Origin of the sequence: Burkholderia sp. Ac-20353, assembly GCF_017104785.1 — a bacterium.
Lineage (GTDB): Bacteria > Pseudomonadota > Gammaproteobacteria > Burkholderiales > Burkholderiaceae > Burkholderia.
The window spans coordinates 1-48,433 of sequence record NZ_JAAGPL010000055.1; the positions used below are offsets into that span (position 1 = coordinate 1).

At 65.0% G+C, this 48,433-nt stretch carries 53 protein-coding genes, 1 tRNA gene and 3 pseudogenes; 36 read left to right on the forward strand and 21 right to left on the reverse strand.

Annotation, left to right across the window (positions count from 1 at the left end; all coding sequences use genetic code 11):
• Positions 1-99: 99 nt before the first annotated feature.
• Positions 100-1,020 carry a dihydrodipicolinate synthase family protein gene (locus G3N94_RS17695; RefSeq protein ID WP_124598498.1) on the reverse strand — a complete coding sequence of 307 codons (921 nt, stop codon included), beginning with the start codon at positions 1,018-1,020 and terminating at the stop codon, positions 100-102.
• Positions 1,021-1,270: 250 nt separating this feature from the next.
• On the opposite strand from G3N94_RS17695, the gene G3N94_RS17700 reads away from it, so the two are divergent.
• The 6 genes and pseudogenes from G3N94_RS17700 to G3N94_RS17715 all read left to right on the forward strand — a co-directional run bounded on the left by G3N94_RS17700 (position 1,271) and on the right by G3N94_RS17715 (position 5,210).
• A complete protein-coding gene (locus tag G3N94_RS17700; RefSeq protein WP_205793913.1) occupies positions 1,271-2,203 on the forward strand; it encodes a 4-hydroxyproline epimerase in 933 nt (310 codons plus the stop codon).
• On the forward strand, positions 2,200-3,327 hold the full coding sequence (locus G3N94_RS17705; RefSeq protein ID WP_205793914.1) for an FAD-binding oxidoreductase: 1,128 nt from the start codon (positions 2,200-2,202) through the stop codon (positions 3,325-3,327). Before G3N94_RS17700 ends, G3N94_RS17705 begins: the two co-directional genes overlap by 4 nt.
• 111 nt (positions 3,328-3,438) lie before the next feature.
• Complete coding sequence (locus G3N94_RS17710) at positions 3,439-3,672, forward strand: 2Fe-2S iron-sulfur cluster-binding protein (protein WP_205793915.1); 234 nt, start codon at positions 3,439-3,441, stop codon at positions 3,670-3,672.
• A pseudogene (locus G3N94_RS42410) lies at positions 3,669-3,797 on the forward strand (FAD/NAD(P)-binding oxidoreductase); the annotation flags it as partial. The gene G3N94_RS17710 and the pseudogene G3N94_RS42410, both read left to right, overlap by 4 nt.
• Positions 3,787-3,906: pseudogene (locus tag G3N94_RS42415) on the forward strand ((2Fe-2S)-binding protein); the annotation flags it as partial. The pseudogenes G3N94_RS42410 and G3N94_RS42415, both read left to right, overlap by 11 nt.
• Positions 3,903-5,210 (forward strand): FAD/NAD(P)-binding oxidoreductase, encoded by a 1,308-nt coding sequence (locus tag G3N94_RS17715; protein ID WP_205793960.1) that lies wholly within the window; start codon positions 3,903-3,905, stop codon positions 5,208-5,210. The pseudogene G3N94_RS42415 and the gene G3N94_RS17715, both read left to right, overlap by 4 nt.
• Positions 5,211-5,260: 50 nt before the next feature.
• Here G3N94_RS17715 and G3N94_RS17720 read toward each other — a convergent pair whose 3' ends face one another.
• Positions 5,261-6,205, reverse strand: a complete 945-nt coding sequence (locus tag G3N94_RS17720) for a LysR substrate-binding domain-containing protein (RefSeq protein WP_205793916.1) — start codon at positions 6,203-6,205, stop codon at positions 5,261-5,263.
• Between the two features lie 172 nt (positions 6,206-6,377).
• Here G3N94_RS17720 and gtdA point away from each other — a divergent pair, with 172 nt between their 5' ends.
• The 8 genes from gtdA to G3N94_RS17760 all read left to right on the forward strand — a co-directional run bounded on the left by gtdA (position 6,378) and on the right by G3N94_RS17760 (position 12,922).
• The gene (gene gtdA / locus G3N94_RS17725; protein ID WP_205793917.1) at positions 6,378-7,436 is read left to right on the forward strand and encodes a gentisate 1,2-dioxygenase; all 1,059 of its coding nucleotides are present in this window, start codon (positions 6,378-6,380) and stop codon (positions 7,434-7,436) included.
• Positions 7,437-7,520: 84 nt separating this feature from the next.
• On the forward strand, positions 7,521-8,219 hold the full coding sequence (locus G3N94_RS17730; RefSeq protein WP_205793918.1) for a fumarylacetoacetate hydrolase family protein: 699 nt from the start codon (positions 7,521-7,523) through the stop codon (positions 8,217-8,219).
• Between the two features lie 15 nt (positions 8,220-8,234).
• Positions 8,235-8,876, forward strand: coding sequence for a maleylacetoacetate isomerase (gene maiA / locus G3N94_RS17735; protein ID WP_205793919.1), 642 nt, complete (start codon positions 8,235-8,237; stop codon positions 8,874-8,876).
• Between the two features lie 32 nt (positions 8,877-8,908).
• Positions 8,909-10,132 carry a 3-hydroxybenzoate 6-monooxygenase gene (locus G3N94_RS17740; protein ID WP_205793920.1) on the forward strand — a complete coding sequence of 408 codons (1,224 nt, stop codon included), beginning with the start codon at positions 8,909-8,911 and terminating at the stop codon, positions 10,130-10,132.
• A gap of 67 nt (positions 10,133-10,199) precedes the next feature.
• Entirely contained in the window at positions 10,200-11,570 is a 1,371-nt protein-coding gene (locus tag G3N94_RS17745) for an aromatic acid/H+ symport family MFS transporter (RefSeq protein ID WP_205793921.1), read from the forward strand.
• A 123-nt stretch (positions 11,571-11,693) separates the two neighbouring features.
• A complete protein-coding gene (locus tag G3N94_RS17750) occupies positions 11,694-12,044 on the forward strand; it encodes a metalloregulator ArsR/SmtB family transcription factor (protein ID WP_205793922.1) in 351 nt (116 codons plus the stop codon).
• Entirely contained in the window at positions 12,034-12,468 is a 435-nt protein-coding gene (locus tag G3N94_RS17755; RefSeq protein ID WP_205793923.1) for a YeeE/YedE family protein, read from the forward strand. Before G3N94_RS17750 ends, G3N94_RS17755 begins: the two co-directional genes overlap by 11 nt.
• A 1-nt stretch (position 12,469) precedes the next feature.
• A complete protein-coding gene (locus G3N94_RS17760; protein WP_205793924.1) occupies positions 12,470-12,922 on the forward strand; it encodes a DUF6691 family protein in 453 nt (150 codons plus the stop codon).
• Positions 12,923-13,092: 170 nt separating this feature from the next.
• Here G3N94_RS17760 and G3N94_RS17765 read toward each other — a convergent pair whose 3' ends face one another.
• The gene (locus G3N94_RS17765; RefSeq protein WP_205793925.1) at positions 13,093-13,425 is read right to left on the reverse strand and encodes a hypothetical protein; all 333 of its coding nucleotides are present in this window, start codon (positions 13,423-13,425) and stop codon (positions 13,093-13,095) included.
• Positions 13,426-13,627: 202 nt separating this feature from the next.
• On the opposite strand from G3N94_RS17765, the gene G3N94_RS17770 reads away from it, so the two are divergent.
• On the forward strand, positions 13,628-15,112 hold the full coding sequence (locus G3N94_RS17770) for a PLP-dependent aminotransferase family protein (RefSeq protein ID WP_205793926.1): 1,485 nt from the start codon (positions 13,628-13,630) through the stop codon (positions 15,110-15,112).
• A 62-nt stretch (positions 15,113-15,174) separates the two neighbouring features.
• Here G3N94_RS17770 and G3N94_RS17775 read toward each other — a convergent pair whose 3' ends face one another.
• The 7 genes from G3N94_RS17775 to G3N94_RS17805 form a co-directional block, all read right to left on the reverse strand.
• Positions 15,175-15,450, reverse strand: coding sequence for a hypothetical protein (locus G3N94_RS17775; protein WP_205793961.1), 276 nt, complete (start codon positions 15,448-15,450; stop codon positions 15,175-15,177).
• A 299-nt stretch (positions 15,451-15,749) separates the two neighbouring features.
• Positions 15,750-15,914, reverse strand: coding sequence for a helix-turn-helix domain-containing protein (locus G3N94_RS17780; RefSeq protein ID WP_277398553.1), 165 nt, complete (start codon positions 15,912-15,914; stop codon positions 15,750-15,752).
• A gap of 123 nt (positions 15,915-16,037) precedes the next feature.
• Positions 16,038-16,214, reverse strand: a complete 177-nt coding sequence (locus G3N94_RS43220) for a hypothetical protein (protein ID WP_346778707.1) — start codon at positions 16,212-16,214, stop codon at positions 16,038-16,040.
• 155 nt (positions 16,215-16,369) lie between these two features.
• Entirely contained in the window at positions 16,370-17,002 is a 633-nt protein-coding gene (locus G3N94_RS17790) for a type VI secretion system amidase effector protein Tae4 (RefSeq protein ID WP_205793929.1), read from the reverse strand.
• A 2-nt stretch (positions 17,003-17,004) separates the two neighbouring features.
• Positions 17,005-17,577, reverse strand: coding sequence for a PAAR domain-containing protein (locus G3N94_RS17795; protein ID WP_205793930.1), 573 nt, complete (start codon positions 17,575-17,577; stop codon positions 17,005-17,007).
• 314 nt (positions 17,578-17,891) lie between these two features.
• Positions 17,892-19,202 carry a cytochrome c peroxidase gene (locus G3N94_RS17800; RefSeq protein WP_241021916.1) on the reverse strand — a complete coding sequence of 437 codons (1,311 nt, stop codon included), beginning with the start codon at positions 19,200-19,202 and terminating at the stop codon, positions 17,892-17,894.
• An 86-nt stretch (positions 19,203-19,288) separates the two neighbouring features.
• Positions 19,289-20,761, reverse strand: coding sequence for a metallophosphoesterase (locus tag G3N94_RS17805; RefSeq protein ID WP_205793932.1), 1,473 nt, complete (start codon positions 20,759-20,761; stop codon positions 19,289-19,291).
• Positions 20,762-21,025: 264 nt separating this feature from the next.
• Here G3N94_RS17805 and G3N94_RS17810 point away from each other — a divergent pair, with 264 nt between their 5' ends.
• Positions 21,026-21,868 carry a class I SAM-dependent methyltransferase gene (locus tag G3N94_RS17810; RefSeq protein WP_205793933.1) on the forward strand — a complete coding sequence of 281 codons (843 nt, stop codon included), beginning with the start codon at positions 21,026-21,028 and terminating at the stop codon, positions 21,866-21,868.
• A 16-nt stretch (positions 21,869-21,884) separates the two neighbouring features.
• Here the strand turns inward: G3N94_RS17810 and G3N94_RS17815 are convergent, their stop codons facing one another.
• Positions 21,885-22,199 (reverse strand): hypothetical protein, encoded by a 315-nt coding sequence (locus G3N94_RS17815; RefSeq protein ID WP_205793934.1) that lies wholly within the window; start codon positions 22,197-22,199, stop codon positions 21,885-21,887.
• A 470-nt stretch (positions 22,200-22,669) separates the two neighbouring features.
• On the opposite strand from G3N94_RS17815, the gene G3N94_RS17820 reads away from it, so the two are divergent.
• The 8 genes from G3N94_RS17820 (at position 22,670) to G3N94_RS17855 (ending at position 29,986) form a co-directional block, all read left to right on the forward strand.
• Positions 22,670-22,885 carry a hypothetical protein gene (locus G3N94_RS17820; RefSeq protein ID WP_205793935.1) on the forward strand — a complete coding sequence of 72 codons (216 nt, stop codon included), beginning with the start codon at positions 22,670-22,672 and terminating at the stop codon, positions 22,883-22,885.
• Positions 22,886-22,961: 76 nt separating this feature from the next.
• Positions 22,962-24,302: an AMP-binding protein gene (locus tag G3N94_RS17825; protein WP_205793936.1), complete on the forward strand. Its 1,341-nt coding sequence runs from the start codon at positions 22,962-22,964 to the stop codon at positions 24,300-24,302.
• On the forward strand, positions 24,302-25,060 hold the full coding sequence (locus G3N94_RS17830; protein ID WP_205793937.1) for an enoyl-CoA hydratase/isomerase family protein: 759 nt from the start codon (positions 24,302-24,304) through the stop codon (positions 25,058-25,060). Before G3N94_RS17825 ends, G3N94_RS17830 begins: the two co-directional genes overlap by 1 nt.
• A gap of 2 nt (positions 25,061-25,062) precedes the next feature.
• The gene (locus G3N94_RS17835) at positions 25,063-25,749 is read left to right on the forward strand and encodes an HAD family hydrolase (RefSeq protein WP_205793938.1); all 687 of its coding nucleotides are present in this window, start codon (positions 25,063-25,065) and stop codon (positions 25,747-25,749) included.
• A 47-nt stretch (positions 25,750-25,796) separates the two neighbouring features.
• A complete protein-coding gene (locus G3N94_RS17840; protein WP_346778708.1) occupies positions 25,797-26,918 on the forward strand; it encodes a branched-chain amino acid ABC transporter substrate-binding protein in 1,122 nt (373 codons plus the stop codon).
• Between the two features lie 209 nt (positions 26,919-27,127).
• Positions 27,128-27,427 carry a hotdog domain-containing protein gene (locus tag G3N94_RS17845; RefSeq protein WP_241021913.1) on the forward strand — a complete coding sequence of 100 codons (300 nt, stop codon included), beginning with the start codon at positions 27,128-27,130 and terminating at the stop codon, positions 27,425-27,427.
• 52 nt (positions 27,428-27,479) lie between these two features.
• Positions 27,480-29,318: a sigma 54-interacting transcriptional regulator gene (locus G3N94_RS17850; protein WP_205793941.1), complete on the forward strand. Its 1,839-nt coding sequence runs from the start codon at positions 27,480-27,482 to the stop codon at positions 29,316-29,318.
• 185 nt (positions 29,319-29,503) lie between these two features.
• Positions 29,504-29,986, forward strand: coding sequence for a DUF4440 domain-containing protein (locus G3N94_RS17855; RefSeq protein ID WP_205793942.1), 483 nt, complete (start codon positions 29,504-29,506; stop codon positions 29,984-29,986).
• 28 nt (positions 29,987-30,014) lie between these two features.
• On the opposite strand, the pseudogene G3N94_RS17860 reads toward G3N94_RS17855, so the two are convergent.
• Positions 30,015-30,332, reverse strand: a pseudogene (locus tag G3N94_RS17860) (type VI immunity family protein); the annotation flags it as partial.
• 133 nt (positions 30,333-30,465) lie between these two features.
• On the opposite strand from G3N94_RS17860, the gene G3N94_RS17865 reads away from it, so the two are divergent.
• Positions 30,466-31,410 carry a MurR/RpiR family transcriptional regulator gene (locus G3N94_RS17865; protein WP_205793943.1) on the forward strand — a complete coding sequence of 315 codons (945 nt, stop codon included), beginning with the start codon at positions 30,466-30,468 and terminating at the stop codon, positions 31,408-31,410.
• Positions 31,411-31,577: 167 nt separating this feature from the next.
• On the opposite strand, the gene G3N94_RS42420 is transcribed toward G3N94_RS17865, so the two are convergent.
• Together G3N94_RS42420 and G3N94_RS17875 are read right to left on the reverse strand one after the other, a co-directional pair.
• Positions 31,578-32,207 (reverse strand): hypothetical protein, encoded by a 630-nt coding sequence (locus tag G3N94_RS42420; protein ID WP_241021914.1) that lies wholly within the window; start codon positions 32,205-32,207, stop codon positions 31,578-31,580.
• 2 nt (positions 32,208-32,209) lie between these two features.
• The gene (locus G3N94_RS17875) at positions 32,210-32,488 is read right to left on the reverse strand and encodes a hypothetical protein (RefSeq protein WP_205793944.1); all 279 of its coding nucleotides are present in this window, start codon (positions 32,486-32,488) and stop codon (positions 32,210-32,212) included.
• Positions 32,489-32,515: 27 nt separating this feature from the next.
• Between G3N94_RS17875 and G3N94_RS17880 the strand changes: the two genes are divergently transcribed.
• The 7 genes from G3N94_RS17880 (at position 32,516) to G3N94_RS17910 (ending at position 38,915) form a co-directional block, all read left to right on the forward strand.
• Positions 32,516-32,614, forward strand: a tRNA-Arg gene (locus G3N94_RS17880).
• Positions 32,565-33,389, forward strand: coding sequence for an ATP-binding cassette domain-containing protein (locus tag G3N94_RS17885; RefSeq protein ID WP_241021917.1), 825 nt, complete (start codon positions 32,565-32,567; stop codon positions 33,387-33,389). The genes G3N94_RS17880 and G3N94_RS17885 overlap by 50 nt, the downstream gene beginning before the upstream one ends.
• Before the next feature lie 128 nt (positions 33,390-33,517).
• Positions 33,518-35,080, forward strand: coding sequence for a glutathione ABC transporter substrate-binding protein GsiB (gsiB, locus tag G3N94_RS17890; RefSeq protein WP_205793945.1), 1,563 nt, complete (start codon positions 33,518-33,520; stop codon positions 35,078-35,080).
• A gap of 76 nt (positions 35,081-35,156) precedes the next feature.
• Positions 35,157-36,077 carry a glutathione ABC transporter permease GsiC gene (gene gsiC / locus G3N94_RS17895; protein WP_205793946.1) on the forward strand — a complete coding sequence of 307 codons (921 nt, stop codon included), beginning with the start codon at positions 35,157-35,159 and terminating at the stop codon, positions 36,075-36,077.
• 17 nt (positions 36,078-36,094) lie between these two features.
• On the forward strand, positions 36,095-36,988 hold the full coding sequence (gene gsiD, locus G3N94_RS17900) for a glutathione ABC transporter permease GsiD (RefSeq protein WP_205793947.1): 894 nt from the start codon (positions 36,095-36,097) through the stop codon (positions 36,986-36,988).
• On the forward strand, positions 36,988-38,091 hold the full coding sequence (locus G3N94_RS17905) for a P1 family peptidase (protein ID WP_205793948.1): 1,104 nt from the start codon (positions 36,988-36,990) through the stop codon (positions 38,089-38,091). Before gsiD ends, G3N94_RS17905 begins: the two co-directional genes overlap by 1 nt.
• Positions 38,088-38,915: a M55 family metallopeptidase gene (locus G3N94_RS17910; RefSeq protein ID WP_205793949.1), complete on the forward strand. Its 828-nt coding sequence runs from the start codon at positions 38,088-38,090 to the stop codon at positions 38,913-38,915. The genes G3N94_RS17905 and G3N94_RS17910 overlap by 4 nt, the downstream gene beginning before the upstream one ends.
• Positions 38,916-39,828: 913 nt before the next feature.
• Here the strand turns inward: G3N94_RS17910 and G3N94_RS17915 are convergent.
• The 6 genes from G3N94_RS17915 to G3N94_RS17940 form a co-directional block, all read right to left on the reverse strand.
• On the reverse strand, positions 39,829-40,590 hold the full coding sequence (locus tag G3N94_RS17915; RefSeq protein WP_205793950.1) for a hypothetical protein: 762 nt from the start codon (positions 40,588-40,590) through the stop codon (positions 39,829-39,831).
• Between the two features lie 3 nt (positions 40,591-40,593).
• Positions 40,594-41,115 carry a PAAR domain-containing protein gene (locus G3N94_RS17920; protein ID WP_205793951.1) on the reverse strand — a complete coding sequence of 174 codons (522 nt, stop codon included), beginning with the start codon at positions 41,113-41,115 and terminating at the stop codon, positions 40,594-40,596.
• Positions 41,116-41,180: 65 nt separating this feature from the next.
• Entirely contained in the window at positions 41,181-41,900 is a 720-nt protein-coding gene (locus tag G3N94_RS17925; protein ID WP_205793952.1) for a hypothetical protein, read from the reverse strand.
• 708 nt (positions 41,901-42,608) lie between these two features.
• Positions 42,609-43,202: a protocatechuate 3,4-dioxygenase subunit alpha gene (pcaG, locus tag G3N94_RS17930; RefSeq protein WP_205793953.1), complete on the reverse strand. Its 594-nt coding sequence runs from the start codon at positions 43,200-43,202 to the stop codon at positions 42,609-42,611.
• 3 nt (positions 43,203-43,205) lie between these two features.
• Positions 43,206-43,913: a protocatechuate 3,4-dioxygenase subunit beta gene (gene pcaH / locus G3N94_RS17935; protein WP_205793954.1), complete on the reverse strand. Its 708-nt coding sequence runs from the start codon at positions 43,911-43,913 to the stop codon at positions 43,206-43,208.
• A gap of 279 nt (positions 43,914-44,192) precedes the next feature.
• Positions 44,193-44,870 (reverse strand): YebB family permuted papain-like enzyme, encoded by a 678-nt coding sequence (locus G3N94_RS17940; protein WP_205793955.1) that lies wholly within the window; start codon positions 44,868-44,870, stop codon positions 44,193-44,195.
• Positions 44,871-44,991: 121 nt separating this feature from the next.
• Between G3N94_RS17940 and G3N94_RS17945 the strand changes: the two genes are divergently transcribed.
• The 4 genes from G3N94_RS17945 (at position 44,992) to G3N94_RS17960 (ending at position 47,690) form a co-directional block, all read left to right on the forward strand.
• Positions 44,992-45,729 carry a helix-turn-helix transcriptional regulator gene (locus G3N94_RS17945; protein WP_205793956.1) on the forward strand — a complete coding sequence of 246 codons (738 nt, stop codon included), beginning with the start codon at positions 44,992-44,994 and terminating at the stop codon, positions 45,727-45,729.
• Between the two features lie 123 nt (positions 45,730-45,852).
• Positions 45,853-46,854 carry a pca operon transcription factor PcaQ gene (pcaQ, locus tag G3N94_RS17950; protein ID WP_205793957.1) on the forward strand — a complete coding sequence of 334 codons (1,002 nt, stop codon included), beginning with the start codon at positions 45,853-45,855 and terminating at the stop codon, positions 46,852-46,854.
• A 105-nt stretch (positions 46,855-46,959) separates the two neighbouring features.
• Positions 46,960-47,319 carry a type II toxin-antitoxin system RelE/ParE family toxin gene (locus G3N94_RS17955; protein WP_205793963.1) on the forward strand — a complete coding sequence of 120 codons (360 nt, stop codon included), beginning with the start codon at positions 46,960-46,962 and terminating at the stop codon, positions 47,317-47,319.
• Positions 47,320-47,393: 74 nt separating this feature from the next.
• The gene (locus G3N94_RS17960; protein WP_205793958.1) at positions 47,394-47,690 is read left to right on the forward strand and encodes an XRE family transcriptional regulator; all 297 of its coding nucleotides are present in this window, start codon (positions 47,394-47,396) and stop codon (positions 47,688-47,690) included.
• Position 47,691: 1 nt separating this feature from the next.
• Here G3N94_RS17960 and G3N94_RS17965 read toward each other — a convergent pair.
• The coding region (locus G3N94_RS17965) for an amino acid permease (RefSeq protein WP_205793959.1) at positions 47,692-48,433 on the reverse strand (742 nt) is incomplete at its 5' end.

Consider the following 48,433-nt stretch of genomic DNA (forward strand, 5'->3'; position numbering starts at 1 on the left):
CTGGCGTCGGCGTGAGCGGGCCCGCGCGGGCCATGCCGGACCGGAAGCGGCAGCGGGGTGCGGGCCAGGGCCCGCGCGCCACCGCTGCGGGGAGGTCGATCAGAGACCGACGTCCGGCAGCGTCGGGCGCGTCTCGAGCGCCTTCGCGACGATCGCCTTCACTTCCGCGAGCGTGTCGCCCTGCAGTGCGAGGCGCGGCGGGCGCGTGACCGCGCTGCCGCGGCCGACCAGCTCTTCGCACAGCTTGATGCACTGCACGAGGTCCGGGCGCGCGTCGAGGTGCAGCAGCGGCATGAACCAGCGGTACAGCGCGAGCGCTTCGTCGAAGCGCTTCTGCTTCGCGAGGCGGAACAGCGTCTCGCCTTCCTTCGGGAACGCGTTCGACATGCCCGACACCCAGCCTTCGGCGCCGACGGCGATGCTCTCGACCACGACGTCGTCGAGGCCCGCGAACAGCACGAAGCGATCGCCGACCGCGTTGCGCAGGTCGATGAAGCGGCGCGTATCGCCCGACGAATCCTTGAAGCAGACGATGTTCTCGCAATCCTGCAGCGCGATCAGCACGTCGGGCGTCACGTCGTTCTTGTAGATCGGCGGGTTGTTGTAGACCATCACCGGCAGGTCGGTGCTCGTCGCGACTGCGCGGAAGTGCGCGGCGGTTTCGTGCGACTTCGCCGAGTAGACGAGCGCGGGCATCACCATCACGCCGTCGACGCCGACGCGCTGCGCTTCGCGCACGGTGTTGCGCGCGAACTCGGTCGTGAATTCGGCGATGCCGGCGATCACCGGGATCTTGCCGCCGGCTGCGTCACGCGCGGCTTCGATCACCTGGAGCTTTTCCGACGTGGACAGCGACGTGTTCTCGCCGACCGTGCCGCAGACCACGAGGCCCGACACGCCGTCGTTCACCAGGTTCTTCACCACGCGGTGCGTGGCGTCGATGTCGAGGGAAAAGTCCGGCTTGAACTGGGTGCTGACGGCCGGGAAAACCCCGGTCCACTTGATGGCGTTTCGGCTCACTGAAATCTCCTACGTTTGTATCGGTCGGCCGACGGGTGTCGGTGTGGTGACCAGTATCGCCGCGCAAACGCCCATCACGCTTGAGTCGTTTCCCGGAGCAAAATGACGAAATCGGCACAGTCGTCGAATGGTCCGCGGAAGGTGCCGCGCACTATGCCGATTTCGTCGTCGTCCTTATCGAAAACCCACAAGCGGGCGGACGCGCGACGGAGGAAGCTGTGCTCCTTTCCCCACTTTCGGACGACACAAGATGAAGCGCATCCAGATCATCGATACGCACACGGGCGGCGAACCCACGCGGCTCGTCGTGTCCGGTTTTCCTGCGCTCGGCAGCGGCTCGATGGCCGAGCGGCGCGACGTGCTCGCGCGCGAGCACGACCGCTATCGCACGGCCTGCATCCTCGAGCCGCGCGGCAGCGACGTGCTGGTCGGCGCGCTGTTGTGCGAGCCGGTTTCGCCCGACGCGGCCGCCGGCGTGATCTTCTTCAATAATTCCGGTTATCTCGGCATGTGCGGGCACGGCACGATCGGCGTCGTGCGCACGCTGCATCACATGGGACGCATCAACCCGGGCGTGCATCGGATCGAGACGCCGGTCGGCACCGTCGAGGCGACGCTGCACGACGACCTGTCGGTCAGCGTGCGCAACGTGCCGGCGTATCGTCATGCGAAGGATGTTGTCGTCGACGTGCCGGGCTACAGCCCCGTGAAGGGCGACATCGCGTGGGGCGGCAACTGGTTCTTCCTGATCAGCGACCACGGGCAGCGCGTCGCCGGCGACAACGTCACGGCGCTCACGGCCTATGCGTCCGCGGTGCGCGAGGGGATCGAGCGCGCGGGCATCACCGGCGCGAACGGCGGCGAGATCGACCACATCGAACTGTTCGCCGACGATCCCGAGCACGACAGCCGCAGCTTCGTGCTGTGTCCGGGCCTCGCGTACGACCGCTCGCCGTGCGGCACCGGCACGAGCGCGAAGCTCGCGTGCATCGCGGCGGACGGCAAGCTCGCGCCGGGCGTCGTGTGGCGCCAGGCGAGCGTGATCGGCAGCGTGTTCCACGCGAGCTACGCCGACAGCGACGGCGGCATCGTGCCGACGATCCGCGGCAGCGCGCACCTGAGCGCGGAAGCGACGCTGCTGATCGAGGATGACGATCCGTTCGGCTGGGGCATCGTGTCGTGAGCGGCGTGCAGACCGACGTCATCGTGATCGGCGCCGGCATCGTCGGCGCGGCATGCGCGCACGAGCTTGCGCAGCGCGGGCTGCGCGTGCTCGTGTTCGACGATGCGAGCGGCGGCGCGACTGGCGCGGGAATGGGGCACCTCGTCGCGATGGACGACAACGCCGCCGAGCTCGCGCTGAGCCATTACTCGATCGAGTTGTGGCGGGGGCTGAGCGCGCAGATGCCCGACGGTTGCGCGTATCGCAACTGCGGGACGCTGTGGCTCGCGGCCGATGCGAACGAAATGGACCTCGCGCGCGCGAAGCAGGCGACGCTGGCCGCGCATGGCGTGGCGGGCGAGCTGGTCGACGGCGCGGCGCTCGCCGCGCTCGAACCGATGCTGCGGCCCGGGCTCGGCGGCGCGCTGAAGATTCCCGGCGACGGGATTCTGTACGCGCCCGTGACCGCGAACTGGCTGCTGCAGCGCGTGCCGGGCATCGCGTTGCGCCGCGATAAGGTCGTCGCGGTCGACGGGCCGAGCGTGACGCTCGCGAACGGTGACGTGCTGCGTGCGGAACGCGTGGTCGTCGCGAATGGCGTCGCCGCGCGCACGCTGCTGCCCGAGCTGCCGCTGCGGCCGAAGAAGGGCCACCTGCTGATCACCGACCGCTATCCGGGGTGCGTGTCGCACCAGCTCGTCGAACTCGGCTATGCGGCGAGCGCGCACGCGAGCGACGGCACGTCGGTCGCGTTCAACGTGCAGCCGCGCCCCACCGGCCAGTTGCTGATCGGCTCGTCGCGCCAGTTCGACACCGAGGATCCGTGCGTCGAGCCGCCCGTGCTTGCGCGCATGCTGCGTCGCGCGGTCGGTTACTTGCCGGCGCTTGCCGACCTGAACGGCATTCGCTCATGGACGGGTTTCCGCTCGGCGAGCCCGGACGGCCTGCCGCTGCTCGGCGAGCATCCGTCGCGGCCGGGCGTGTGGCTGGCGGTCGGACACGAAGGGCTCGGCGTGACGACCGCGCCGGGCAGCGCGCGGCTAGTCGCCGCGCTGATGGCCGGCGAACGGCCGGCCATCGACATCGAACCCTATTTGCCGGGACGTTTCCTGACGACGTCTCCCGTAGCCGGAGCGCTGAAATGAAACGACCCCCACGCTCACTTCGTTCGCTGCCCCCCGCGGGGGCGGTCAGCCCCCTTGGGGCGGCCCCGCGGGGGCGGTCAGCCCCCTTGGGGCGGCCCGGCGGAGGCTGACATGATCATTCATCTGGACGGCCGCGCGCTGACGGTGGCCGACGGCGTGACCGTCGCGGCCGCCGTCGCGGCGAGCGGCGACGACACGACGCGCACGTCGTGCACGGGCGCGCCGCGCGCGCCGTTTTGCGGGATGGGCATCTGCCAGGAGTGCAGGATGACGATCGACGGCCGGCGCCGGCTCGCATGCCAGACGCGGTGCCGCGACGGGATGCAGGTGGAGCGCACGCGATGAAACACGAGATTCTGAGCGTCGACGTCGCGATCGTCGGCGCCGGCCCGATCGGGCTGGCAGCCGGGCAGGCGGCCGTGCAGGGCGGCGCGCCGCGCGGGATCGCAGACGACAACGCGCGCGCCGGTTTGGGGGATGGGCATCGGCCAGGGGTGCAGCATGGACGTCGACGGCCGGCGCCGACGCGACTCGCCGAAGCTGTGCCGCGACCGGATGCAGGTGGAGCGCACGCGATGAAACACGAGATTCTGAGCGTCGACGTCGCAAGCGTCGGCGCGGGCCCGGCCGGGTTGTCTGCCGCGCAGGCGGCCGTGCAGGGCGGCGCGTCGGTCGCGATCGTCGACGACAACCCGCGTGCCGGCGGGCAGATCTGGCGGCAGGGGCCGGGTGTCGCGTCGGATGGCACCCGGGCGGGCGGTGCAGCGCCTGCTCGGCTCGTCACGCCGCCGCCGGCCGCGGCCGAGCGTTTCAAGGTGCTGCACCACCCGAATGTGCGGCATCTCGCGGCGACGCGTATCGTCGCCGAATCGAGCCCCGGCACGCTGCTGCTGGAAGACGACGAGCGGGCACTGTTGCTCGAATACCGGACGATGATCCTGTGCTGCGGCGCGCGCGAACTGCTGCTGCCGTTTCCCGGCTGGACGCTGCCGGGCGTCACGGGCGCGGGCGGGCTGCAGGCGCTGATCAAGCACGGCCTGGACGTGCGCGGACAGCGGACGGTGATCGCCGGCAGCGGGCCGCTGCTGCTCGCGAGCGCGGCGACTGCGCGTGAGCGGGGCGCGCGGGTGCTGCATGTGCTCGAACAGGCGGCGTGGGCGGACGTGCTCGGCTTCGGCATCGGGCTGCCGCGCTGGCCGTCGAAGCTCATGCAGGCGGCGAAGCTGATGACGCCGGTCTATCGCGCGGATGCGCACGTCGTCGAGGCATTCGGCGACAAGCGGCTCGAAGGCGTGCGGATCCGGCAGGGCGGCCGCGACGTCGATGTCGAATGTGACCGGCTTGCGTGCGGCTTCGGGCTCGTGCCGAACACCGCGCTGCCGAGCCATCTCGGCTGCCGGATCGAGAATGGCGCGGTGGCCGTCGACGCGCACCAGCGCACGAGCCGCGCCGGGCATTTCGCGGCAGGCGAATGCACAGGCGTCGGCGGCAGCGAACTCGCGATGGTCGAAGGCGAGATCGCCGGCTGCGCGGCGACGGGGCAAACCGCGCGGCTCGCCGGGCTGGCCGAGCGACGCGCACGCTGGCAGGCGTTCGCGGATGCGGTGCGCGAGCGCTTTGCGATCCGCGAGGCGGTCCGCAAGCTCGCGCGGCCCGATACGCTCGTCTGCCGCTGCGAGGACGTGCGCTACGACGCGCTCGCGAACGAAGCCGGCTGGACCGCCGCGAAGCTGCAGTCGCGCTGCGGGATGGGCGCGTGCCAGGGCCGCGTGTGTGGCGCGGCAACGCAGGCGCTGTTCGGCTGGACGCCGCCCGCGCCGCGACCGCCGCTCGTGCCGGCGCGGGTGGGGACGCTGATGCTGGACGGGGGCGACGACGCGTAATGGCGACGCGTAATGCCGACGCGGCCCGGCGACGCCGGGCCGCATCTGCGTTACGTCTCCTTCATCTTTTCCCACCCGCCGACCTGCGGCGCCGCACATTCCCGCAAGCACGCGATCGCCGTCGCCACGGCCGCGCGATTCACGTTGTCGGGATGCCAGTACATCGACACCGAGCCGTAACCTTCGAGCTGCATCGGCAGGATACGGATCGCATTGAGTTGCGCGAAGCGCCGCGCGGCGCGGTGCGACGCGACCCCGAGCAAGTCGGTGTTGTTCAGCAGCGTGAGATTGAGAATCGATGAATTCGATTCGACGCAATGCGCCGGCGGCGTCCGCCCGGCTGCCGACAGCGCGGCCTCGATCGCATTGCGTACCGGTGTCCCCGGTGGCCACATGATCCACGAGTACGCGAGCACGTCGTCCCAGTCGAGCGCCGCTTTCCCGGCGAGCGGGTGATCGGGGCGCGCGACGAAGTCAATCGGCTCGACGTACAGCCGCTCGATCTGCAGCTGCGGGTCGTCATGCTCGGGGCTCGAACGGCCGACGACGATGTCCAGCTCGCCGCGCGCGAGCTGCGGCATCAACTGGATCATCGTGCTTTCGGTCAGCCGCACCTCCGCGCGCGGCATCTGCTTAAGCAACTGCGATACGGCGAGCGGCACGGTATCCGCCGCAGCGACGCCTGACGTGCCGATCGTCACAAGGCCGCTGCCGCCTTCGCGCAACGCCTCCATATCGTCGCGGGCGACGTCGAGATGCGCTTCGATCCGCCGCGCATGCTCGATCAGCGCGAGGCCGTACGCGGTTGGCCGCAGCCCGCGCGCGTGACGCTCGAACAGCGGCAGGCCGACATCTTCCTCCAGCTCCTTCAGCCACTTCGACAGCGCCGGCTGCGTCGTCGCGAGCGCCGCGGCCGACTGGCTCAGGTTGCCGGTGCTCGCCAGGCTCAGCAGCACCTGCAGGTGCCGCAGCCGCAGGCGGTGGGTCCAGTCCATCGTGCGCTCCTCGAGATGCTGAAGGTATATCCATAAATATATGGATTAGATGATTTCACCATTTTACCGGGTATGGCTCGGTCGAATATAAATCATGCAACGGATCGATAGATGCGATCCGGCAAACGACTGAAGCGCGCCGATTCCCCGTCGGCCGAACCAAGGAGACAGCATGTCCAGCCAACACCCGGACGCCTCGCGGGCAGCCTCGAGGTCAGCCTATTACGCGCGGATCGCGCAACAGCGGCTGACGCCGTTGTGGGAATCGCTGCACAACCTCGTGCCGAAAGAACCGCAGCCGAAGGCGCTGCCGGCCATCTGGAAATACGCGCAGATCCGCGATCTCGTGATGCAGGCGGGCAGCGTCATCAGCGCCGAGGAGGCGGTGCGCCGCGTGCTGGTGCTCGAGAATCCCGGCCTGCCGGGCAAGTCGAGCATGACGCCGAGCCTGTACGCGGGGCTGCAGCTGATCCTGCCAGGCGAGATCGCGCCGAGCCATCGGCATACGCAGTCGGCGCTGCGCTTCATCGTCGAAGGCAAGGGTGCGTGGACCGCGGTGAACGGCGAACGCACGACGATGCATCCGGGCGACTTCATCATCACGCCGTCGTGGACCTGGCACGACCACGGCAACCCGTCCGTCGCCGACGGCGGCGAGCCGGTCGTGTGGCTCGACGGCCTCGACATTCCGCTGATCGCGAACCTCGATGCGGGCTTTGCGGAGAACTATCCGGAAGCGACGCAGCCGATCAGCCGCCCTGAAGGGGACAGCTTCGCGCGTTTCGGGCACAACATGCTGCCCGTGCGGCATCGCGTGACCGATCCGACCTCGCCGGTGTTCAGCTATCCGTACGAACGCAGCCGCGAAGCGCTCGGTGCGCTGTATCGCAACGGCGAGCTGGACGCCTGCGACGGCGTGAAGCTGCGTTACGTCAATCCGGCCACCGGCGGCTGGCCGATGCCGACCATCGCGACCTTCATGCAGTACCTGCCGGCCGGTTTCCGCGGGCGCACGTATCGCAGCACCGACGCGACCGTCTACTGCGTCGTCGAAGGCCGCGGCACCGTGCACATCGGCGACGACGCGTTCGCGTTCGAGCCGCACGACATCTTCGTCGCGCCGTCGTGGGCGCCGGTGCGGCTGACAGCTGAATCGGAGAGCGTGCTGTTCAGCTACTCCGACCGGCCCGTGCTGTCCGCGCTGAACCTGCTGCGCGAGGTGCGCGACTGACGCGACCGCGTTCCGCATCGATTCGTTTGGCGCGCCGTCCCGGCGGCGCGCGGTCCTTCTTTTTACGCTGGAGCCTTGCCGATCATGACTTTCATTTTCCCGCCCGAAGCGCCGATCGCGCTTTCCGTCGCCGGCGGCGACGCGCAATTCGCGGTGCGCCGCGTCTACTGCGTCGGCCGCAACTATGCCGCCCATGCGCGCGAAATGGGCTTCGATCCCGATCGTGAACCGCCGTTCTTCTTCTGCAAGCCGGCCGATTCGGTGGTGCCGGTCGCCTATGGCGAAACACTCGATCTTGCGTATCCGTCGCAGACGCAGAACTACCATTACGAGGCCGAACTCGTTGCGGTGATCGGCAAAGGCGGTGCGGATATCCCGCTCGAGCGGGCGCTCGACCACGTGTGGGGCTACGCGGTCGGCCTCGACATGACGCGCCGCGACCTGCAGATGAAGATGCGCGAGATGGGGCGCCCGTGGGAAATCGGCAAGGCGTTCGACCGTTCCGCGCCGATCGGGCCCGTGCATCCGGCGAGCGAAGCCGGCCACTTCGAGCAGGGTGGCCTGTGGCTGACCGTGAATGGCGACACGAAGCAGAAGAGCGACGTGTCGCACCTGATCTGGTCGGTCGCGGAAACGGTCGCCGACCTGTCGAAATTCTTTCGGCTCGAGCCGGGCGACGTGATCTTCACCGGCACGCCGGAAGGTGTCGGCGCGGTGCGGCCGGGCGACGTGATGAAAGTCGGCGTCGAGCGTCTCGGCGAACTGACGGTACGCGTGGTCTGACCGGGGGAACGCATCATGCAGCTGCACGGTTTCTTCAACAGCTCGACGTCGTATCGCGTGCGCATCGCGCTTGCGCTGAAGGGCCTCGCGTATGACACGCTGCCCGTCAACATCCGCGTCGGCGAACATCGCGCGGCGGACTACGTCGCGAAAGTGAATGCGTCGGCGTCGGTGCCGGCGCTCGTCGACGGCGAATTCCGCGTCGGCCAGTCGCTCGCGATCATCGATTACCTCGACCAGCTCCACCCGGAGCCGCGCCTGGTCCCGCTCGAGCCGCAGCGGCGCGCGCGCGTGCTGGAACTCGCGATGCTGGTCGCATGCGACATCCACCCGGTCAACAACCTGCGCGTGCTGCGCTATCTGGACAGCGATCTGAAGGTCACGCCGCAGCAGAAGGCCGCGTGGTATCGGCACTGGATCGCCGACGGGATGGCGGGTGTCGAGCGCTTGCTCGAACGCGCGGACGCCGGCCCGTGGTGCTTCGGCGACGCGCCGACGCTTGCCGACGTGTGCGTCGTGCCGCAGGTCGCGAATGCGCTACGGATGGACTGCGACCTCGGCGCGTATCCGCGCAGCCTCGCGGTGTATGAGTACGCGCTGCGGCATCCCGCATTCGACGCGGCACAACCGCAGAGGCAACCCGACTACGTCGCTTGACGTAGCCGCTGAGCATGGGACTGGAGACACACATGAACAGGACAACGACAAACGGAACAACGGCAACGGGCAAGCACGTGCTCGTGATCGGCGGCGGCATCGGCGGACTCGCGGCGGCGCTCGCGCTCGCGCGCCAGGGCATCCGCGTGACGCTGCTCGAACAGGCCGCACAGATCGGGGAGATCGGCGCGGGCATCCAGCTCGCCGCGAACGCGTTCAACGCGCTCGATGCATTGGGGGTCGGCGAGACGGCGCGCAGCCGCGCGGTGTTCACCGACCGTCTGCAGCTGATGGATGCGCTCGACGCGAAAGAGATCGTCTGCATCGATACTGGCGCCGCGTATCGCGTGCGCTTCGGCAATCCGTACGCGGTGATCCACCGTGCGGACATTCATCTGTCGATCTACGAGGCGGTCAAGGATCATCCGCTGATCCGGTTCCGCACCAATACGCACGTCTGCGCGTTCGAACAGGACGCGAACGGCGTGACCGTCACCGACCAGCTCGGCGAGTGCTATCGCGCGCAAGCCGTGATCGGCTGCGACGGCGTGAAGTCGGTGATCAGGCAGGCGCTGATCGGCGATGCGCATCGCGTGACGGGGCACGTCGTCTATCGCGCGGTGGTCGACGTCGAGAACATGCCGGCGGATCTGCAGATCAATGCGCCGGTGGTCTGGGCGGGGCCGCATTGCCATCTCGTCCACTATCCGCTGCGCGGCGGGCGGCAGTACAACCTCGTCGTCACGTTCCACAGCCGCGAGCAGGAAGCGTGGGGCGTGCGCGATGGCAGCAAGGCGGAAGTGCTGTCGTATTTCGAGGGCATTCATCCGTTGCCGCGCCAGATGCTCGACCGGCCGACATCGTGGAAACGCTGGGCGACGGCCGACCGCGAGCCGGTCGAACGGTGGAGCGTCGGCCGTGCAACGGTGCTCGGCGACGCCGCGCATCCGATGACGCAGTACCTCGCGCAGGGCGCGTGCCAGGCGCTCGAGGATGCGGTCACGCTCGGCGCGGCGGTGCAGGAAACCGACGGCGATTTCGCGGCGGCGTTCGCGCTGTACGAACGCGTGCGGATTCCGCGCACCGCGCGCGTGCTGTACTCGGCGCGCGAGATGGGCCGGATCTATCACGCGAAAGGCGTCGAGCGGCAGGTGCGCAACGCGTTGTGGGTCGGGCGCACGCAGGACCGGTTTTACGACGCGCTCGACTGGCTGCACGGCTGGCGCGCGGAGGATTGCCTGAAGGTTGCCGCGTGACGTGACGCGAATCATGGCGGCGCGCGGACCTACGACACGCGCCCGCCTTCATGGAGGAGACACCATCATGGCCATGACGCCATCCATCGACGTGACCGAGTGGATCGACCGGCAGCGCGTTTCGCCGTTTCAGGCCGCGATCGTCGTGCTGTGCTTTCTGATCGTCGCGATCGACGGCTTCGACACCGCATCGATCGGTTTCATCGCGCCTGTCATTCGCGCGGAATGGAGCCTGTCGCCCGCGCAACTGGCGCCGGTGTTCGGCGCGGGGCTGGCCGGCCTGATGGCCGGCGCGCTCGTGTTCGGGCCGTTCGGCGACCGGTTCGGACGCAAGCGGCTGCTGCTCGCGTGCGTCGCGTGCTTCGGCGTTGCGAGCGCCGCGTCGGCGGGCGCGGGCAGCGTGCACGCGCTGATCGCGTGGCGTTTCCTGACGGGCCTCGGGCTCGGCGGCGCGATGCCGAACGCGATCACGCTGACGTCAGAATACTGTCCGGCGCGCCGCCGCTCGCTGCTCGTGACGACGATGTTCTGCGGCTTCACGATCGGCTCGGCGTTGGGCGGGCTCGCGGTCGCATCGCTGATCGAGCATGCCGGCTGGCGCACGGTGCTCGTCGTCGGTGGCGCCGCGCCGCTGCTGCTCGTGCCGGTGCTCGCGTGGCGGCTGCCGGAATCGGTGCGTTACCTGGTCGATGCCGGGAACTCGCCGGCGCGCGTGGCTGCGCTGCTGGCGAGGATCGCGCCGGACGACGGCCTGGCGACGGCATCGTTCGTCGCGCCGCGCGGCGGGCCGGCCGCATCGCCTTTCGGCCGCCTGTTCGGCGCGGACCTGCTGCGCGGCACGCTGCTGCTGTGGCTGACGTTCTTCATGAGCCTGCTCGTGATCTATCTGCTGTCGAGCTGGCTGCCGACACTGCTGCGCACGACCGGCGCGACGCTACAGACGGCGGCGCGCGTGACGGCGATGTTCCAGGTCGGCGGCACGCTCGGCGCGATCGTGCTCGGCTGGCTGATGGACCGCTTCGATCCGCATCGCGTGCTCGCGTGCAGTTATGTGGCGGCCGGCATGTTCGTCGCTGCGATCGGCGTACTCGCGGCAACGCCGTGGGGCGCCGCGCTCGCGGTGTTCGCGGCGGGATTCTGCGTGTCGGGTTCGCAGGTCGGCGCGAATGCGCTGTCCGCGACGTTCTATCCGACCGAATGCCGGACCACGGGTGTCAGCTGGGCGAACGGGATCGGACGCAGCGGCTCGGTTGTCGGCTCGATGGCGGGCGGGGCGATGCTGTCGATGGGGCTGTCGCTGCCGGCTGCATTTGCGATGGTCGCGGCACCGTGCGTGGTGGCCGCGCTCGCGGTGTCGGTGCTCGGCTCGGTGCGGGCAGCCGCTCGACTCGCCGGTCGTGCCGCGGCCGTGGGCGGAATGGCGGGCGAAGAAGCCTGAGCGGGAAGGGGAATGCGTTTGCCATGACACGGGGAGGCCGGGATGCGCATCAGGAGCAGGGCTCGATGACTAACAATATACAATTATATATAATGTCTGGAGGTAAATTGTCTTGCGTCCTCGATGAAACCCGATTCCACCTCTGCATCTCCGGACCCCGAGCAGATGCGCGCCGCGGCCGAATCGGCCTGCGCGCTGCTGAAGGTCCTGTCGAATCCCGACCGCTTGCTGCTGCTGTGCGAGCTGTCGCAACACGAATGCAGTGTCAGCGAACTCGAGGCGCGGCTCGACATCCGCCAGCCGACGCTGTCGCAGCAGCTCGGCGTGCTGCGGGACAACGCGCTGGTCCGCACGCGCCGCGAAGGCAAGAACATCCATTACTCGCTCGACAGTCCGGCCGCGATCGCGGTGATGGCCGTGCTGTACGAGCAATTCTGCGGCCCGGCTGCGAAGGGGAAGCGCGATGCAGCTTGATGTGTCTCATTTCACGCCGTGGCTGTCGCTCGCGGGCGGCGTGCTGATCGGGCTCGCGGCCGCCGCGTTCGTCGCGTTCAACGGCCGCGTCGCCGGAATCAGCGGCATCGTCGGTGGTTTGCTCGCGCGCCGTGCGGACGGGCGCGACTGGCGGTGGGCGTTCGTCGCGGGGCTGATCGTCGCGCCGCTCGGGTTGCGCGCGGCCGGAATCGGCGTGATGCCGCAGGTCGACGCGAGCTGGCCCGTCGTCATCTCGGCCGGCCTGCTGGTTGGAATCGGCACGCGTTACGCGGGCGGATGCACGAGCGGCCATGGCGTGTGCGGGTTGTCGCGCGGGTCGCTGCGTTCGCTGGTCGCGACGGCGACGTTCATGGCCGTCGGGTTTCTGACTGTGTTCGCGCGGCGGCACCTGCTGGGAGGCTGACATGGCTGCATGGTTCGCATTCGTTGCGGGGCTAGTGTTCGGCGGCGGGCTCGTCGTGTCAGGCATGGCCAATCCGCAGAAAGTCCTCGGTTTTCTCGATCTCGCCGGAAGCTGGGATCCGTCGCTTGCCTTCGTGATGGCCGGCGCGACGGGCGTCGGCGTGCTCGCATTCGCATGGGCGAAGCGCCGCACGCGGTCGTGGCTCGGCCTGCCGATGCAGTTGCCGACGGCGCGGGCGATTACCGTGCGCCTCGTGGCCGGCAGCGCCGCGTTCGGCGTCGGGTGGGGGCTGGCCGGGTTCTGTCCGGGGCCGGCGATCGTGTCGATCGGCTTCGGCTCGCTGAAGGGGATCGGGTTCGTCGTCGCGATGCTGGCGGGGATGGCTGCGTTCGAGTGGATCGAGCGGCGCCGAGCAGTGCCGAGCAGTACGATGACGGGCGAGCCGCGAGGCTGACGCGCGATCGTACGGCGTAGCGCGCGCCTGCGGGCCGGCTCTCATCGACGCTTCGGCGCGTCCGGGCTTCGGTCATGTCGAAGTGTCGGACGCGCACAAGCGTCAGGCATCGCACCACCGCGACATCCTGGCAGCAACCCGTCACGGGATCGGCACCGAACCCCGACGCATCAGGACGCCACCGTTCGTCGCTTCGGCAAGCATGCACGCAAAGCGCCGATCACCCCGCGCCATCCGGCGTGCGGCTCCGGCTCGACCACCGCCGTGCTCGCGGCCCCCGCACCGGTGGCCGCGAGCGACGCATGGCCGGCCGTTTCGATCGTCAGGCAATCACCGGCGTCGAGCACCCGGCGCATGTAGTGCGGTGCGTCCGGCAGCCAGTCGAGGCCACCGTGCCGGAGCGTGACGGCCAGCGCGCCGTCCAGCACGACGACCTGAGTGCCCTTGTCGAACCAGGCGAGGTGGCTTTGGCCGGCGTCCAGCCGGTAGTGTCGAGTCCGCATGGCGATTCCTTTTCCGGTTGCGCGCCTTCGCGTCCTGCGAGGCGATCGTATGTCGACAGGTTAGGGACGCCCGCCGATGCGCGACAGATTCAGGGGACGGGAATCTGTTGCGATGCAGGCATCAATTCACGCGGCTGTATCGGTCGGTTTTTCCGGAATCTGTATCTGGCATCCAGACAGCCGCGCGGGCACGATGGCCCGCATGAATCCTTCCCGCGACGCCTCCCGCCTGCATTTGCCGATTGCTGGCGAGCCGCTGTACGAACGGCTCGCCGAGCATTACCGACGCGTGATCGCCGCCGGTACGCTGGCGCCCGGCGACCGCATGCCGTCGGTGCGCGCGGTGATGGAGCAGCACGGCGTGAGCCTGTCGACGGCGATCCAGACGTTCCGACGGCTCGAGGACACCGGCTGGTGCCACGCGAAGCCGCGGTCCGGCTACTTCGTCCGACATCGCGCGGCCGCCGCGATTGAGACGCTGCGCGACAGCGACGCGCCGCCACTGATGTCGGTCGAGCCGCCGTTCGCGGGGCTGCACGAGCGCGTGTCGCGCGTGATCGATCTCGGCAACGCCGCGCCCGACGCGCTGAACCTCGGCGGCGCGTCGGCGTCGGCGGCGCTGTATCCGACGGCGCGCCTGCAGGCGCTCGCGATCCGGCAACTGCGGCACAAGCCGACGCTGCTGACCGATGCCGGGCCCGTTGGCGGCTCACCCGAGTTCCGGCAGGCGATGGCGAAGCGCGCGCTGTCGTTCGGGGTGACGGTGTCGCCGGACGACGTGATGTCGACGAGCGGCGGCGTCGACGCGGTGAACCTCGCGTTGCGTGCGGTCGCGCGCCCCGGCGACACGATTGCGATCGAATCTCCAGCGTTCTTCGGGCTGATCCAGTTGCTGGAGAGCCTCGGCCTGCGCGCGCTCGAAATCCCGGCCAGCCCGACGACCGGGCTGTCGATCGAGGCGCTCGAAGTGGCGCTGTCCGCGTATCCGGACATCAAGGCTGTCGTCGTCGTGCCGAACCTGCAGAACCCGCTCGGCAGCGTGATGCCCGACGACCGCAAGGCCGTGCTCGTCGCGCTGTGTGCGCGTCACGGCGTGGCCGTGATCGAGGACGAACCGTATCGCGAGCTCGTCGAAGCGCCGCAAGTCGTGAAGCCCGTGAAGGCCTGGGACCGCGACGGCACCGTGATCTACTGCCCGTCGTTCAACAAGGTGCTTGCACCCGGGATGCGGCTCGGCTGGATGAGCGCGGGGCGCTGGCATGCGCGCGTGAAGATGCTCAAGTTCGCGCAGAGCCGGCACAACGCCGCGCTGCTGCAGGCGGTGGCGGCCGAATTCGTCGGTTCGGGTGCGTTCGACCGCCATCTGCACCGGTTCCGCGAGCAGTTGCGCGTGCAGCGCGACGCGACGATCGACGCGATCGCGCGCCACTTTCCGGCCGGCACGCGGCTGAACCAGCCGCCGGGCGGCCTGATGCTGTGGGTCGCGCTGCCGGACGGCGTGCACTCGGAAGCGCTGTTCAATGCGGCGCTCGAGCAAGGGGTGCGCATCGCACCCGGCGCGATCTTTTCCAACACCGACCGCTTCGAAGCGTTCATCCGCGTCGGCTGCACGCGACCGTTCGACGCGCAGCTGGAAGCGGCATACGAGACGCTTGGCCGCCTCGTGCGCGCCGCGGTGGCTGTATAAACAGCCGCGCAGCGCGCCGTCGCGCAGCTGTGCCGTCGCACCGGCTCGGTCGGCAGGCAGGCTCAGCGGCTGGCGGTGTGGCCAGCGAGGTGCTGGCGGATCAGGGACAGATAGCGATCGCCAACCGAGAAATCGCGCACCGGCCGCGGCTGCGCCGTATGACGCAGCGTGGCCGGCGCACTGACGCCCAGGTACCGGCACAGGGCCGACGGATAGGGCTTGCGGGTGTGCCCGAGCTGTCGCGCCGCGCGCTCCACGCGCGTATCGCCGACTTGCGTACGGAGCCAGGCCAGCACTTGGCGATCGGTGTCGTTGACGATCCGGACCAGATGTTCCACTTTAAACAGGGACCCTTGTTGCATAAGGCTCTCCGGGATGCTCTCGTCGATAAATCGGGTCTGGCATCCACTCTAGCTACCATGAAAGGCCGCGCTGGAACTGGAGCCACCAACCAGTGCTGTCGACGGTAGCGCCCAGCTTTCGCCGCTACCGGAACTACTGGTTATTTATACAACTGGATATCCGTACAGTATTTTGAGCGGAGCGGGTTGTCAAGCGCAATGTCGGGCGTTGAAGGGGCTTAGGAGGGGGATGAGGCGGAAGGGGCGGCGCTCGGGCTCGAGCGCCGGGGAGAGGGTTAGGCTGCGTCTGTGCCGGCCATGATCGCTTCGACGCTTTCGGCGGTGATACCGCTGGAGCGCTCCCTGATCTTGACCCGTTTCAGCTTGCCCTTGTCGACGAGGCGGTAGACGGTGGTTCGAGAGATGCTGGTCATATCCATGACCGCGTTGATGCGATACAGCTTCTTAGGAGTGTGGTGGTTTCCCTGTTTCGACCTAGCGTGGTGGTCGCCAGAGTGCGTACGTTATGAAGCACTCTGGCACGTCGCAACACGATCTAGCGGACTATCGTATAGTCCTTGCCGTCAGCCTACGAGGCCCGAAGCTGGCACGGCATAGCTGGCGAGGTAGAACAACACGACGATCAACGTGCCAACGGCGAACACGATTCCCCATTTGCGATTCGACCACCGTTTGTAGGCGACCGCATTCAACACGCAGAACGCGAGGGCGGGCCAGAGCAGAAGTCCCAGCGTCGTCATCACAAAGACTGCATGAGGGCTGCAATGCTCCATGTCGTTGCAGCCCGTGGAATGTGAGGGAGGCGTTGGCCAGTGCATGTGGCTGAACGTGTAGACCGCTGCCCATGTGACCAGCAAACCCCACACGAAACCCAACGTCGCAAGCCCTATACGCTTCATTTCACTTCCCAAAAAAGGATTTCTTTCGAGTTGCCCAGGTCTGAGAATGCGTTGTCTCTTCGACCGCGAAACCATGACAGTGGGTTTTCCATCGACGTCATGCCAACACGGAAACGCAAAAACGACGCCCAAGAGGGCGTCAACGTGTCTTTGTTCCACAAATCGATGTGACCGCCGCTAAGGTTATCGGATGAATCGCCTTCTTGCCGCCAATAACCGAAAAAGTAGATGATCCCTGTTCGGCTTTTCACCTTGCTCTGCCAATCTGCACCGGTAATGTTCTCCGGTTTGCCCAGACCTAAGAAGGGTTGCAGCTTCAACCACTCGGCTAGTTCATAGGCACGAGTTGCCGTAGCCCTTCCGTCAAGTATGAGACGACCTAAGTCTTTCTTTCCGGGCATGGGCTTCACGACCTTCTGCGAAAACGACTTCATGTCGCTTCCAACGCTGTGAAAGGTGACACTCATGCGGATGGCGCACTGGTTCTCGTATTGACCGGTCGGATCGTCGTAGGGGTCTTTCTTGGGGTAGGCGTTCCAAAGCTCTTGAAAAGACAGAGCCTTCAGTTGAGCCGGCTTGACCGATTCACGAGTGTTGTTCGAGCGTACCTTCAAAGGTTTGTTCGGCATGGTCAAGCCTCATTTTGCTTAGCGATTGCGTCGTCACCCAAGTAGACCGTGTAGTCGTCAGGGCGGTGGCCGGTATGGACGCGCGGAAGCATGCCGCTCGCATCGAGGCGTCCTTGGAACACTCGACCATCCGCTGTTTCGATGTAGTAGGGGTAACCTTCCGGACCATCGAAGGTCACCTTTACTTGCTCGTCATATAACTCGACCAAGGTGGACGCAACGGCCCCCGCGGCGGCAATACCGGCAGCAGCGAAACCAGAAGAAACCTGCCGGCCGCTACCCCCTAAGTCGTCATCGCACCATGACTCGCCGCTGAGCGTTGCAATAATGCGCGGTGGCCGCGGGCATTTGCACATGACGATGTCGCCATCCAGGGCAACCTCCGCTATGAAGCTCAAGCGATAAGGTCCCCCTGACTTTGCGATGACGCCGTTGCTCTTACAGGCAGCGCAAAATGCTTGACCTCCAATCAAAGCGACTTGGTGGCCCATGAAGGTAAATGGTGGCCCGTCCGCAGGTAGAACGGTGCCACCACTGGACAAAACATCACCCACAGACGCGATTCTTCTTTTCATTTTTGGCCCTCTCAGAAAACCTAATCTTAGTCGCGTGGATGCGTAACTTATCTCAATAGTGCCGAGGGGCGCTATATCGTCTTTTTCAAGAACCAGTTGATCTTGTGAGGAAGGCCATGAGCCTTATGCAACCGAGGATGGCTTCCAGACTCCGGTAGCTGAGAGCTTCAACATGTCGCGAGCTTTTGCGCCAGTCAGGTCGACGTCGGCACAATCTCCGACCGAGAGCAGCAAACTGCCTTGGGACCACCAGATGAAGCCATCCGGTGCGGCGGCCGCAAGCAGGCCCGCAGCCGTTGGCCATTCGGACAGGGTCAGCGAGTCGGGGCGGGCGCGGCGGTCCTGGCGTGGGCGTCGGCGGCGTAGCGCGCGTCGGTCAGCGTGCCGAGGAATGCGACGAGGTCGTCGATTTCCGCTTCGGTCAGCGCGGGCGGAGTGCCGGGGCGGCGGTTCATCGGCGTCGAGTTGACGTTGATGTTGCCGCGGTACGCGGGCGGCACGTCGTCGAACGTCGCGGCGCCGTGATACCAGTGACGCGGATCGGTCGAGCGCGTGTTGTAGAACGCGACGGCGTCGCGCAGCGACGTGAACACGCCGTTGTGCATGAACGTCTGCTTCACCGCGACGTTGCGCAGGCCCGGCGTGCGCAGGTAGCCGCACCACTGGTCCGGCTCTGGCCAGCGCAGCCGGCGCGCGGTGTCGCACAGCCCGTTGTCGAAGTGGCGCGGGTCGCGACTGGCCGGCAGCGCGCGGTTGCGCGGCACGGCGATCGCGTCGTAGCCGAAATCGGTAAACAGTGAGCGTTCCGGGCGGCTCGACGTGTCGGATAGCGTATGGCAGGTCATGCAGTTGCCCTTGTCCGGATTCTTGAACAGCGCGAGGCCGCGCAATTCCTGCGGGGTGAGGGGCGTGCGGTTGCGCAGGTACGCGTCGAAGCGGGACGTGAACGGCGCCATCTCGTCGCTCTGCAGATACGCTTGAACCGCCGCGCCGAGCGCACGCACCATCTGCTCCGGATCGCGCCGCACGCTGTCGCTGAAGCGCGCGGCCAGCGCCGGCGCGAGTTCGGTCGCATCGACGTTGCGCAGCAGCGCGGCGGGCGAGCGGTTGTTCATCTCGTTCGGATCGAACAGCGGCCCGCGGACCTGCTCGGCGAGCGTATCCGCGCGGCCGTCGCTGAACAGGCCGCCGAACGGCGACGGCGCGGGCGCGTCGTCATCCTGGTAGAAGTGGCGGCGCGGCACGTAGCGCACATACAGCAGCGACGGCGCGTTGCGCTGGCTGAAGCGTCCGGGCTGGCTTCCTTCCGGCACGCCCGGGCCGGCGAGCGACGCCGCGGACAACGTCGGCGCGAACGCACGGCCGGGATCGTGGCAGCCCGCGCACGACATCCCGCGCGGCTCGGACAGGCGCGGGTCGAAGAAGATCCGGCGGCCGAGCGCGACGAGCGTCGGATCGGGTGCGAAACGCGCAGTCGCCGCGTCGACCTTGGCCGTGACCTGCGGCGTGCCGTTGCCGATCGTGCCGACGACGCGCGCGGGCGGCGCGCCGGGCAGCAGGTCCGTTTCGGAAGGCGCGGCGTGGGCCGGGAGCGCCAGGCCGGCGAATGACGCGAAGGCGAGCATGCGGACGGTGCGCCCGCCCGATTCTGTCATCGATATCCGTTTCCCGGCCGCACGCGAAAGGCGGCCGTCACGTCGAACCTCGTCACTCACGGTGCGATGAACCCCGTCTTGTCGCACGCGAGCGTCGTGCCCGACTGGTTGCACGACGCGAGCAGCTTGCCGGCCGCCGAATACGCGTGGAAGACCCAGCCCGTCGCCGGCGCCGGACGCCGCTCCATGATCAGGAAGCCGAAGCTGTTGTTGTGCGACAACCGGTCGATGACCGCGCCGGGCGCGGGCGTCAGGCCCGCCGGGAACGGGTCGGGCAGCGCGACGTCGAGGTTGTCGCCGGCGTTGCCCGACACGATCGTTGCCGGATGGCCGGACGCGAAGTTGATCGCCTGGAAGTCGTGCACGTGGCCGTGCAGTGCGACGTGCACGCCCGGCGGGTAGTACGCCTGCGCGTTGAGGCTCGACATCACCGACTGCAGCGCGAGGTTGCCCGGCGCGGGCGTGCTGCCCGCGATCGGCGCGAACGCTAGGATCGGGTGGTGGTTCGTGAAGATCGTCGTCGTCATGCCGGCCTTCGATGCGAGCGCGGCCACTGTCTGGAACTGCTTCTGGTAGATCTGGAATTGCGTGTCGGTCGCTTTTAGCGCGTTGCGGCCGACCTTCGCGCTGTCGAACACGATCACCTGCGTGCCGCCGCCGAGCGACACCGCATACGGTTCCGAATAGTTCGCGTTGCCGTCGTTGGCCGGATCGTTGCACGAACGTGCGCCGCTGTAGGGCTGCGGATCGAGGAAGCGGAACCAGCCCTGGCCGCCGCGCGCGCATTCCTCGTGGTTGCCGCGCACGACGACCCACGGCGCTTTCGCGAGCAGCGGCGCGGCGGGGCGGAACAGGTCCGCCTGCCACGTGTCCCAGCCGTAGCCCCACGGGCTGTCCTTGCAGCCGGCGATGTCGGGCGGGCACGCGTTCTCGCGGTAGTGGTAGTCGCCGACGTGCAGCACGAGATCCGGCGACAGCTTCGCGACGCTCGCGGCGATCGTCTCGAACGGCCAGACCGTCGCATCGTTGCACGCCTGCCACGCGTTGTCGGCCTTCTTCATCCGGCAGCCGGTGTCGGCGATGATCGCGACGCGCTGCGGCAGCGCCTTCGGCAGCGGCAGCGCGCGGCCCGCGACGCTCGCGCTTTGCGCGTCGGCCGGCAGCGTCGTCTCGCAGACCGACACCGGGAAGCTCGACGGCTTCGAATCGGCCGGGTCGCTGGCGGTCGGCCGCTGCGGCACGGTCGCGGCGCCCGCGCGCAGCGTCATCCGCGACACTTTGCCGTCGACCGAAAGTTGCGGGCACAGCGGATCGCTGGCCGATGCGGGCGCGTAGTTCGTGATCACGCGGGCGATCGCCTGGTTCGCGTCGCCGATTTCGACCCAGGCGGCCTGGACGTTGATCGGGGCGCTGGCCGGATCGGCGGGCGAGTCGATATGGTTCGAGCACGCAGACAGCGTCGCGAGGGCCGCGAGCGCCGCGAGCGAGGCAACGCGCGCGGACACGGCGCGCAGGAGGAGTCGTCGCATGGAGGTCACCGTTGAAAAGCCGTCAACATACGCAATACGAATGTAAGAAATATGAAGCCGGATCGGCAGGTGCGTGGCGGTGCGCTGCCGTCGACGCATTCTCCGCGAATTGCGGAGCCGCGTCTGGCGGAAGCAGCAACCGGTCGGAGGACGGACTCGGCGATCGCGTGCCGTCTGGTGCATCGGACGATCTCTTGACCTCAAGCCGGCTTGAGGTTGCACACTGGCGTATCGCCTTCAGAGGGCATACACGAGGAAACAGCGATGAACCACACACCGTCAGCGAATGTCGAGCAGGCCGCACTCTGGAACGGTCCATCCGGCCGCGCGTGGGTCGACACGCAGGCGGCGATAGACACGATGTTTCGGCCGTTCGCGGAGACGCTCGTCGAAGCGGCCGCCGCGACGCAGGCGCGGCACGTGCTCGATGTCGGCTGCGGCACGGGCGCCGTGACGGTGGCCATCGCGCGGCGGCTCGGGGCGGACGGCAGTTGCACCGGCATCGACGTGTCGGCGCCGATGCTCGACGCGGCGCGGGCACGCGCCGAACGCGACAGCGTGCGCGCCGACTTCATCCGCGCGGACGTGCAGACGCATGCGTTCGTTCCCGCGCAATTCGACCTGATCGTGTCGCGCCTGGGCGTGATGTTCTTCGACGATCCGGTTCGTGCGTTTTCGAACCTGCGGGGCGCGGCGGCGGATGGCGCGAGCCTGTGCGCGATCGCGTGGCGCAGTGCGGCGGACAACCCTTTCATGACGACCGCCGAGCGCGCTGCGGCGCCGCTGCTGCCGAACCTGCCGCCGCGCGTGCCGGGCACACCCGGACAGTTCGCGTTCGGCGACCGGGAGCGGGTCGCGTCGATCCTTGGCGCGAGCGGCTGGACCGGTGTCGACATCCGGCCGCTCGTCGTGTCGTGTGTGCTGCCCGCGCACGCGTTGACCGACTACGTGTCGCGGCTGGGGCCCGTCGGTCTCGCGCTGCGCGACGTGGATGACGAGACTCGCGTGCGCGTGGTCGAAACGGTCTGCGCGGCGTTCGAACCTTATGTCCACGGCGACGAAGTGCGTTTCGATGCCGCGTGCTGGATGATCGGCGCGCATAGATGAGTGGCAGCCCGCTGCGCTACGGCCCCCGCCGCGCGCGCAGCATCAGCCACGCGCATCCCGCCGCAACCATCGCGAGCCCGGCCAGCACGGCCTCGACGCCGAGCGCGACGCCGCCCGGCATATCGCCGGAATCCGGTTCCGGCGGCCGCGCCGTGAACATCGCGCCGGCGCCGCCAATCAGCAGCGCCGCACAGATGCACCAGTAAACCTTGCCGCGCCGTCCGGCCGCCCATATCCGCCACAGCGCGAGGCCGAGCCCCGCGAGATACAGCAGCGCAAACGTGCCGAGCGCGATGGTGTCGCCGACGAGATCGTGCGATCCGCCGCTCATCGCGCGTCTCCCCAACTGATCGCGGCCGCGCAGGCGGCCAGCGCATGCGCGTTCATTCCGCCTCCGTCGCGTGCAATCGTGGCGCGCGCCCGGATGTGGCGCGCATTGTGTGATGTTACCCGGTGAAAGATTTTCGAGGTGAGTCGACAATCCGACAGCGGATGGTTTTTTAACGACCGTAAAGAAATCTTACGTTCAATTCGGAAACGGTTCGGCGTTCACGACACGCGAGCCCGGCTGCAGGCCCGTCGAATAGCGATTTACGCAGGTTGGCACAGCCTTTGCGTAATTCGGGGTAGGTCCAGACGGAGGCATCCATGCTTGTACGGGGTAGCAGCGCAACTGTAACGAGGTCGAACGAGCGTTGTAATTGCTCCGCGCATTCGTCGGGTGATTCATCGCTATCGTGCGTGGACGTACTGTCTGCATCAGAGCTCTCTGCACTCATGGAATGTGCGTGCAGTGAGGCGATGCGCGATGTACTCGAGCCCGGACAAACGTCGGTGGGTGTCATCACGCACCTGTTGCGCGTCACGCAATCGCAACGAAAGCTGGAGATTCGGGGCACGGCGACGTTTCGGTCGCGCGACCGTGATCTCTACTGGTTCGACTTTGTTGCCACCGACAGAGGGAAGCCGATCGTGAGCGGAAGTCACGCCCGGATTGTCGTGCCGGCCACGCCCTGATCGCCTGGGTATCGATCTTGTTTCGACTGAACTCGGGTCATGGTTTTTATTTTAGATGTACTAAAGGAAGGTGAAAATGAACTTGGCGTCTCGTGCTGACAGTAATGCACTCTTTGACGATGCTTTCGAGACTTTGCCGCAATCGGAAGTGCGCAAGCATCAGGACAGGCTTTGGACGACGCAGTGGAACTATCTCCGGTCCATGTCTTCGTTCTATCGAACCAAGCTGTCCCGCTGGATCACCGACGAAGTCACGATTGACTCGTTGCAGGAGCTTCCGTTCACGGAAAAGGACGAGCTACGAATCAGCCAGGAAAATGCGTCGCCGTTCGGCGACTACGTTGCTTGCGGCGAGTCTCGCGTGGCGCGACTGCATCGTACGTCCGGTACAACCGGCCGCCCGTTGATTCTTGCGAACAGCGCGGCAGACGCGCAGCGGATTGCTCACGTTGGCGCCCGCTCGATGTGGGCCGCGGGACTGCGGCCCACCGACCGCGTGGTCCATTGTCTGAACTATTGCATGTGGACCGGCGGCTTCACTGACCACACGATCCTCGAGGCGACAGGCGCCACAGTGATCCCTTTCGGTGTCGGCAACACGAAGCTGCTGATCGACTCGATCGTCAACCTCGGGATCAACGCGATTTCGTGTACGCCTTCCTATCCGGGGCTCATCGAGCAGATCCTGCGGGAGTCGGGAGATCTGCGCCCCCGTGACCTGAAGCTGACGCTTGGTCTGTTTGGCGGTGAGGCCGGGTTGGACAACCCCGATCTGAGAAATGCGATGGAGGAGAAGTGGGGATTCAAAGTACGCAACGCGAACTTTGGTCTGTCGGAGGTGTTGAGTATTCTCGGCGGTCAAACGGACTGGACCCATGATCTGCTGTATCACGCGAGCGACGTTGTGTTCGCGGAGATCCTGGACCCCGTCACGCTCGAGCGCCTTCCGGTCGAGGAGGGAACCGTAGGTGAGCTTGTGTGCACGCACTTGCAGAAGGAATGCCAGCCTTTGGTCCGATATCGGACCCGAGACGTCGTTACGGTAACCGGCACCGACCCCGGTCCAGACGGGCGAACGGCCTGGCGTTTCCGCGTCACCGGTCGCACCGACGACATGTTCAACGTCCGGGGCATCAACGTTTTCCCGAGCGCGGTGCGTGTTGCCGTCGAATCCGTTCCGCAATGGGCGTCGGGAATCTTCCGGATCGTGCTGAAGGGCGATGGACCTTATGACCGCATCACGATGACGGTTGAAGCCGCCCAACGGTTGCCGATCACGCAGTGGGCCGAAGCAGCGGCGCAGGTCGAGGCGGCGGTTCGAAGCAAGGTCGGCTCGACCGCACAGGTCACGATCGTGCCGTTCGAGCATTTCCCCCGCACCGAAGGCAAGACCCGCTGGGTCGAAAAGGAGGCGTGATGAGCTACGCAATCGTCGAGAAGTCGGGCGCCGTGTCGACTGTCACGCTCAATCGGCCGGAACGCCTCAATGCGATCAGTGGCGATCTGCTGGACGATCTTCATCGGGCACTCGTCGAAGTCAATTCGGATGAAGGCTGCAAGGCTATCGTATTGACCGGTGCAGGTCGGGCGTTCTGCGCCGGGGATGATCTCAAGGAGTTCGGGAAACAGACGGAGAGTGACGCGAGCATTCGCAGCCATGTCGAGCGCATTCAACAGATCACGCGCGATCTCATGTTCAACGGGAAGCCGGTTGTCGGTGCAATTCACGGATTCGCTGTGGGCGGGGGCTTTGAATGGTTGCTCAACTGCGACCTCGTGGTCGCGTCCGAAGAGTTGGTCTGCTTCTTCCCGGAAATGGAGTGGGGGCAGTTTGTCACCGGAGGCGTCACGCATCTGTTGCCGAAAATTGTCGGCTACCAGCGGGCAATGGAACTCTGGCTGCTCGGTGAGCGACAGACTGCGCTTCAATTGCAGTCTCTCGGCCTGGTGAACCGTGTGGTCAACGGAGACGAGGTTGTTGCGACAGCGCACGCGCTTGCAGCCCGCGTCGCAGAGCGTTCGTCGTTTTCGGTGTCACGTCTCAAACGTCTGGTAACCGAAGAGCTTTCAACGGACCTTGCCCGTAGCCTCGAACTCGAGCAGCGGGCGACGGTTGCTGCATTCGCGACACCGGACGCTGCCGTGCGCGTACAAACTTTTGCAATGAGGAAATGAAAATGGATATCAAGGCGCTGACGTTCGATTATTTCGGGACTCTTGTCGATGTCGACAAGGGCGGCATGGCCGGCATCGCCGAGGTGATGCGCATCCTTGGTGTGGACGCTTCTCGTCCGATCTTCGAGATCTACCTCGAGTGGGACATGCGCAATGTTCGCCTGTACCGAGGCGGCGCGTACCGCAGCTACCGCGCTGTCGCCCAGGATGCGTTGACCAGCTGCTTCAACGACCTGTTCCCGAAGGCCCTCGATGGCCACGACGCCGAGAAGCTGACCGATACGCTGCTTACCCATCTGGTCGAAGAGTCGCCGCCGCACGCCGACGCAGTGAGCTTCCTCGAGTCGGTAACCACACGATACCCGTTGATGCCCATTACGAACATGGACAGTGATCTTTGGAAGCGCAGCCAGTTGGTGAGCTACTTCGAGCATGTCACGACTGCCGAGATGGCGAAGGCATACAAACCGTCGCAGCTCATCTTCAGTCTGGCGCTCGATCGCTTGGGGGTTGGCGCGCAGAACGTCCTGCATTGCTCGCTCGCAAGCTGGGCCGACATCGATGGCGCGAAGCCGCTCGGAATGAACGTCGCGTGGATCAATCGCAGCGGAGACAAGCTCGGGCCGTGGCAGCCTCGGCCGGATTTTGAATTCGAAACACTGTCGCCGGTTCGGGACATCTTGCGATAGCAGCAGCTCAACACTTCAGGGGAACCAGGATGAATCGCATCGCCTTGATGTATGCGGCAGCCACGATTGGACTGGGAATGACGGGCGCAACGTGGTGCGCCAATGCTGAAACGGTAGTGAAGATTGGCGCAGCGGGTCCGCTGACAGGGAGTTCTGCCCAAAGCGGCAAGGACGACGAGCGCGGAGTTCAGTTGGCCATCAACGAACTCAATGCGAAGAAGCTCGTCATCGGGGGGCAGCCGGTGCGATTTCAGCTGGTGTCGGTTGACGACCAGGGCGATCCGAAGATTGGCGTCAACGTCGCACAGAAGCTGGTGGACGACGGTGTCGTGGCGGTTATCGGACACTACAACTCCGGTGTGAGTATTCCGGCGGCCCGCATCTACAACGACGCGCACGTTGTCATGATCACCGGCGCGTCGTCCAACCCGCAACTGACAAAACTGGGGTACCCGTACGTGTTTCGTCTCGCGACGAATGACAACGTCATGGGCGGTCGAATGGCCGTTTATGCGTCGAAGGTCCTGCGCGCGCAGCGGGCAGCAGTCATCGATGACCGCACCGCGTATGGCGCGGGCGTAGCAGACGTGTTCGTCGATACGGCCCGGAAGAACGGATTGCAAGTCGTTTCGCGGCAATACAGCAGCGACAAGGCCACCGACTTCAAGGGTATCCTGACTCAGATCAAGGCGACAAATCCGCAGGTCGTTTTCTATGGTGGCTACTATGCCCAGGCCGCGCTGCTGGCGCGCCAGATGACGGATCTCGGTATTGACGCGGTCCTCGTTGGCGGCGATGGCATCTGTTCTCCCGAGTTCGCAAAGCTTTCGAACAACGTCCTCAATAACAGGATGTATTGTGCGCAGGGCGGTACGCCTCTTGATAGTCTGCCCGACGGAAAGCGTTTTCGTGAACGATTCAGGACTGCGTATGGCGCAAATGTAGACACGTATGCGCCGGCGTTCTATGCGGCGACGATCGTTGTCGTCGATGCGATGCGGAAGGCGAATTCAACGTCTCCCGACGCGTTCTCCAAGATTCTCCACCAGGACCCGTTCAACAGCATGCTCGGCCCGGTCAGGTTCGACCCGAACGGGGATTGGGTGGATGCGCCCGTGACCATGTACAGGCTCTCGGATGGCAACCTGACGCCTGTCGAACAGAAGTAGGCGGTCGCTGTTCTCCAATTTCGTACCGTCGTCATTTCGGGCCGCCGCAACGCGGCCCGCTTTTTCCTGGAAGCAATTCACGCGGAGATCATATGATTGGTGATGGAGCTATGGTGACCTTGAGTCGCCGCGTAGGAACGCAGGATCTTGCGTCAGCCTACGGAGATGGCACGGAAGAAAGGTATCCCGATGTCATGTCGACACCTGCGATGCTCGCGTTGATGGAGCGTGCGTGCGCGGAAATCATGCGAGGCGAACTCAACGAGGGACAGTTGTCGGTCGGGGTGAACACTCAACTGACCCATTCAGCGCCGACCCCGGTTGGCGTCGACGTGACGGCCACCGCTACGTTCAGGTCGATGGACGGAAACGTGTACGTGTTTGACGTTGTAGCCAACGATCCAAAGGGGCAAGTCGGGCGGGGCACGCATGCGCGGGCTGTTGTCGATCGAGCCGGAATCGAGAAGCGTGCTGCGTCGCGTAAGACGGTTCACGACGGGGAACCATGAATATTTTGCTGCTGGTAAGCTGGATCGGTCTGCCACAGTTTTGCGAACGATAATGGACGAGCAAAATCCCCGAGCCGCTGAACGGGCGTCTGACCTGAAGTCGGCGATTGATTCCGACTGTTGGCGTGACGCGCGGCGCACCGCAGCCCTTCGGTTCCGCACTTACGTGCTCGCCGTCAGCGACGACGCTGTCGCGTTGGAGTCTTCGTCGCCAGGCAGTGGCGAGGACCTGGCCGCGTGTTGCCGCATCGACATCGACAATCAGGATTGCGCCGGGATTCTTGACGCGGCCCGGCAAGTGCAGCCTGCCGACTGCGCGGCTTCCGTGGCTGTGCAACTGGCCGACAGGCAGCTCGAATGTGCCGTTGCGTCGGTCAACTGGGGGTCGTCCGAACTCTTCCTCATCGCTTTCCGGCGTCGAGAAAGTGAAGCGCAGCCATTGGACGATCTTATGGCGCTGCTGCGGGTTACATTCGGCGTCACGGTCAAGTCCTACTTCGACCTGATTGCACACCAGACGCTGGTTGAAGAGCAGAAGGCGATCATTGACCACATCGGCGACGGATTGATGGTGCTCGGTCGCGGCGGCGTAGTCCGGCACGCGAGTACGGTCGCCGGTCATATTCTCGGCATCGATCCCGTGAAGAGCATCGGAAAGCCGCTCGGCGACCTGATCGATTTCGAGCCCATCATCGCGCCGATATTTACCACGGGCGCAGGTTACGTGGATCGTGAGCTCATCATCGATTCGCCGGCCCGCCATCTGCATTTGATGGACACCGCGATCCCCATCAAGAACAGTTGCGGGCAGGTTGTGTCGGTCGTCAACACGTTCCGCGAGATCAAGCGCGTGCGCAAGATTGCCGGCAAGTATGCGGGCAACTATGCACGTTATACGTTCGAGAGCATCGTTGGCCAGAGCGAGAGTCTGCTTGCAGCCGTGAGTGCTGCGCGCAAGGCGGCGCGCGGATCTGCCAATCTGCTTCTGAGCGGCGAGAGCGGCGTGGGCAAGGAGGTTTTCGCTCAGGCCATCCACAATGCGAGTTCACGCAATGCTCAATCATTCATCGCAATCAACTGTGCTGCATTGCCGCATGACTTGATCGAGAGCGAACTGTTCGGTCATGCGCCTGGCAGCTTTACAGGGGCGACAAGGGATGGACGCCCGGGGAAATTCGAGTCGGCAGATGGCGGCACCGTGTTTCTCGACGAGATATCGGAACTCCCGATTGACGTTCAGGCCAAGCTGCTCAGGGTCCTGCAGGAGCGGGAAGTCACGAGGCTCGGCGATACTCGGGGAATTCCGATCGACGTCCGTATCATCTGTGCAAGCAACCGTGACCTCGCGGCAATGGTTGCCGCGAAGGAATTCCGGGAGGATTTGTACTATCGGTGCAATGTGATTGAAATCGCAATCCCGCCTCTGCGTTCGCGCCGGGAGGACATTACCGCAACCGCGAACTTCTTCCTGCGCAAGTATGCTGCGTTGCTCGACAAGCACATTTTCGGATTCAGCGAACAAGCTCTGGCGCAGATGAACGACTACGATTGGCCGGGGAACGTTCGGGAACTCGAGAACCTCGTGGAGCGGGTCGTCAACCTGAGCGATGACGAGGTCATTTGCGATGTGTCTGTACTCCTTCGTCCTCAGCGTGGTGCTTCCGGCGGCAAAGCAGATGGACCGCCCAAGGACCCGGGCGACAGTACCGAGTCGCGCGGCCACCAACAGGTGCAGCCCCTGAAAGACGTCGAGCGCGACGCGATCAGCCGTGCGCTTGCCGCGTGTCAATTTAATGTCACGCGTTGCGCCGCCGTGCTGGAGATATCCAAGCCAGCCCTTTACGCGAAGGTCAAGCGATACCGCATCAAACTCGAGCGCCCCATTCACTGACGCTCAGCGGCAGGGGTTAAGGTCATATGATCAAAAAGTCAGACCCCCAGTTGCAAACCAACCTATACTTTGCGGGAGTCGGCTGGCGCTCAAGCGCAATCGTTACGTGTGTTCAAAACAAAGTGCGACGAAGAGGCATTCGCCATGACAAATTCTCGTGAACACTTGACTGGAGACGTGCCGTCATGAAGCCGTCAATCATCGTGGTCTTTTCGCTCGCGCTCGCTGGATGCGCTGCGAACCCAGGCATGTCAAACAATGCGCCGGCATCGCGCACGGAAAGCTGCAAGGTCACGTCAGATCAAGAGATTGCGGGGTTGTTTGATCGGTGGAATCAGTCATTGCAAACCGGGGACCCCCACAAGGTGGTCGCCAACTATGCGGAGCGGTCGATTCTTCTTCCAACCGTATCCAACAAGCCGCGCTTGACAGCCGCTGACAAAGAGGACTACTTCCATCATTTTCTACAAGATGGTCCGTCTGGAAAGATTGACTTCCGCTTCATTGAACTGGGGTGCAATTCAGCCGTGGATGCCGGGCTTTACACGTTTACGTTCGCAAGGACTGGCGCGGTTGTGAAGGCTCGCTACACCTACACGTATCACTGGGATGGGGTGCAATGGCTGATTACAAGCCATCACTCGTCGGCCATGCCGGAGAAGAAATAACCGGTCGGCATGCCGAGCGCCGGCGGGCCGGCATCGCGCCCGCGCGAATAACTATTCCGGTGCCGTAATCGCCAATCGCAAACCAACTCGGAAGCAGCTCGGAGCGCAGGGCGGAGAGTCCACCGACGGCGTCGAGCATCGACTTGTCGATAGCCGTCAGCCAATCGATGGTTTTGATTTTCCCTTTGAGCTGGCGCGTTGCCAGATCGCCTGGCGCACCGCCATCGAGACCGGGCATCATCCACGAAATCCAATACTCGGTCGGTTCGTTTTCGTTGTCTGCCGTCGGCGACAGATCGACCGCAAAGCCAGCATGCCCGTGGGCCGCGCTGAGCTGCTTCGTGGCGCCAGCCGCACCTGCTTTGGCTCCCCGCGATCACCCCGCATCGGGGATTCCCTGAGTCGATGAAAATCTATTTTTTTCCTAATGTGGTGTGTGTAAGTTTACTTTCACTTTCATTTGCCCGACCGCCGTCGTGATGCCGACGCCGTCCTCGCCCGCCGTGTCCGATGCCGAACTGTCGATCGCCGCGTGCATCGCGGCGGCGATGCCGTCGCTGACGCCGATCCACCGACGGATGGGCGAGTACGTACTCGCCAATCCGTTCCGCGCGGCGACGATGCGGATCGACGAGCTCGCGCAGGCGGTCGGCGCGTCGATCGCGACCGCGAACCGCTTCGCGAAGGCGCTCGGCTTCGACGGCTATCCGGCGATGCGCGCTGCGCTCGTGCGCGGTTTCGAGGCGACGCTCGGGCCGGTCGAGCGGCTGCGTTCCGCGCAGGAGCACGAGGCCGGCGTGCGCGGCGCCGCCTGGATCGACGCGGTGTTCGACCAGGCAGTCGAGAACATTGAGGACACGCGCGCGCACCTCGACGCGGCGAACGTCGAGACGGCGGTCGAGGCGATCGTCGCGGCGCGGCGGGTGCTGATCCTCGGCGCCGGGTCGAGCGCGTTTCTCGCCGGCCTGATGGAGCACGGGTTGTCGGTCTGTCACGACAACGTGCAGTCGCTCGCGCTGCTCGGTGGCCCGTCGCATGCGGCGCGGCGCCTGTACACGGCCGGCGCGCGCGATCTGGTGATCGCGATTGCGTTTCCGCGCTATGTCGAGGATACGATCGAACTCGCGCGACGCACGGCCGCGCGCGGCGCGCAGGTGCTCGCGCTGACCGACGGACCGCATTCGCCGCTCGTGCCGATCGCGTCGCTGTCGCTGTTCGTGACCGCGAAGCGGCGTTTCGCGGCAACCTCGGAAGCGGCCGTGCTCGCGACGATCGAGGCGCTGATCGATGCGGTCGCGCTGCGCACGCACCGCTCCGCGAAGGCCGCGGCGGACATGACCGAATTCCTGTTGCCGTGGCTCACGCAGCCGCAGGCCGCGCTGTCGGCGACGAACCCTTCGTCTGATCGTTCGAGGAAGTCATGACTTCGAACCGAACTCCGTCCGCACTCGCGCTGCCCGAGCAGCGCGTGATTGCGGTCGACGACCTGTCGGTGACGTTCCACCGCGAGGGCGTGACGTTCGACGCGGTGCGCGGGGTGTCCTTCCACGTCGATCGCGGCGAGACGCTCGCGATCGTCGGCGAGTCGGGCTCAGGCAAATCGGTCACGTCGCTCGCGCTGATGCGGCTCGTCGAGCACGGCGGCGGCGTGCTCGCGGGCGGCCGGATCGCGCTGCGGCGGCGCAACGGCACGCAGCTCGACCTCGCGCAGGCGAGCGCCGCGACGATGCGCAGCGTGCGCGGCGCGGATATCGCGATGATCTTCCAGGAACCGATGACGTCGCTCAACCCGGTGTTCACGGTCGGCGACCAGATCAGCGAGGCGATCGCGCTGCACCAGTCGAAGTCCGCGTCCGACGCGCGCGCCGAGACGCTGCGGCTGCTCGATCTCGTGCGGATTCCGGAGGCGCGCCGCGTGTTCGCGCGCTATCCGCACCAGCTGTCGGGCGGGATGCGGCAGCGCGTGATGATCGCGATGGCGCTGTCGTGCCGGCCCGCACTGCTGATCGCCGACGAACCGACCACCGCGCTCGACGTGACGATCCAGGCGCAGATCCTGCAACTGATCCGCGGCCTGCAGGACGAGATGAACATGGGCGTGATCTTCATCACGCACGACATGGGCGTGGTTGCCGAGGTGGCCGACCGCGTGCTCGTGATGTATCGCGGCGAGAAGGTCGAGGAGGGCGAGTCGGAGCGGATCTTCGCGGCCCCCGTCCATCGCTATACGCGTGCGCTGCTGGCGGCGGTGCCGCGACTCGGCTCGATGCAAGGGACCGACTTGCCGGAGAAATTCGCGCTGCTGAAGATCGACGTGCCGGTGCCGGTGCCGGTGCCGGCGCCGGCGAATGATACGGCAGAGGCCGCATCACCGGCGGGCAGCGCGAACGGCGAGGCGGTCGCACCCGCACCCACGCTCGCAACGACGCCCGCACCCACGCTCGCACAGCCGCCCATCGATCCCGATGCCCCGCCGATCCTGCGCGTGCGCGACCTCGTCACGCGCTTCCCGGTGAAGAGCGGCCTGTTCGGCCGCGTCGCGCAATACGTGCACGCGGTCGAGCGCGTCAGCTTCGAACTGCGCGCGGGCGAGACGCTCGCGCTCGTCGGCGAATCCGGCTGCGGCAAATCGACGACCGGGCGCTCGCTGTTGCGCCTCGTCGAATCGCAAAGCGGCTCGATCGAATTCGACGGCCGCGACATCAGCACGCTGAAGGGGCACGACCTGCAGGCGCTGCGCCGCAATATCCAGTTCATCTTCCAGGATCCGTTCGCGTCGCTGAACCCGCGTCTCACGGTCGGCTTCTCGATCATGGAGCCGCTGCTCGTGCACGGCGTCGCGAGCGGCAAGGCCGCGCAGGAGCGGGTCGACTGGCTGCTCGACAAGGTCGGCCTGCCGGCGGAGGCCGCGCGCCGCTATCCGCACGAATTCTCGGGCGGCCAGCGCCAGCGGATCGCGATCGCGCGCGCGCTCGCGCTGAATCCGAAGGTCGTGATCGCCGACGAATCGGTGTCCGCGCTCGACGTGTCGGTGCAGGCGCAGATCGTCAACCTGATGCTCGACCTGCAGCGCGAGCTGGGCGTCGCGTACCTGTTCATCTCGCACGACATGGCGGTCGTCGAGCGCATCAGCCATCGGGTCGCGGTGATGTATCTCGGCCAGATCGTCGAGATCGGCCCGCGCCGCGCGGTGTTCGAAGCGCCGCAGCATCCGTACACGAAGAAGCTGATGAGCGCGGTGCCCGTCGCCGATCCCGCGCGTCGGCACGCGCCGCGCCAGCTCGCGGCGGACGAGATTCCAAGCCCGATCCGGGCGGCAGGCGACGAGCCGGTGGTGGCGCCGCTCGTCGCGGTCGGTCCCGATCACTTCGTCGCGACGCACCACGTCGGCGGCGCGTACTGACGCGCGAGGAGGCCGCGATGGACCGCAGTTGCGCGCGCGCCAGGAACAGACGGCTTTATCCCGAGCGGATGCAGTCATTCCGCGATTCCCACCACGCGTCACCGAACCATGCACAGGAGCCAGGCAACATGAACAAACCGCTTTCGTTCCCGATGTTCCGTCCGCGCACGCTGATCGTCGCGGGCGCGAGCGCGTTCGCGCTGGCGGCCGCGCTGCCCGCGTTCGCGCAGCAGACCGCGGTGATCGCAGTGGATCAGACGTTCACGACGATGGATCCGTATGACGCGAACGACACCGTGTCGCAGGCCGCCGCGAAATCGTTCTACGAAGGGTTGTTCGGCTTCGACAAGGACATGAAGCTCGTCAACGTGCTCGCGACCAGCTACGAAGCGTCGGCGGACGCGAAGGTCTATACGATCCATCTGCGCCACGGCGTCAAGTTCCACGACGGCACCGACTTCAACGCGGACGCGGTGAAGGTGAACTTCGACCGCGTGACCGATCCGGCGAACAAGCTGAAGCGCTACAACCTGTTCCGCGTGATCGAGAAGACCGAGGTTGTGGATCCGTATACGGTGAAGCTCACGCTGAGCGAGCCGTTCTCGGCGATCGTCAACACGCTCGCGCACCCGTCCGCGGTGATGATCTCGCCGGCCGCGCTGAAGAAGTGGGGGCACGACATCGCGCTGCATCCGGTCGGCACCGGGCCGTTCGAGTTCTTCGAGTGGAAGCAGACCGACGACATGAAGGTGAAGAAGTTCGCTGGCTACTGGAAGAAGGGCTATCCGAAGATCGACATGATCGACTGGAAGCCCGTGATCGACAACAACACGCGCGCCGCGCTGATGAAGGCCGGCCAGGCGGACATGGCGTTCCGCATTCCTTACGAGCAGGTTCCGGACCTGAAGGGCAATCCGAAGCTCGATGTGGTCGAGCGGCCGTCGATCGTCGTGCGCTATGTGTCGCTGAACATGCAGCAGAAACCGTTCGACAATCCTAAGGTGCGCCAGGCGCTGAACTACGCGATCAACAAGGAAGCACTCGCGAAGGTCGCGTTCTCGGGCTTCGCGTCGCCGTCGCCGGGCGTCGTGCCGCCGGGCGTCGATTTCGCGGCGAAGACGGGCCCGTGGCCATATGATCCGGCAAAGGCGCGCGCGCTGCTGAAGGAGGCCGGCTATCCGAACGGCTTCGAGTCGACGCTCTGGTCCGGCTATAACAACACGACGTCACAGAAGGTGATCCAGTTCCTGCAGCAGCAGCTCGCGCAGGTCGGCGTGAAGGTGCAGGTGCAGGCGCTCGAATCGGGCGAGCGCGTGTCGAAGGTCGAGAGCGCGCCGGACCCGGCGACTGCTCCGGTGCGGATGTTCTACATCGGCTGGTCCGCGTCGACCGGCGAGGCGAACTGGGCGCTGAATCCGCTGCTTGCTTCCGCGTCGATGCCGCCGAAGCTGTTCAACACTGCGTACTACAAGAACCCGGCCTTCGACGACGATCTCGCCAAGGCGCTCGAAACCGTCGACCGCACGAAGAAGGCCGAGCTTTACGAGGACGCGCAGAAGCGGGTCTGGGCCGATGCGCCGTGGATCTTCCTCGTGCGGGAGAACATCGTCTATGCGCGCAGCAAGCGTCTGCAGGGCGTCTACGTGATGCCGGACGCGTCGTTCAACATCGACGAGATCTCGATGAAGTAGGCGCGTTCACGCGCAACGCGGCACGCCGGCGCGGCCATTTGCACGCGCCGGCACGTCGCCACGATTCGGTGCTCTTATGCTGAATTTCATTGTCAAACGCCTGTTCGGACTGCTGCCCACGCTCGCGATCGTCGCGCTGCTGGTGTTCCTGTTCGTGCACCTGCTGCCGGGCGACCCGGCGCGGCTCGCGGCCGGGCCCGAGGCCGACGAGGCGACGGTTGCGCTCGTGCGTGCCGATCTCGGCCTCGACAAGCCGATGCCGACGCAGTTCACGAACTTCTTCGTGAAGCTCGCGCAGGGCGACTTCGGCAAGTCGACGCGCAGCAAGCGTCCCGTGTCGACCGAGATCGGCGAGCGCTTCATGCCGACGCTGCTGCTGACGATCGTCAGCATGGTGTGGGCGACGCTGTTCGGGATGGCGATCGGCATCGCGTCGGCGGTGTGGCGCAACCAGTGGCCGGATCGCGTCGGCATGACGCTCGCGGTGTCCGGCATTTCGTTTCCGGCGTTCGCGCTGGGCATGCTGCTGATGGAGATTTTCTCGGTGAAGCTCGGCTGGCTGCCGGTCGTGCCGGACGGCACGTGGAAGAGCTACGTGCTGCCGTCGCTGACGCTTGGCGCGGCGGTCGCGGCGGTGATGGCGCGCTTCACGCGCGCGTCGTTCGTCGAGGTGCTGAACGAGGATTTCGTGCGCACCGCGCGTGCGAAGGGCGTGCACGAGCCGATGGTCGTGCTCAAGCACTGCCTGCGCAACGCGATGATTCCCGTCGTCACGATGATGGGGCTGCAGTTCGGCTTCCTGCTCGGCGGCTCGATCGTCGTCGAGGCGGTATTCAACTGGCCGGGGCTCGGGCGCCTGCTCGTCGACGCGGTGACGATGCGCGACTATCCGGTGATCCAGGCGATCGTGCTGCTGTTCTCGCTCGAGTTCATCCTGATCAACCTGACCGTCGACGTGTTGTACGCGGTCATCAACCCGACCATCCGGTTCAAGTGAGAGTGAGTGAGGCCCGCATGAACTCGACTGTCCAGACCGCGGCGCCGGCCGCATCGACCGCGATCCGCACGCCCTGGCGCGAATTCTGGCGCAAGTTCCGCAAGCAGACGGTCGCGCTCGTCGCGGGCGGCTTCGTGCTGCTGCTCGTCGTGCTGGCGTTCGTCGGCCCGCATATCGTGCCGTTCGACCCGGAAAACTATTTCGACTACGACGCGCTGAACGCGGTGCCATCCGCCACGCACTGGTTCGGCGTCGATGCGCTCGGCCGCGACATCTTCAGCCGGATCGTCGCCGGCACGCGCATCTCGCTCGAGGCCGGCTTCTTCTCGGTCGCGCTCGGCGCGGTCATCGGCACGTTGTTCGGGCTGCTCGCGGGCTATTACGAAGGCTGGTGGGACCGCATTACGATGCGCGTCGCCGACGTGCTGTTCGCGTTTCCGGGGATCCTGCTCGCGATCGGCGTTGTCGCGATCCTCGGCAACGGGATGATCAACGTGATCTGCGCGGTCGCGATCTTCAGCATCCCGGCGTTCGCGCGGCTCGTGCGCGGCAATACGCTGGTGCTCAAGCACATGACTTACGTGGAGGCCGCGCGCAGCATCGGCGCGTCGGACTGGACGATCCTGATGCGGCACATCCTGCCTGGCACCGTGTCATCGATCGTCGTCTACTTCACGATGCGGATCGGCACGTCGATCATCACTGCCGCGAGCCTGTCGTTCCTCGGGCTCGGCGCGCAGCCGCCGACGCCGGAGTGGGGTGCGATGCTGAACGAGGCACGCGCGGACATGGTGAGCGCGCCGCACGTCGCGATCTTTCCGAGCCTTGCGATCTTCCTGACCGTGCTCGCGTTCAACCTGCTCGGCGACGGGCTGCGTGACGCGCTCGATCCTAAGCTGGAGCGCCGCTGATGACGACGGCAAAACTGTTCGGCGACGCATCGCGCGGCGGCGTGCTGCTGCCCGGCTCGTGTGGCCCATGCGGCACGATCGCCGACGTGCCGGGCGTGAGCGTCGGCCATTGCACGCTCGACGACGGTCCGATCCAGACCGGCGTGACCGTCGTGAAGCCGCATCAGGGCGATGTCTACCGCCACAAGGTGCCGGCCGGCGCAGCAGTGATCAACGGTTTCGGCAAGAGCGTCGGGCTCGTGCAGGTCGACGAGCTCGGCGTGATCGACACGCCGCTCGCGCTGACGAATACGTTCGGCGTCGGCACGGTGGCCAACGCGCAGATCCGCGCGGCGATTGCCGCGAATCCGTCGATCGGCCGCGACTGGCCGACCGTCAACCCGCTCGTGTTCGAATGCAACGACGGGTATCTGAACGACATCCAGGCGTTCGCGGTGACGGCGTCACACTACGACGCCGCGTGCGGGGCCGCCACGCGCGACGTCGTGCGCGGCGCGGTCGGCGCCGGACGCGGCATGTCGTGCTTCGATCTGAAGGGCGGGATCGGCTCCGCGTCGCGGGTCGCCGCGGCCGTCGGCCAGCCGTACACGGTCGGTGCGCTCGTGCTCGCGAACTTCGGCCGGCTGCCGATGCTGACGCTCGACGGTGTGCCGGTCGGGTGGATCGCCGCCGCACGCGCGGCCTCTGTGGCTTCTGCGGTTTCGGTGCCGCCGCCCGAGCAAGGCTCGATCATCATGCTGCTCGCGACCGACGCGCCGCTCGACGCGCGGCAACTGTCGCGGCTCGCGCGCCGTGCGGCGGCGGGGCTGGCGCGCACCGGTTCGGTCTACGGGCACGGCAGCGGCGACATCGCGCTTGCGTTCTCGACCGCGTACACGATCGCGCATGACGCCCGTTACGTCGCGCTGCCGGCGCTGCTGGCCGACGCCGAACTCGATCCGCTGTTCGCGGCCGCCGCCGACAGTGTCGAATATGCGATCGTCGATGCGCTGCTGCAGGCCGTCACAGTGACCGGACGCGACGGCCACGTGCGGCAGTCGCTGCGCGACGCGATTCCCGATTTCGATTGTCTGTTCAACGAAGGACCGCCGACTCATACATGAAGATCCTGATCTCGACCGACATCGAAGGGATCGCCGGCGTATTCGCGGTCGAGCAGACGCGTTCCGGTAATCCCGAATACGAGCGAGCGCGCCGCTGGATGACGGCCGAGGCGAATGCGGCGATCGAAGGGGCGTTCGCGGGCGGCGCACAGGCCGTCTGGGTCAACGATTCGCACGGAGGCTTCCGCAACCTGCTGCCGGACGGGCTCGATGCGCGGGCGCGCGTCGTGCTCGGCAAGCCGCGGACGCTCGGCATGATGGCGGGCCTCGAACAGCGGCCCGACCTCGTGTTCATGATCGGCTACCACGCGAAATCGCAGACGCGCGGCGTGCTCGCGCATACGATCAACAGCTTCGCGTTCACGCAGGTCTGGCTGAACGGTGTCGAGCTCGGCGAGGCGGGGCTTTACGGTGCGCTTGCGCGCGAATACGGCGCGCACGTCGCGCTGGCGTCCGGCGATGACGTGTTCGCCGAAGAGACGCAGCCGCTCTTTCCGGCTGCGCGTTTCGAAACGATCAAGACGGCGGGCGGCGCGTCGAGCGGCGACACGCTGACGCCCGCGGCCGCGTGCGCACGCATCGCGGCCGCCGCGCGCGAGACCGTCGAGCATGCGCTGGCCGCCGGCTGGCGCGCGGGCGAGCATCGGCCCGCGCCGGCAGTTTGTGCGCTGCGCGTGCAGACAGCCGCGCTCGCCGACCTGTTCTGCATGCTGCCGTCGTTGGAAAGGGTGGATGCGGTGACGCTGCGGTTTGATGCGCCGTCGGTCGAGCATGCGGTGCGTACGCTGAACGCCCTGTCGGCGATGTCGTTCATGTTGCGCTGATGCGTCTCGCGGACGCTGTGTACACCGTTCGCCCGCGCGGCGTCCGGTCAAAAAAATGCGCGCCTGCCAATTCGTCGGGCAGTCGCGCTTAAAGGCACTCGGGTCAAAAGCTTGCGCGTTCGCTGCCGGACGGCGGCGGGCGCGCTGAAGTAGATTGTTTCCTGTGTCGACGCAATTGTAACTACGGACAGGGGATAGCATAGGATATTGCGCATAACCCGCAAGGAAAATCTTGTTTAACGTTTGCGACGGCCGCAAGAGGCCTCTCTGGCGGCGCCGGACGATCTTTAGTGATATAGAAACAGGAGAGGGCGACCGAGACATTGCTTCACTTCCTCAACGGGCACGCACTGAGGGCCTACCCCTTCCGAATACTTGCCAGTCAATCGTGACAAGCAAGATGCGTTAGCCAGAGCTTGCTTGTAGATTTTTGAGTTTCGGGTTTTGGATAAATTTAACTCGCCAACCAAACCAAAGCCTCTTTCAAAAGAAGATTCTAAATCCCTATTTACATCAAGGGCGAACAAGTACTTGTCCCAGCAGGCTTTGTATTCTGGCGTCGCGTGAGGTGAGTCGCTATGAAGTGACATCTTGATTCGAAGTTTGATGTCGCCAACTATAAAAAAATACTCCGGTCTGGGAATCCACGCTATTGCATCGCCGTAGCCATGGAAGTATGCTTTGTCATAATGGCCCTCTAGAAATGCCTTTCTCCCTCTTTCCTCGGCTTGCTTCGCATTTTTAATATTCTCTCTGTTATTTATCCGTCTCTTATAGTGTTCGACCGTATGTTTTAACATCTCCCAATTACTTGTGATTTCCCCGGCGGAATTCGATGCGAATGCATTTGCGGGGGTGTGAAAAAATGTACAATTGGTAAGGAGGTAGGCAATGCAGAGTGATTTTATGGACATTATCTAGTCCTCCCTGGCTTGCCTTTTACAATCAGGGTGCCAACGCTATTTCCATCAGGCCCGCGGTGGCTGAGAAGTGCTTCATGAATCGTAGACCATTTGGTTAGGCTTAAAATGGTAACGCACCCTTCCGATACATTGCCTACGTGAACATACCTGCTATTATTCCCGTGAGAAATTGGAAACCACACTTGATGGTGGGACAATTTTGGATGCTCGATTTTATATTGATTGGTGTAATCCTTTTTGTGCGGGAAATCTGGTAGCAATATTGTGTAAGTTCCGGGAGAAATTGGAAAGAAGTCGCCTTTCCAGTTTGAGTTCATTGCCGCCTCAAAGTGAATTCCGTTGAGCACCCCGTTTGCCAATTGCTGTGGTAGGTATTCTTGTCTGGATATGGATTCCCATCTCGGTTCAAAGCGCCCATAGTTCATAACGAGTTCGGCGGGTTGCTGTTTGGGGGCTATCTTGCCAAGATATTCATTGGCATTGGCTTTCGACAGGAATGCGATATTGCCCTTAGATTCCCCCTCAAGTATCTTAAAATATGTCCGATCACCTTTACTCCCGATGAGCATAACCTTGCAATACTTGAAAAGCGATTTCCATTGCGCACGAGGAATGTCGTCTCTCCCAACAAGCAACCAACCGCTGTCGGTGTCAACCTTGTTGACATACCGAATTACGTCAGTCGAAACTCTCTGGTCACTCAGTCGAGTAGTATTTGTTGCGGCGTTACCTGACCATGCGAAGTTTGTCATCGTTCAATCTGCCTGTTCGTTCGGAAGCAGTTGATCCATATCTGGCTCGATCGTTAGTCTCTGTGTTTCAGCGGTGAAGACGCGATCTGTGCGTCCGTCCATATCCGTGATCCCACGAATGATCGTGCCGTCCTCTGTTGTAATTTTGTACGGCATTTCTGGAATTGGATTGCCATCCAAATCATGCACGATGAACTGTTCGTCGAAGCCGGACCCATTTGCGAAGGCAGTATGAGCGGATACCAAACTGGCTGGAGCCGTTCGCGCAATCAGTTCGGCGCCGCAGGTTGTTCTATGCCTTTCCGCAGCCATGGGCAGCGTGTTGTCGATGCAGTCGGCCATTCCTTCTGCAATTTTGAAAATGTGAGGCGGGCACTTCGGGCAGGTGACGGTATCGCCTAGACGTGCAATTGGACTGCCGTTCCATGTGTGAAATGGGCTCCCAGAAACGACGACGCCCCCATGAGACGTCATGTCTCCAACGACGCACTGTGCTCTGCCGGATAGGTTTGTACGGACTTCCATTACGGATTCTCCTTTTTCAATTGGAAATTTGCGCGCGTAGACAGTTGCGCCGCGCTCTGAAAGAGTCACGATTGGTTTTTGTCATTGATCTCCGCTTCGTTTTTGATAAATAAATCATCGAACAATGGGAGGGGAATAAATCTCCACTGTTTTTTGTTTAATTCATAAAATGCCAGCTCGTTATGTTGATGATCTCCCGAACGTGTTCCTGGAATTTTTTGAATTGCTTCGGTGACTAATTTCTCTCGCTGGAGGGTTGGGAGTGACTTGAATTCGTCGATTGAATCCTGCCAGCTGCTTGCTCCCGCAATATCGAGCAGGCGGGCATGCATTTCACTCGCCAACTTCGGAATCGCAAAATGGATTGAATTTTGTCCGTCATCTATGCGCGATCTTTCGATAATGCTGCATGCAGTAAACCTGCCAGATGGGCGTAGCAGGATGTGACCATTGTTGGCAATCCATGCAATCTGAAAGCTCACCGCTAGTTGATTGTTGTGGTCATTAATAAAATTTCCAACGTCAAAGCTCGTGCTAGGTAAAACTCGATAGAGCCTGGAGTCGCTCTGCTGCAGACGAGCGTCAATCATTGCGTCAAAAGGCGAAATGTATGCGCCAATGGCCTTGCCCCGATCGTCTTGTTCGCATACGACGGTTGCCCAGTTTTCATTGCCGGGTTTCGGCTCATTTCTACAGATCAGATACAAGTCTCGATCTGAATGGAGAGTTCGAGTGCGGTGCGCACAAGGTGACGGTGTGGAAAGGGCGGGTGTTTGGCTTGCCATAAGTGCTCCGGGAGCTGAGCACCTACAACTACTGCCTCTAGTGAATGACTAGCAGCAGGTTCTCAGCGGATGTGGACGTACATGGATTTCTCCAGACCCAATCGTGCACATTTGCTGGTGATGTGGATATGAGACGAATTCGAAATATCGTGCAGATACGTCGATAGTTGTACGAAATTCACTTCCGCACGAATTGCGTTGACATCAAGTCGTGCCGTACTGGGCGCGTAGGAGAACCCAGCGCCCCTCAGAGCGCCGCAGGCGTGGCATGTGTCAGGTGGATGAAGATGAAGACCCGGCGAAGACCTGGCGTCCCCGTTGGGCGCAATCTTGGGGATCCGTCAATCGGCGAAGGCTCTCAAGGAGTTCTACATCGACGTCGATATCGAGCATGCGCAGCCGGACCCGTAGTCCCGGGATCGGGTTGCTATCGACTAAACCGTGGACTACCGCAAACTCGAAGATGACCGAGAGGTCGAGTCGGACGTGAATGCCTGCCCACGCGCCGTGGGCCTTACAGGCTTTCAGTAAGAGGCGAATCCAATAGGGGGCGGTATCGCGTGCCGCGGCAAGGCTGAATGTGCGGAAAGCGCCGATCGCGAAGAGGTTGTTTTCCCGTCAATGCGGTACTTCCGGCGCCAGAGTTACCCCCCGATGGGTTGACCCACAGAAACAGGCCGCCGCCATCGGGGAGCTTATCGGCGCGGATCAGACGTCGAAGAACACCGTTTCCCGCGGGCCCTGCATCCGGATATCGAACCGGTAGACCACCGGCCCGCCCGGCTGCGCTTCGCGTTTCGCGACGAGCGTCGCACGCCGCTCGGCCGGCACCGCGTTCAGCACCGGATCGGCCGCGTTCGCTGCGGCTTCATCGTCGAAGTACACGCGGGTGAACGCATGCGTGAGAATCCCGCGCATCATGACCGTCACATTGATGTGCGGCGCATCGTCGGCCGCGATTCGACCCGGCTTGACCGTCTCCACAACGAAGCGGTGCTGCGCGTCGGTGCCGGTGCCCACCCGCGCGAAACCGGTGAAACCCGTCCGCGCAATGTCGTCGCGCGACGCCGGGTACTCGCCCGCGCTGTCCGCCTGCGTGAATTCGAGCACCGCGTCGCTGACGACGTTGCCGTCGCCGTCGAACACCTGGCCGACCAGCAGCACGTGCTCGCCCGCCGCGTGCGGCGCGGCGATTGCGGCCGTGAACAGGCTCTTCAGGTCGTAGTTGTACTGCTGCGGGCACAGGCCGTAAGCGAAGTACGGGCCGACCGTCTGCGAAGGGGTTTGTTTCAGCGTCGTCATGGTTCAGCGCTCCATCGGGGTGGCGTCGCGGCCGCGCAGCACGATGTCGAATTCGTAGCCGAGCGCATAGCCTTCTTCGGTGATGTCCATCGAGAAGCGCGAGATCAGCCGGTCGCGCGCCGCTTCGGGCGTGCCCTGGAAGATCGGATCGTACGCGAGCAGCGGATCGCCGGGGAAATACATCTGCGTGACGAGGCGCGAGCCGAAGTAGTCGCCGAACAGCGAGAAGTGGATGTGGTTCGGGCGCCACGCATTCGGATGATTGCCCCACGGGTACGCGCCGGGCTTGATCGTCAGGAAGCGGTAGCGGCCTTCGTTGTCGGTCAGGCAGCGGCCCGCACCGAGAAAGTTCGGGTCGAGCGGCGCGTCGTGCTGGTCGACCTTGTGCACGTAGCGGCCGGCGGCGTTTGCCTGCCAGACCTCGACGAGCGTGTTGCGCACCGGCTTGCCGCCTTCGTCGAGCACGCGTCCCGTGACGACAATGCGCTCGCCGAGCGGCTCGCCATTCTTCACGGCGTTCTTCGTCAGGTCGTGATCGAGCGCGCCGAGATCGTCCGTGCCGTAGACGGGCGCGTACTGGTCGCGCAGTTTCTCCTTCAGCGGGATCAGCGGCTTCGTGGGGCCGCGCTTCACCGACGAGCGGTACTCGGGGTGGATGTACGCGGGATGCGACGGCCAGTCGCGCGGTGTGAGGATCGTGGGGGAATCCATCGGGCGTCTCCTGATAAGTTTTCGCAGAGTGGATGGCAGGACTTTAGCCAATCCGGAAAGTTATGCAAAATGACGATTTTTCGTGGATCGCATAACTGTTCGTTATGGTCTGCGGACGCCGCGCCAATAAAGAAGCCGCCGGACAGGGCTGCCTGTCCGGCGGATAAAGCGATCGGGCTCGCGTTTCGTCGATGACGAACGTTGCACGGCCCTCCAGCCAACCCGTCGCTGTTTGTTATTTGCTCTTGTTGTTGTTGTCGGTCTCCATCGCGCCGCCCGTCACGCGCGCCCCGGATCGAGCACGATGCCGTCGAATTCGAGCGTCAGCTTGTCGCTGCGGATCAGGCTCGCGGGCGTCACTGTCTCGCGTGCCCACGGAATGCGGCCGAAGTACCACAGCCGCCAGAAGCCAAGCTTCGCGCCGGGCCGGCGCGCGTGCAGCGCCTCGAAGGTTTCGACGTCGCCGACCTCGACGCCCGAAGCTTCGCCGAGCACTTCGCGCACGTAGCGCGAGCAGAACTGTCGCCGCGACCGCAGGTTGAAGCCGGTGTCGTACAGCGTGCCGATGCGCTTTTCGGCGGCCTCGTGCACGCGGCGCTGTTCGTCGGCCGTGGGCCGTGTTGCCAGCCGTGCCAGCGCGATGCGGCCGCCTTCGGAGCGGGCGACGAAGCGCGCGAGCGGCGTCAGCTTCGCCCACGGAAACGTGCTCTCCGCGACCACCGGCTCGGCCCCCGACGTGTCGACGACGATGCCGACGTGGTTGGTCCACGTTCCCGTCGCGTCCGCCACTTCGCGGAACGGGCGGATCGGCACGCGGATGAACACGAGATCCCCGACGTGCGCGCTCGCGGCGAGCGTGCGCACGGTCGCGAGCGGCAATCCGCGGCCGGTTTCGCGGGCATCGCGCGACACGGCGCGGAGCGGTTCGTATGTAGCGGTTTCGGTTCGGGTGGACATCTCGGCTCCGTCGATCGGTGACAGGACGGAGCGGATTATGCAGACAAGTAACGAAAAGCGTGAATCTGCGTGTGTCGGTAGCCTAATATTCGTCCTGAAGCATCATTTTTCGATACCAAGCATGACTGAAACCGCCCAACTGATCGATACGCTGAAGCGCCAGCTGAAGGCGCAGGGCCTGACTTACCGCGACGTCGCGCATGCACTGGATGTCTCCGAAACGAGCGTGAAGCGGCTGTTCGCGAGTGGCCGCTTCACGCTCGAGCGCGTCGTACAGATCGCGCAGGTGCTCGGCTACACGCTCGCCGAGCTCGTGCAGGAGGCATCGGCGTCCGCGCCGCGGCTGCACACGCTGACCGAGCAGCAGGAGGCGCTGCTCGTGTCGGACGAGAAGCTGCTGCTCGTCGCCGTCTGCGCGATCAACTACTGGACCGTGGACGACATCGTGTCGGCGTATCGCGTGACGAAGGCCGAATGCCTGAAATACCTGCTGATGCTCGACCGGATGAACGTAATCGCGCTGCTGCCGGGCGACCGGATTCGCGTGCGCGTCGCGCGCGACTTCGACTGGCTGCCGGGCGGCCCGATCCGCCGCTATTTCCACACGCACGCGCTCGGCGATTTCCTCGACAGCCGCTTCGACGGCCCGGGCGAAACGATGACGTTCACGCAGGGGATGCTCACGGTGGCGGCTGCCGCCGAGCTCGAGCAGGAATTGCGGCGGTTGCGCAGCAAGGCGGCGGCGCTGCACGCGGAGTCGTCGTCTGCGCCGCTCGGGCAGAAGCACGGCACGGGGTTGCTGATCGCGAAGCGGATCTGGGAGCCGTCGGGATTCGAGGCGCTGCGGCGCACGCCGTGAGCGCGACGGCGTCTGTTGTCGGCCTGATCCGCACGCCGCTGTGCCAGCCAACAGACAGCGCTTGGGACCAACCGGGAAGTTATGCAAAATGGCATTTCACCGTCAGTTGCATAACCACCTGTCATGAATAACCGTATCGCCGATGGCCGCGTCAAGTTCCGGCACCTGCAGTGCTTTCTCGCGGTCGCGCAACTGGGCGGCGTGCAGAAGGCGGCCGAAAGCCTGTCGATCACGCAGCCGGCCGTCTCGAAGACGATCGCCGAACTCGAGTCGATCCTCGGCGTCAGGCTGTTCGAGCGCGGCCGGCAAGGCGCGCACCCGACCCGCGAAGGGCAACTCTTCATGCCGCATGCGAACGCGTGCGTGCTCGCGCTGCGGCAAGGCGTCGGGCTGCTGGCGCGTGAAGGCGGCGGCGCGGCGGCGACGCTCGAGGTCGGGATGCTGCCGACCGTCGCGGCGTCGCTCGCGCCGGCGCTGATGAAGGCGCTCGCCGCACGCTGGCCGCGCGCCGTCGTGCGGATCGCGACCGCCGCGAATGCCGAACTGCTCGAACGCCTGAAGGCCGGCGCGATCGAGTGCGCAATCGGGCGGCTGTCGGAGCCGGAGCGGATGATCGGTCTCGCGTTCGAACAGCTGTACAACGAGCCGCTCGTCGCCGTCGTGCGCGCCGGTCATCCGCTGATCGCGAGCGCCGCGCCGGCGGCCGAACTCGCGCGCTACCCGGTCGTGCTGCCGCCGTACGGCACGCTGATCCGGCAATCGGCCGAGCAATTGCTGAACGCATGCGGCGCGCCGCCGCTGGATGCGTTCATCGAGGTGCTGTCGGTGTCGGTCGCGCGTGCGCTCGCGCTCGAGAACGATGCGGTCTGGTTCGTGCCGCTGTACGCAGCCGAGTACGACCTGGCGGCAGGCGCGCTTGCGCGTTTGCCGCTGCCGCCAGCCGGCACCGACGAACCGGTCGGGCTGATCCTGCGCACCGACGCGCAGCCGTCGCCCGTCGCGCGGACGCTGATCGACGCGGTGCGCGAAATCGCACGGGCGCGGTATGGCGACGGGCGGCCGGGAGACACGGCGCAGCGTGGCCGGCGGAGGGCGCGCGGCAGCAACGTGCCGAAGCCGCGTTGAAATGCTGCAGCACGCGGACGCGCGAGATGGCTGATCGGCCGAGGTTCGCTTTCGTCACGCTTGGCCTATCGTATCAATTTTGGTACGATAGGCGGCAAGACGGCGATGGTGAGACAGCAATTCCAGGCGACGCTGGCTGTGCGGTTCTTCAGCACGGTTGGTGGAAACGAACCGGTCCGCGAGTGGCTCAAGAGTCTCGAGCCAGCGGAGCGGAAAGCAATCGGCGAGGACATCAAGACTGTTCAGTTCGGCTGGCCCCTTGGCATGCCGCTGGTCAGGAAGATATCGAAAGACATCTGGGAGATCCGGGTCACGCTTGCGCGGCGAATAGCCCGCGTGATCTTCACCGTCGTCGGCAACACGATGGTCCTGCTGCACGGATTCATCAAGAAGTCGCGGGCAACGCCACCAGAAGATCTCGATGTCGCCACGAGCCGGCTGAAGGCGCTGAGGAACGGCATCTGAATTCAGCGCAGCCGAACCGGAGCAGGCCTTCACCGGCAATCGGGCAGTGCGCAACGCAACGAATGGAGTACAGCATGACGACCCCCAGCAACCGCCACATCGGCAGCGACTTCGACGCTTTCCTCGATGCGGAAGGCAGCCTCGAGGAAGCCACCGCGATCGCGATCAAGCGCGTGATCGCGTGGCAGATCGAGCAGGAGATGAAGGCGCAGCACATCACGAAAACTGCGATGGCCGCCCGGATGAAAACGAGCCGCGCGGCGCTCAACCGCCTGCTCGACGAAACCGACACGAGCCTCACGCTGACGACGCTTGCGAGCGCGGCCGCAGCGCTCGGCAAGCGCTTGAGCTTCGAGCTGGTGCCCGCCTGACTTACCGGCCGCGTCCCGCCACCCTCAGGTAAAGCAGCGCCGCGCCCGCCAGCAGCAGCGGCCACACCAAATACCAGCCGGTCGTCAGGAACAGCCCGGCGACCGCGACCAGCGACACCCACGCGCAACGATGCGCGATGCCGCCACGCGGCAACAGCTTCAGCGCCGCCGCGGCCCCCAGCCCGTACACCATCACGAAGCAGCCGGACGTCACGAGCACGAGCGGCTTCGGTCCCACGCCGGCGATGGTCGTCGCGGCCAGCGCGAACGTCGCGAGCGCGGCAATCACGCCGAGGCTGCGGCGCGGCACGCCGCCGACCTGACTGCCTTGCGCGAGCCACGCGGGCAGCGCGCCATCGCGCCCGAGCGCCGCGCCGAGCTTCGCTGCACCCGCGAAATACGCGTTCATCGTGCCGAGCGTCAGCAGCAATGCGCCCGCGGCCGCCAGCACCTGCGCATGGCCGCCGATGCCGCGCGCGATCAGTTCGGCAAGCGGCGCATCGGACGCGCCGGCGGACGGGCCGAGCACCGTCACGCTCGCGGCGGCGACCGACAGGTACAGCAGCCCGACGACGACGACCGCGATGCCGGCCGAACGCGGCATGTCGTGCGCGGGCCGACGGAATTCCGCCGCGAGATGCGTGATCGCTTCCCAGCCGGCGAAGCTCCAGACGAGCAGCGCGGCTGCCTGGCCGATCGCGAACCAGCCGTGCGGCGCGAATGGATGGAGATTCGACACGCCC

Excerpts from the sequence above, each read along its gene's own strand:
- gsiB (WP_205793945.1), top strand. The coding sequence starts at position 33,518 with ATGAACAAACCGCTTTCGTTCCCGATGTTCCGTCCGCGCACGCTGATC.
- G3N94_RS17920 (WP_205793951.1), bottom strand. The coding sequence starts at position 41,115 with ATGGAAGTCCGTACAAACCTATCCGGCAGAGCACAGTGCGTCGTTGGA.
- gsiC (WP_205793946.1), top strand. The coding sequence starts at position 35,157 with ATGCTGAATTTCATTGTCAAACGCCTGTTCGGACTGCTGCCCACGCTC.
- G3N94_RS17910 (WP_205793949.1), top strand. The coding sequence starts at position 38,088 with ATGAAGATCCTGATCTCGACCGACATCGAAGGGATCGCCGGCGTATTC.
- pcaQ (WP_205793957.1), top strand. The coding sequence starts at position 45,853 with ATGAATAACCGTATCGCCGATGGCCGCGTCAAGTTCCGGCACCTGCAG.
- G3N94_RS17845 (WP_241021913.1), top strand. The coding sequence starts at position 27,128 with ATGCTCGCGTTGATGGAGCGTGCGTGCGCGGAAATCATGCGAGGCGAA.
- G3N94_RS17795 (WP_205793930.1), bottom strand. The coding sequence starts at position 17,577 with ATGAAAAGAAGAATCGCGTCTGTGGGTGATGTTTTGTCCAGTGGTGGC.
- G3N94_RS17715 (WP_205793960.1), top strand. The coding sequence starts at position 3,903 with ATGAAACACGAGATTCTGAGCGTCGACGTCGCAAGCGTCGGCGCGGGC.
- G3N94_RS17800 (WP_241021916.1), bottom strand. The coding sequence starts at position 19,202 with ATGCTCGCCTTCGCGTCATTCGCCGGCCTGGCGCTCCCGGCCCACGCC.
- G3N94_RS17750 (WP_205793922.1), top strand. The coding sequence starts at position 11,694 with ATGAAACCCGATTCCACCTCTGCATCTCCGGACCCCGAGCAGATGCGC.
- G3N94_RS17855 (WP_205793942.1), top strand. The coding sequence starts at position 29,504 with ATGAAGCCGTCAATCATCGTGGTCTTTTCGCTCGCGCTCGCTGGATGC.
- G3N94_RS17790 (WP_205793929.1), bottom strand. The coding sequence starts at position 17,002 with ATGCCGAACAAACCTTTGAAGGTACGCTCGAACAACACTCGTGAATCG.
- pcaH (WP_205793954.1), bottom strand. The coding sequence starts at position 43,913 with ATGGATTCCCCCACGATCCTCACACCGCGCGACTGGCCGTCGCATCCC.
- G3N94_RS17925 (WP_205793952.1), bottom strand. The coding sequence starts at position 41,900 with ATGGCAAGCCAAACACCCGCCCTTTCCACACCGTCACCTTGTGCGCAC.
- G3N94_RS17700 (WP_205793913.1), top strand. The coding sequence starts at position 1,271 with ATGAAGCGCATCCAGATCATCGATACGCACACGGGCGGCGAACCCACG.
- G3N94_RS17955 (WP_205793963.1), top strand. The coding sequence starts at position 46,960 with ATGGTGAGACAGCAATTCCAGGCGACGCTGGCTGTGCGGTTCTTCAGC.
- G3N94_RS17710 (WP_205793915.1), top strand. The coding sequence starts at position 3,439 with ATGATCATTCATCTGGACGGCCGCGCGCTGACGGTGGCCGACGGCGTG.
- G3N94_RS42420 (WP_241021914.1), bottom strand. The coding sequence starts at position 32,207 with ATGGACGGGGGCCGCGAAGATCCGCTCCGACTCGCCCTCCTCGACCTT.
- G3N94_RS17850 (WP_205793941.1), top strand. The coding sequence starts at position 27,480 with ATGGACGAGCAAAATCCCCGAGCCGCTGAACGGGCGTCTGACCTGAAG.
- G3N94_RS17940 (WP_205793955.1), bottom strand. The coding sequence starts at position 44,870 with ATGTCCACCCGAACCGAAACCGCTACATACGAACCGCTCCGCGCCGTG.
- G3N94_RS17830 (WP_205793937.1), top strand. The coding sequence starts at position 24,302 with ATGAGCTACGCAATCGTCGAGAAGTCGGGCGCCGTGTCGACTGTCACG.
- G3N94_RS17840 (WP_346778708.1), top strand. The coding sequence starts at position 25,797 with ATGTATGCGGCAGCCACGATTGGACTGGGAATGACGGGCGCAACGTGG.
- G3N94_RS17960 (WP_205793958.1), top strand. The coding sequence starts at position 47,394 with ATGACGACCCCCAGCAACCGCCACATCGGCAGCGACTTCGACGCTTTC.
- G3N94_RS17810 (WP_205793933.1), top strand. The coding sequence starts at position 21,026 with ATGAACCACACACCGTCAGCGAATGTCGAGCAGGCCGCACTCTGGAAC.
- G3N94_RS17835 (WP_205793938.1), top strand. The coding sequence starts at position 25,063 with ATGGATATCAAGGCGCTGACGTTCGATTATTTCGGGACTCTTGTCGAT.
- G3N94_RS17825 (WP_205793936.1), top strand. The coding sequence starts at position 22,962 with ATGAACTTGGCGTCTCGTGCTGACAGTAATGCACTCTTTGACGATGCT.
- G3N94_RS17720 (WP_205793916.1), bottom strand. The coding sequence starts at position 6,205 with ATGGACTGGACCCACCGCCTGCGGCTGCGGCACCTGCAGGTGCTGCTG.
- G3N94_RS17730 (WP_205793918.1), top strand. The coding sequence starts at position 7,521 with ATGACTTTCATTTTCCCGCCCGAAGCGCCGATCGCGCTTTCCGTCGCC.
- maiA (WP_205793919.1), top strand. The coding sequence starts at position 8,235 with ATGCAGCTGCACGGTTTCTTCAACAGCTCGACGTCGTATCGCGTGCGC.
- gsiD (WP_205793947.1), top strand. The coding sequence starts at position 36,095 with ATGAACTCGACTGTCCAGACCGCGGCGCCGGCCGCATCGACCGCGATC.
- G3N94_RS17745 (WP_205793921.1), top strand. The coding sequence starts at position 10,200 with ATGGCCATGACGCCATCCATCGACGTGACCGAGTGGATCGACCGGCAG.
- G3N94_RS17865 (WP_205793943.1), top strand. The coding sequence starts at position 30,466 with ATGCCGACGCCGTCCTCGCCCGCCGTGTCCGATGCCGAACTGTCGATC.
- G3N94_RS43220 (WP_346778707.1), bottom strand. The coding sequence starts at position 16,214 with ATGACGACGCTGGGACTTCTGCTCTGGCCCGCCCTCGCGTTCTGCGTG.
- pcaG (WP_205793953.1), bottom strand. The coding sequence starts at position 43,202 with ATGACGACGCTGAAACAAACCCCTTCGCAGACGGTCGGCCCGTACTTC.
- G3N94_RS17815 (WP_205793934.1), bottom strand. The coding sequence starts at position 22,199 with ATGAGCGGCGGATCGCACGATCTCGTCGGCGACACCATCGCGCTCGGC.
- G3N94_RS17915 (WP_205793950.1), bottom strand. The coding sequence starts at position 40,590 with ATGACAAACTTCGCATGGTCAGGTAACGCCGCAACAAATACTACTCGA.
- G3N94_RS17760 (WP_205793924.1), top strand. The coding sequence starts at position 12,470 with ATGGCTGCATGGTTCGCATTCGTTGCGGGGCTAGTGTTCGGCGGCGGG.
- G3N94_RS17770 (WP_205793926.1), top strand. The coding sequence starts at position 13,628 with ATGAATCCTTCCCGCGACGCCTCCCGCCTGCATTTGCCGATTGCTGGC.
- G3N94_RS17805 (WP_205793932.1), bottom strand. The coding sequence starts at position 20,761 with ATGCGACGACTCCTCCTGCGCGCCGTGTCCGCGCGCGTTGCCTCGCTC.
- gtdA (WP_205793917.1), top strand. The coding sequence starts at position 6,378 with ATGTCCAGCCAACACCCGGACGCCTCGCGGGCAGCCTCGAGGTCAGCC.
- G3N94_RS17765 (WP_205793925.1), bottom strand. The coding sequence starts at position 13,425 with ATGCGGACTCGACACTACCGGCTGGACGCCGGCCAAAGCCACCTCGCC.
- G3N94_RS17945 (WP_205793956.1), top strand. The coding sequence starts at position 44,992 with ATGACTGAAACCGCCCAACTGATCGATACGCTGAAGCGCCAGCTGAAG.
- G3N94_RS17905 (WP_205793948.1), top strand. The coding sequence starts at position 36,988 with ATGACGACGGCAAAACTGTTCGGCGACGCATCGCGCGGCGGCGTGCTG.
- G3N94_RS17740 (WP_205793920.1), top strand. The coding sequence starts at position 8,909 with ATGAACAGGACAACGACAAACGGAACAACGGCAACGGGCAAGCACGTG.
- G3N94_RS17755 (WP_205793923.1), top strand. The coding sequence starts at position 12,034 with ATGCAGCTTGATGTGTCTCATTTCACGCCGTGGCTGTCGCTCGCGGGC.
- G3N94_RS17820 (WP_205793935.1), top strand. The coding sequence starts at position 22,670 with ATGCGCGATGTACTCGAGCCCGGACAAACGTCGGTGGGTGTCATCACG.